This window comes from Flaviaestuariibacter amylovorans (genome assembly GCF_039541815.1).
In the GTDB taxonomy this organism is placed as follows: Bacteria; Bacteroidota; Bacteroidia; order Chitinophagales; family Chitinophagaceae; genus Flavisolibacter; species Flavisolibacter amylovorans.
Genome location: NZ_BAABGY010000005.1, coordinates 1 through 56,887, shown reverse-complemented (window position 1 = coordinate 56,887; position 56,887 = coordinate 1). Strand labels below are relative to the sequence as shown.

General features: G+C 60.6%; 52 protein-coding genes (1 of these 52 cut by a window edge). 28 read left to right on the top strand and 24 right to left on the bottom strand.

Annotation, left to right across the window (positions count from 1 at the left end):
- The 3 genes from ABD937_RS05555 to ABD937_RS05545 form a co-directional block, all read right to left on the bottom strand.
- Positions 1-4 carry the beginning of a hypothetical protein gene (locus tag ABD937_RS05555; RefSeq protein WP_345254055.1) on the bottom strand. The gene continues 173 nt to the left of window position 1, outside the view, so 4 of the gene's 177 nt are visible here — the first part of the coding sequence; it begins with the start codon at positions 2-4; the stop codon falls past the left edge of the window.
- A gap of 62 nt (positions 5-66) precedes the next feature.
- Positions 67-279 (bottom strand): hypothetical protein, encoded by a 213-nt coding sequence (locus ABD937_RS05550; protein WP_345254053.1) that lies wholly within the window; start codon positions 277-279, stop codon positions 67-69.
- Positions 280-293: 14 nt separating this feature from the next.
- Entirely contained in the window at positions 294-575 is a 282-nt protein-coding gene (locus ABD937_RS05545; protein ID WP_345254052.1) for a hypothetical protein, read from the bottom strand.
- Between the two features lie 271 nt (positions 576-846).
- On the opposite strand from ABD937_RS05545, the gene ABD937_RS05540 reads away from it, so the two are divergent.
- Together ABD937_RS05540 and ABD937_RS05535 are read left to right on the top strand one after the other, a co-directional pair.
- Positions 847-1,368: a DUF1905 domain-containing protein gene (locus tag ABD937_RS05540; RefSeq protein ID WP_345254051.1), complete on the top strand. Its 522-nt coding sequence runs from the start codon at positions 847-849 to the stop codon at positions 1,366-1,368.
- A gap of 1 nt (position 1,369) precedes the next feature.
- On the top strand, positions 1,370-1,648 hold the full coding sequence (locus ABD937_RS05535) for an acylphosphatase (RefSeq protein WP_345254050.1): 279 nt from the start codon (positions 1,370-1,372) through the stop codon (positions 1,646-1,648).
- Positions 1,649-1,863: 215 nt separating this feature from the next.
- Here ABD937_RS05535 and ABD937_RS05530 read toward each other — a convergent pair whose 3' ends face one another.
- Positions 1,864-2,043: a hypothetical protein gene (locus ABD937_RS05530; protein ID WP_345254048.1), complete on the bottom strand. Its 180-nt coding sequence runs from the start codon at positions 2,041-2,043 to the stop codon at positions 1,864-1,866.
- Between the two features lie 8 nt (positions 2,044-2,051).
- Positions 2,052-2,330, bottom strand: coding sequence for a hypothetical protein (locus ABD937_RS05525; protein ID WP_345254047.1), 279 nt, complete (start codon positions 2,328-2,330; stop codon positions 2,052-2,054).
- A gap of 265 nt (positions 2,331-2,595) precedes the next feature.
- Here ABD937_RS05525 and ABD937_RS05520 point away from each other — a divergent pair, with 265 nt between their 5' ends.
- The gene (locus ABD937_RS05520) at positions 2,596-3,834 is read left to right on the top strand and encodes a TCR/Tet family MFS transporter (protein WP_345254045.1); all 1,239 of its coding nucleotides are present in this window, start codon (positions 2,596-2,598) and stop codon (positions 3,832-3,834) included.
- A gap of 137 nt (positions 3,835-3,971) precedes the next feature.
- Here the strand turns inward: ABD937_RS05520 and ABD937_RS05515 are convergent, their stop codons facing one another.
- Positions 3,972-4,217, bottom strand: coding sequence for a hypothetical protein (locus tag ABD937_RS05515; protein WP_345254044.1), 246 nt, complete (start codon positions 4,215-4,217; stop codon positions 3,972-3,974).
- Positions 4,218-4,303: 86 nt separating this feature from the next.
- Here ABD937_RS05515 and ABD937_RS05510 point away from each other — a divergent pair, with 86 nt between their 5' ends.
- The 4 genes from ABD937_RS05510 (at position 4,304) to ABD937_RS05495 (ending at position 7,928) form a co-directional block, all read left to right on the top strand.
- Entirely contained in the window at positions 4,304-4,894 is a 591-nt protein-coding gene (locus ABD937_RS05510) for a hypothetical protein (RefSeq protein WP_345254043.1), read from the top strand.
- 259 nt (positions 4,895-5,153) lie between these two features.
- Positions 5,154-5,570 carry an Hsp20/alpha crystallin family protein gene (locus ABD937_RS05505; protein WP_345254041.1) on the top strand — a complete coding sequence of 139 codons (417 nt, stop codon included), beginning with the start codon at positions 5,154-5,156 and terminating at the stop codon, positions 5,568-5,570.
- Between the two features lie 249 nt (positions 5,571-5,819).
- A complete protein-coding gene (locus tag ABD937_RS05500) occupies positions 5,820-6,737 on the top strand; it encodes a lytic transglycosylase domain-containing protein (RefSeq protein WP_345254040.1) in 918 nt (305 codons plus the stop codon).
- 411 nt (positions 6,738-7,148) lie between these two features.
- The gene (locus ABD937_RS05495) at positions 7,149-7,928 is read left to right on the top strand and encodes a sterol desaturase family protein (RefSeq protein WP_345254039.1); all 780 of its coding nucleotides are present in this window, start codon (positions 7,149-7,151) and stop codon (positions 7,926-7,928) included.
- Positions 7,929-8,079: 151 nt separating this feature from the next.
- On the opposite strand, the gene ABD937_RS05490 is transcribed toward ABD937_RS05495, so the two are convergent.
- The gene (locus ABD937_RS05490) at positions 8,080-8,538 is read right to left on the bottom strand and encodes a type I restriction enzyme HsdR N-terminal domain-containing protein (RefSeq protein ID WP_345254038.1); all 459 of its coding nucleotides are present in this window, start codon (positions 8,536-8,538) and stop codon (positions 8,080-8,082) included.
- A gap of 29 nt (positions 8,539-8,567) precedes the next feature.
- On the opposite strand from ABD937_RS05490, the gene ABD937_RS05485 reads away from it, so the two are divergent.
- The 5 genes from ABD937_RS05485 (at position 8,568) to queA (ending at position 13,846) form a co-directional block, all read left to right on the top strand.
- The gene (locus tag ABD937_RS05485) at positions 8,568-9,338 is read left to right on the top strand and encodes an AMP nucleosidase (protein ID WP_345254037.1); all 771 of its coding nucleotides are present in this window, start codon (positions 8,568-8,570) and stop codon (positions 9,336-9,338) included.
- 47 nt (positions 9,339-9,385) lie between these two features.
- Positions 9,386-9,775, top strand: coding sequence for a hypothetical protein (locus ABD937_RS05480; protein WP_345254035.1), 390 nt, complete (start codon positions 9,386-9,388; stop codon positions 9,773-9,775).
- Positions 9,772-11,466 carry an ABC transporter ATP-binding protein gene (locus ABD937_RS05475; protein ID WP_345254034.1) on the top strand — a complete coding sequence of 565 codons (1,695 nt, stop codon included), beginning with the start codon at positions 9,772-9,774 and terminating at the stop codon, positions 11,464-11,466. Before ABD937_RS05480 ends, ABD937_RS05475 begins: the two co-directional genes overlap by 4 nt.
- Positions 11,467-11,634: 168 nt before the next feature.
- Positions 11,635-12,582 carry a phosphatase PAP2 family protein gene (locus ABD937_RS05470; protein WP_345254033.1) on the top strand — a complete coding sequence of 316 codons (948 nt, stop codon included), beginning with the start codon at positions 11,635-11,637 and terminating at the stop codon, positions 12,580-12,582.
- A 214-nt stretch (positions 12,583-12,796) separates the two neighbouring features.
- A complete protein-coding gene (queA, locus tag ABD937_RS05465) occupies positions 12,797-13,846 on the top strand; it encodes a tRNA preQ1(34) S-adenosylmethionine ribosyltransferase-isomerase QueA (protein ID WP_345254032.1) in 1,050 nt (349 codons plus the stop codon).
- A gap of 180 nt (positions 13,847-14,026) precedes the next feature.
- Here queA and ABD937_RS05460 read toward each other — a convergent pair whose 3' ends face one another.
- The 6 genes from ABD937_RS05460 to ABD937_RS05435 all read right to left on the bottom strand — a co-directional run bounded on the left by ABD937_RS05460 (position 14,027) and on the right by ABD937_RS05435 (position 20,469).
- On the bottom strand, positions 14,027-15,346 hold the full coding sequence (locus ABD937_RS05460) for an aspartate kinase (protein WP_345254031.1): 1,320 nt from the start codon (positions 15,344-15,346) through the stop codon (positions 14,027-14,029).
- A 49-nt stretch (positions 15,347-15,395) separates the two neighbouring features.
- The gene (locus ABD937_RS05455; protein ID WP_345254030.1) at positions 15,396-16,499 is read right to left on the bottom strand and encodes an Ldh family oxidoreductase; all 1,104 of its coding nucleotides are present in this window, start codon (positions 16,497-16,499) and stop codon (positions 15,396-15,398) included.
- Positions 16,500-16,870: 371 nt separating this feature from the next.
- Positions 16,871-17,317: a single-stranded DNA-binding protein gene (locus ABD937_RS05450; RefSeq protein ID WP_345254029.1), complete on the bottom strand. Its 447-nt coding sequence runs from the start codon at positions 17,315-17,317 to the stop codon at positions 16,871-16,873.
- A gap of 139 nt (positions 17,318-17,456) precedes the next feature.
- Positions 17,457-18,191, bottom strand: a complete 735-nt coding sequence (locus ABD937_RS05445; protein ID WP_345254028.1) for a glycosyltransferase family 2 protein — start codon at positions 18,189-18,191, stop codon at positions 17,457-17,459.
- On the bottom strand, positions 18,191-19,933 hold the full coding sequence (locus ABD937_RS05440) for a hypothetical protein (protein ID WP_345254027.1): 1,743 nt from the start codon (positions 19,931-19,933) through the stop codon (positions 18,191-18,193). The genes ABD937_RS05445 and ABD937_RS05440 overlap by 1 nt, the downstream gene beginning before the upstream one ends.
- Before the next feature lie 272 nt (positions 19,934-20,205).
- A complete protein-coding gene (locus ABD937_RS05435; protein WP_345254026.1) occupies positions 20,206-20,469 on the bottom strand; it encodes a hypothetical protein in 264 nt (87 codons plus the stop codon).
- A 475-nt stretch (positions 20,470-20,944) separates the two neighbouring features.
- Here ABD937_RS05435 and ABD937_RS05430 point away from each other — a divergent pair, with 475 nt between their 5' ends.
- The 7 genes from ABD937_RS05430 to ABD937_RS05400 all read left to right on the top strand — a co-directional run bounded on the left by ABD937_RS05430 (position 20,945) and on the right by ABD937_RS05400 (position 25,390).
- Positions 20,945-21,994 (top strand): PhoH family protein, encoded by a 1,050-nt coding sequence (locus tag ABD937_RS05430; RefSeq protein ID WP_345254025.1) that lies wholly within the window; start codon positions 20,945-20,947, stop codon positions 21,992-21,994.
- Between the two features lie 306 nt (positions 21,995-22,300).
- Positions 22,301-22,720 carry a nuclear transport factor 2 family protein gene (locus ABD937_RS05425; protein ID WP_345254024.1) on the top strand — a complete coding sequence of 140 codons (420 nt, stop codon included), beginning with the start codon at positions 22,301-22,303 and terminating at the stop codon, positions 22,718-22,720.
- The gene (locus ABD937_RS05420; RefSeq protein WP_345254022.1) at positions 22,717-23,073 is read left to right on the top strand and encodes a fluoride efflux transporter FluC; all 357 of its coding nucleotides are present in this window, start codon (positions 22,717-22,719) and stop codon (positions 23,071-23,073) included. The genes ABD937_RS05425 and ABD937_RS05420 overlap by 4 nt, the downstream gene beginning before the upstream one ends.
- Positions 23,070-23,639, top strand: a complete 570-nt coding sequence (locus tag ABD937_RS05415; protein WP_345254020.1) for an inorganic diphosphatase — start codon at positions 23,070-23,072, stop codon at positions 23,637-23,639. The genes ABD937_RS05420 and ABD937_RS05415 overlap by 4 nt, the downstream gene beginning before the upstream one ends.
- A 16-nt stretch (positions 23,640-23,655) precedes the next feature.
- The gene (locus ABD937_RS05410) at positions 23,656-24,087 is read left to right on the top strand and encodes a sulfite exporter TauE/SafE family protein (protein ID WP_345254018.1); all 432 of its coding nucleotides are present in this window, start codon (positions 23,656-23,658) and stop codon (positions 24,085-24,087) included.
- Between the two features lie 95 nt (positions 24,088-24,182).
- Positions 24,183-24,773, top strand: coding sequence for a hypothetical protein (locus ABD937_RS05405; RefSeq protein ID WP_345254017.1), 591 nt, complete (start codon positions 24,183-24,185; stop codon positions 24,771-24,773).
- Between the two features lie 35 nt (positions 24,774-24,808).
- Positions 24,809-25,390, top strand: coding sequence for a hypothetical protein (locus ABD937_RS05400; RefSeq protein WP_345254015.1), 582 nt, complete (start codon positions 24,809-24,811; stop codon positions 25,388-25,390).
- A gap of 58 nt (positions 25,391-25,448) precedes the next feature.
- On the opposite strand, the gene ABD937_RS05395 is transcribed toward ABD937_RS05400, so the two are convergent.
- Positions 25,449-26,216 carry a C40 family peptidase gene (locus tag ABD937_RS05395; protein ID WP_345254013.1) on the bottom strand — a complete coding sequence of 256 codons (768 nt, stop codon included), beginning with the start codon at positions 26,214-26,216 and terminating at the stop codon, positions 25,449-25,451.
- Between the two features lie 68 nt (positions 26,217-26,284).
- Between ABD937_RS05395 and ABD937_RS05390 the strand changes: the two genes are divergently transcribed.
- Positions 26,285-26,857, top strand: coding sequence for an RNA polymerase sigma factor (locus tag ABD937_RS05390; RefSeq protein ID WP_345254011.1), 573 nt, complete (start codon positions 26,285-26,287; stop codon positions 26,855-26,857).
- A complete protein-coding gene (locus tag ABD937_RS05385) occupies positions 26,854-27,213 on the top strand; it encodes a hypothetical protein (RefSeq protein ID WP_345254009.1) in 360 nt (119 codons plus the stop codon). The genes ABD937_RS05390 and ABD937_RS05385 overlap by 4 nt, the downstream gene beginning before the upstream one ends.
- Before the next feature lie 426 nt (positions 27,214-27,639).
- Here the strand turns inward: ABD937_RS05385 and ABD937_RS05380 are convergent, their stop codons facing one another.
- Positions 27,640-28,692: a hypothetical protein gene (locus ABD937_RS05380; RefSeq protein ID WP_345254008.1), complete on the bottom strand. Its 1,053-nt coding sequence runs from the start codon at positions 28,690-28,692 to the stop codon at positions 27,640-27,642.
- Positions 28,693-28,820: 128 nt separating this feature from the next.
- Between ABD937_RS05380 and ABD937_RS05375 the strand changes: the two genes are divergently transcribed.
- Entirely contained in the window at positions 28,821-29,216 is a 396-nt protein-coding gene (locus ABD937_RS05375) for a DUF5684 domain-containing protein (protein WP_345254006.1), read from the top strand.
- Between the two features lie 112 nt (positions 29,217-29,328).
- On the opposite strand, the gene ABD937_RS05370 is transcribed toward ABD937_RS05375, so the two are convergent.
- Positions 29,329-32,007 (bottom strand): PKD domain-containing protein, encoded by a 2,679-nt coding sequence (locus ABD937_RS05370; RefSeq protein ID WP_345254004.1) that lies wholly within the window; start codon positions 32,005-32,007, stop codon positions 29,329-29,331.
- Positions 32,008-32,516: 509 nt separating this feature from the next.
- Between ABD937_RS05370 and mnmA the strand changes: the two genes are divergently transcribed.
- From mnmA to ABD937_RS05355, 3 genes are all read left to right on the top strand, one after another.
- Positions 32,517-33,611, top strand: a complete 1,095-nt coding sequence (gene mnmA, locus ABD937_RS05365) for a tRNA 2-thiouridine(34) synthase MnmA (protein WP_345254002.1) — start codon at positions 32,517-32,519, stop codon at positions 33,609-33,611.
- Between the two features lie 434 nt (positions 33,612-34,045).
- A complete protein-coding gene (locus ABD937_RS05360) occupies positions 34,046-34,804 on the top strand; it encodes a hypothetical protein (protein ID WP_345254001.1) in 759 nt (252 codons plus the stop codon).
- Between the two features lie 8 nt (positions 34,805-34,812).
- On the top strand, positions 34,813-36,822 hold the full coding sequence (locus ABD937_RS05355; protein ID WP_345254000.1) for a S8 family peptidase: 2,010 nt from the start codon (positions 34,813-34,815) through the stop codon (positions 36,820-36,822).
- Between the two features lie 160 nt (positions 36,823-36,982).
- On the opposite strand, the gene ABD937_RS05350 is transcribed toward ABD937_RS05355, so the two are convergent.
- From ABD937_RS05350 to ABD937_RS05335, 4 genes are all read right to left on the bottom strand, one after another.
- Entirely contained in the window at positions 36,983-38,146 is a 1,164-nt protein-coding gene (locus ABD937_RS05350; RefSeq protein ID WP_345253998.1) for an RsmB/NOP family class I SAM-dependent RNA methyltransferase, read from the bottom strand.
- Positions 38,147-38,184: 38 nt separating this feature from the next.
- The gene (locus ABD937_RS05345) at positions 38,185-38,667 is read right to left on the bottom strand and encodes an XAC2610-related protein (RefSeq protein WP_345253996.1); all 483 of its coding nucleotides are present in this window, start codon (positions 38,665-38,667) and stop codon (positions 38,185-38,187) included.
- 550 nt (positions 38,668-39,217) lie between these two features.
- Positions 39,218-40,462 carry a 2-oxoglutarate dehydrogenase complex dihydrolipoyllysine-residue succinyltransferase gene (gene odhB / locus ABD937_RS05340; protein ID WP_345253995.1) on the bottom strand — a complete coding sequence of 415 codons (1,245 nt, stop codon included), beginning with the start codon at positions 40,460-40,462 and terminating at the stop codon, positions 39,218-39,220.
- 50 nt (positions 40,463-40,512) lie between these two features.
- Positions 40,513-43,275, bottom strand: a complete 2,763-nt coding sequence (locus ABD937_RS05335; protein ID WP_345253993.1) for a 2-oxoglutarate dehydrogenase E1 component — start codon at positions 43,273-43,275, stop codon at positions 40,513-40,515.
- Between the two features lie 203 nt (positions 43,276-43,478).
- On the opposite strand from ABD937_RS05335, the gene rpsT reads away from it, so the two are divergent.
- The gene (rpsT, locus tag ABD937_RS05330) at positions 43,479-43,733 is read left to right on the top strand and encodes a 30S ribosomal protein S20 (protein ID WP_345253992.1); all 255 of its coding nucleotides are present in this window, start codon (positions 43,479-43,481) and stop codon (positions 43,731-43,733) included.
- 114 nt (positions 43,734-43,847) lie between these two features.
- The gene (locus tag ABD937_RS05325) at positions 43,848-45,638 is read left to right on the top strand and encodes a M14 family metallopeptidase (protein ID WP_345253990.1); all 1,791 of its coding nucleotides are present in this window, start codon (positions 43,848-43,850) and stop codon (positions 45,636-45,638) included.
- Between the two features lie 3 nt (positions 45,639-45,641).
- On the opposite strand, the gene ABD937_RS05320 is transcribed toward ABD937_RS05325, so the two are convergent.
- The 4 genes from ABD937_RS05320 to ABD937_RS05305 all read right to left on the bottom strand — a co-directional run bounded on the left by ABD937_RS05320 (position 45,642) and on the right by ABD937_RS05305 (position 56,678).
- Entirely contained in the window at positions 45,642-47,786 is a 2,145-nt protein-coding gene (locus ABD937_RS05320; RefSeq protein ID WP_345253989.1) for a fibronectin type III domain-containing protein, read from the bottom strand.
- Between the two features lie 9 nt (positions 47,787-47,795).
- Positions 47,796-53,834: a hypothetical protein gene (locus tag ABD937_RS05315; RefSeq protein WP_345253987.1), complete on the bottom strand. Its 6,039-nt coding sequence runs from the start codon at positions 53,832-53,834 to the stop codon at positions 47,796-47,798.
- 11 nt (positions 53,835-53,845) lie between these two features.
- Entirely contained in the window at positions 53,846-55,537 is a 1,692-nt protein-coding gene (locus ABD937_RS05310) for a hypothetical protein (RefSeq protein ID WP_345253985.1), read from the bottom strand.
- Positions 55,538-55,724: 187 nt separating this feature from the next.
- Entirely contained in the window at positions 55,725-56,678 is a 954-nt protein-coding gene (locus ABD937_RS05305) for a purple acid phosphatase family protein (RefSeq protein WP_345253984.1), read from the bottom strand.
- On the opposite strand from ABD937_RS05305, the gene ABD937_RS05300 reads away from it, so the two are divergent.
- Positions 56,677-56,887 (top strand): hypothetical protein (locus ABD937_RS05300; protein ID WP_345253982.1); only part of this gene is annotated, 211 nt, incomplete at its 3' end. The two genes, ABD937_RS05305 and ABD937_RS05300, sit on opposite strands and share 2 nt — an antisense overlap.

The window sequence follows — 56,887 nt, the reverse complement described above, 5'->3', positions numbered from 1 at the left end:
TCATAAAAAGGTTTTATTGGGTCCGTCGTAGCAGTGGCGTCGCCTCCGCTACAAGCTTCAAATTCTTTATACATCCTGCTGGTCGATCGCGCGGTCCTGCTCGCGGTCGGGGTCGGCATCTACCTGCTGCTTGCCCTTCTGCGTTTCGGCCACGAAGTTTACATTGTCCTGCGACGGCTCCTCGCCCGGAGCTTTGTCGATGCCCTGTGGGCCGTGGTTGGGGCTGGGGATCGCGTTGGGTTCCTCGCGGCGGCCGTCCCGTTGCTGTTGCTCATTCATCGTTGTTGTTGTTTTTAAACTTGATCGGAATCGTTTCCATCCACATCCCAGCCGGTCATACGGCCGAGACGCACCTCGTGCAGGTCGTCGTTACCGATGTCCGTGCGGTTGTCGTCGCGCGGATCGATGGCAGAGTCGCGGGCATGCTCGTCGGGCGACTGCAGCGTGCTGTTGCCCGTAAGGTAGATCGGCGTCTCTTCACTGCCCGTCCCCTGTTGTGCGTCGCGGCCCGTTTGCCCTTGCTCTTCCGGCGCATCCTGCCTGGCAGGGCGCCCGTTCTTATTGTCCCGATTCATACGTTTGCGTTTGCGGGTATCGTCGCCAATCCTATGCCATAACGCTACAAGGCGTCTCTGAACCGAACTGTCCTACAGACATCGTGAGGCGTCAGGCGTGAGAAGGAGCATACCGCCAACGGTAGGTTTCATCTGACGCTTCACAGCCTGCCCTGCTTCGGTGGGGCCTCACGCCTGACGCTTTTCAAGAGTACCCTTGAATCAGAGCCGGCTTCCCATGTTTTTTGTTCCCCGCCGGAAGGCAGTAAATTGGTGCGCAAAGCTGCCGCTCATGATCACGTATGATACGGAACTGAAACGATTCGACAGCCAGGGCGAAAAGACCGGCTGGACCTATATCGAAGTGCCCACGGAGCTCGCTGCCCAGCTGAAGCCGGGGGTGCGCACCTCGTACCGCGTCAAGGGAAAGCTCGACGCGCACCCCATCGCCGGCGTCGCCCTCATCCCGATGGGCGAAGGCAGCTTTATCCTGGCCGTAAATGCCGCCATGCGCAAGGCCATCCGTAAAGTGCAGGGAGCTACCGTGCGGGTGCGGCTCGCGGTGGATACAGAGGAGACGGCCCTCCCTCCTGCCTTCGAGGAGTGCCTGCGCGACGAGCCGGCGGCGCACGACTATTTCTATAGCCTGACACCCGGCCACCAGCGCTACTTCGGCCGCTGGATCGGGGAGGCGAAAACGGAAGCGACCCTGAGCAAGCGGATCGCGATGGCCGTGGATGCGCTGGCACGCGGTTGGGGCTATCCCGAGATGATCCGCGCCGCCAAAGCAAAAAAAGAAAAGGAGGGACTGTAGGATGCGTACCGTACATATACAGGTAACCGGCACCGTGCAGGGTGTGTTCTACCGCGCCACTGCCCATGAGGTAGCAGAGCAGCTCGGACTCGCCGGCTGGGTGCGCAACCGTGCCGACGGCTCCGTGGAAGCACTCGCCCAGGGAACCGACGAACAGGTAGAAGCCTTTATTACCTGGTGCCACCAGGGCCCGCGCCGTGCGGTAGTAACCGGGGTACAGGTGGAAGAGGTTCCTGCGAAGGAAGCGATGAGGGGTTTTGAGGTAAAAAAGGGTTCTTAAGGTTCTTAGGGTTCCTGAGGTCCTTAAGGTTCTTAAGGTTTATTAGGTACAGGATGGATTGGTCGCACGTGCACGCCCCTCACCGGGTTCCCTGTTCCTTGTTCCTTGTTCCCTGTTCTTTGTTCTCCTGCTCCTCCCCCAAAACAAAAAAGACCCCGCTATTTAAGGGTCCTTACTTCTTCATTCGTTATGCAACATTCGTTATTCGCTATTCCCTAGCTTGCTGCGCCGTCGGTGATCTCCGACCCGTTCATGTCGCCGCTTCCCTCGTCGCCACCGGCGGGGATGTTCTCATTCGCTTTCGGGTTGGCGTTCTTTTGCTCCTCGAAATCCGACAGCTTCGGCTGATCAACAGGCGGCAGGGGCTCCGGGGCTCCGGTAGTACGTTCGGTCATGGAAAAGCTTATTTGTAGTCGCCGTTGCTGAGGGCAAGGTTGCCGAGCAGCGCGGAAATATCGATGGTCTTCAGGTAAGGGCTGAGTAACTGTGTGTCCTCGAAGGCGCGGTACCAAAGGGCTTCCTTGCCGAAGCGCAGGAACCAGATCTCTACGTAAAAACCATCTACCTGGTAGAGCATCTTACGGAACAGGCCTGCATTTTTTTCGCAGAGAAAAGAGCCGGTACGGAGAATGGCGATCTTTTTTTGACGGTTCGGCAGTGTTTTGAAGTACGGGACGGTCATAAGAGGAGCGGCTTTAGACTCTAATGGTCGCAAATAGGGTGCCGCCTGTTGCGGGGCCGGGCGAATTCAGCACCGGCGGTACAAACTCAGCGGCAAAAGGCAGCAAAACCGGAACATCCTGCCGGAAAACGTTCCGCGAACGAACACCTGCCCGGTCCGGCCGGATCGGAATGTGTTGCAAAAAGACCCCACATCCCGCCGCTATCCGGGTGCATGGGCTTTTACACCGCCTGTTTTTCGCACCTTTGCGGCAACCGATCGCACTATGCCCGAACCCCGCAAGGCTGCCCTCTCCTTCATCTTCCTCACCCTGCTGATCGACGTCACGGGCCTCGGCCTCATCATCCCGGTGATGCCGCGGCTCATCGAGTCGCTTACCGGTGGCAATGTGAGCGCTGCCGCGCAGTGGGGCGGACTCCTCTCCTTTGCGTATGCCGTCATGCAGTTCCTCTGCGCGCCCATCGTCGGCAACCTGAGCGACCGCTACGGACGCCGGCCCGTGCTCCTGACCTCGCTCGTCGGCTTCGGGATCGACTACCTCTTCCTGTCCATAGCGCCGAACATCGGCTGGCTCTTCGTAGGGCGTCTGATCTCCGGCATTACCGGTGCTTCATTTACCGCTGCGTCGGCCTATATCGCCGACGTCAGTTCGGAGGCCGACCGCGCCAAGAACTTCGGGCTCATCGGTGCCGCTTTCGGGCTGGGCTTTATCATCGGGCCCTTCCTCGGCGGGCTGCTCGGCGATTTCGGACCGCGGGTGCCGTTCCTGGTATCGGCCGCGCTCTGCTTCGCCAATGCCGCCTATGGTTATTTCGTGCTGCCCGAGTCGCTGCCGCGGGAGCAGCGTCGACCCTTCGACTGGCGCCGCGCCAACCCGGTGGGCCCGGTACTCCTTCTCCGCCGCTTTCCGGCGATCGCCGGGCTCATCGGCGCCCTTACGCTCGTGTACGTAGCCGCGCACGCCATCCAAAGCAACTGGACCTTTTTCAGCATCGAGCGCTTCGGGTGGGACTCCAGGATGATCGGCTATTCGCTGGCGATGTTTGGATTGCTTATCGCGCTCACCCAAGGCGTACTCACCCGCTATATCATCCCGCACTTCGGCAACGAGAAGAGCGTGTATGTGGGGCTGGGGCTGTATGCCACGGGCATGCTGCTCTTCGCGTTTGCCACGCAGGACTGGATGCTGTTCGCGATCATGGTGCCCTATTGCCTGGGCGGCATTGCAGGCCCGGCGTTGCAGGCCATCATCACCGGGCATGTGCCGGCCAACCAGCAGGGCGAGCTGCAGGGCTCGCTCACGAGCATCATGAGCCTCACCTCCATCGTCGGGCCGCTGCTGATGACGAACCTCTTCGCCTGGTGCACGGCCCCGAAGGCGCCCTTGTATTTCCCCGGAGCGCCCTTCCTGCTCGGCGCCGCGCTGCTCCTCACGAGCTGCGTGCTCACATACCGGATACTGACAAAGGAGAAGAGCCCGGCGGCGGAGATCTCAGATGTGTGATCTAAGATTTCAGATCCCTGGCCAACCGAACTTCCCCCTGTACCCGGATCTGTTCGTTAATGTAAACGGATGTCAAGCGTTGCCCGCACAATATCGTGCGTAAGCGAGATCTCAGATCCGCGATCCGACATCTGAGATCACTTCCCGTCCGCCCCGCCACCGGGGTCATCGAAGGTCTTGTCGGCCTTATCGCCGAAGGGGGTCTTGAATCCGTCGCCGCCGCTTTTGGTGGTGCGCTGGTTCTCCTCGTCGTAAACGCTGCTGCTGAGTGTATTGACACCGGGCTGGGGAGCCGTCTCGTCGCGGATGTTGGGGTCGTTGCGCCGTCCTTCGTCCGTGGGCCGGGCCCGCTGGTTCTCGTCTTCGTTGTGCTTCGTACTCATGATCGTCTTTTCAGAGTCTACGTACACTTTTATGCCAGTTCCGACGCCCGGCACAGATTTTTCTCCGCACAGGAAAAGACGAGACCATGCGTAACGACAGTGCCAACCCCTACGATGAGCAGAACCGCAGCCGCGACAGCCGTCCCGCCACCGACGATAAGCGCGTCCACTCCGACATACAGGACTCCGAGCAGGACCGCGAGAAGCTGAAGCCCGAAGAGACCATCATCGAGCTGCCTGATGTGAAGGACATCCCCGGCCAGGAGTTCATCAACCCCGCGCCGCTGGGCATGCTCGCCGATACCACGATCTCGTCTGCCGACGAGGAGGGCGAAGGCCTCTTCGACGACGACGAGGAAGACGAGACCGATCTGGTGATGGGCACCGAGGCCGATGTGAGCGCGGAGGAGCGCCGCCTGCTCGAGCGCAGCGAGACCTACCTGCCCACCCGCGACGAGGACCGCCTGCAGCAGGCCGCCATGGACAATACGGACTTCGACGGCGAGGCGCTTAACGAAGCCTCCTTCGGCGAGGAGCAGACCGGCGCCGACCTCGACGTACCGGGCGCCGCCGACGCCACCCGCACCGACGCCATGGGCCAGGGCGACGAGGAGAACCAGCACTACAGCCTCGGCAGCGGCGAGAACGACCTCAACGAGCAGCGCCCGCAACCCTAGAGAACCGCAGAACAAGGAACAAGGAATATTGAATATTGAATCGGTTCGGACGCATCACGATGCGTCCTTTTTATTAGGCACCCTCATTCCAAAGCATCCTTTCTGAAAAATTTACAGTCTGCTTGCCACGGCGACAGAAATTCCGAAAAAATTGCAGCCTGTTCCGCACCGGCATTTTGCTTGTGGGCGTACCGGGATAACCAATTCTCTAACCGTTAAAAAGGAGGTGCTTATGTCGATCACCAAAAGGAATCCCCTGATGGCATCCCCCTTCTTCGACGATGGGTGGACGCGCGACCTGCTCCAATGGAGCCTCGGCAATTCTTCGAACAGCAACACGACGGTGCCGGCGGTGAACATCCGCGAAACCGACGACCACTTCGAGGTGGAGGTGGCGGCGCCGGGCATGCGCAAGGAAGACTTCCAGGTAGAGCTGGAAGACAACCGGCTTACGATCCGCAGCGAGCGGAAGCAGGAGGCTGAGCATACGGATGAGCCCCGGTACAGCCGACGCGAGTTCAGCTATGCGTCGTTCCAGCGCACGCTCCAGCTGCCGAAAGAAGTGGTGGACGTGGACCGCATCGAGGCCCGCTACGAAAACGGCCTCCTGCACCTGCTGGTACCAAAGCGCGAGGAAGTAAAAAAGCGTCCGCCGCGCCGCATCGAGATCATGTAACGACCAAAGCGGGCCCTGCCCGCTTTTCTATTTTGCTTCTCTTCAAAAAACAAAAACAGGATGCACCGAAACAGGTGTGCACGAAAATGCGGGCAAAGCCTGTTAAAATTTGCGCGACCTGACGGCCTTCAAACAACGTGAAAACTGCTACCGTAAAGCATCTACGACCTAAGTTCCCCCTTTGGGGGACAGGGGGCTGGCACCCTATTTGAGCCGGCTCCGGTATTCCTCACCGGAAAAATGCTAACCATGAAACCCATTCTACGTAACACGCTCAACGTGGCGGCGGGCCTCCTGCTGGGCATCGGCGTCATCGGCCAGCTTGCCTTCAACGGACGCCCCTCCGAGCGTACGCCTACGGGCAACGTCATCACGGCGCCGGTGCTGCCGAAGCAGCTTTCCTTTGCCGGTGAAGCCGTTCCGCTCGACCGTTGGGATGTGCGCGAGCGCCTCGACCGTGAGGTCATGATCAACTATTACAACCACGGCAACATCCTCTTCCTGATCAAGTCGGCCAACAAATACTTTCCCGTCATCACCGAGCGCCTCAGGGCCAACGGGGTACCGGAAGATTTCAAGTACCTCTGCATCGCGGAAAGCAACCTCCTTCCCGGGGCCATCTCCTCGGTTGGTGCGGCTTCGTTCTGGCAATTTATGAGCGGCACGGCCCCGGGCTACGGACTCGAGGTGAACAAGGAAGTGGACCATCGCTACGACCTCATCCGCGCTACCGATGCGGCGTCGGCTTACCTGAAGAGCGCCTACCAGAAATTCGGCTCCTGGACGGCCGCCGCGGCCTCGTACAACTGCGGACAGGGTGGCTACAACGGGCAGGCCACCTACCAGGGCACGAAACAGTATTACGACCTGTTGCTGCCCGAGGAAACGAACCGCTACATCTTCCGGATCCTGGCCTTCAAGCACCTGCTCGAGAACAGCGAGGCGCTCGGCTTCAAGGTGGAAGACGAGGAGAAATACACGATGCCGGCCACCCGTACTATTACGGTAACGAGCTCCATACCGAACCTCGCGGCCTTTGCGCAGGCCAACGGCACCACCTATAAGATGTTGCGCCAGCTCAATCCCTGGCTCCGCGGCCGCTCGCTCCCGGTTAGCGCCGGAAAAAGCTACGTAATTCAATTGCCGGAGGAAGAGAAAGGGTTTTAATACGGGGTTTTGGAGGGTTGCGTTCACGGAAAAGGCGGCTTCTGCTCATCGCAGTAATCAAACTTCCCAAAACCTTAAGAGCCTGTTTGAGTAAACGAGCCTCCGAAAAAGGGAAATGGATGGCCGCAGTCGGCCCCGATGCACAACGCCCCCCGACGCTTCGGGAGGCACGACGGCACGGCGTAAGAAAACAATCTGTTTTATCCGTTTTTCGTCGTGCCTTTGTGCCGTCGTGTCGTCGTGCCAAGGGGCGCCAGCCCCGCTTTCCATCAGCCGAAGCCCTTGCAAAGCCTGAAACCCTGCTTGCACGGTCACATGTGCCATGATCGAATAACCCAAAAAGCTCCTAAGAACCCTGTCAAAACATTCCAAAACCATTTCCCTCCCTCCGTTGTTATCTTTACCGAACCCATGACCCTACCCGATTTCAGCCAGCCGCTCTACTTCCTCCTTGCCACCTTGGTGATCTTCGCCGTCGTGATCGGGCGCTACTTCCTGATTGCCGGGCTCTTCTTCGGCATCTTCTACCGCTGGAAGCCCCAGCGCTACGCCGCACGCAAGATCAACGAGCGTGCGCACAAGCCGGGGCAGTTCCGCCGTGAGGTGTACTGGAGCACCATCACCGCCGGGCTCTTTGCCGTGGCGGGCGCAGCCCTGCTGGTGCTGTGGCAGCAAGGTCGTACCCGGGTTTACCTCGACGTGAACGAGTACCCGCTCTGGTGGCTGCCGCTGAGTCTCGTCATCGCCATGCTCGCCCACGAAACGTATTACTACTGGCTCCACCGCTGGATGCATCATCCCCGCGTATTCCGGATCGTGCACAAGGTGCACCATGATTCCAACATCACCTCGCCCTGGACGGCCTTCTCCTTTCACCCGCTCGAAGGAGTACTACAGGCCCTCTTCCTGCCGGCGCTCCTGCTGGTGCTGCCGATGCACCTCTACGTGGTGCTCACGCAGCTCACCATCATGACCTTCTCCTCCGTCATCAACCACCTCGACATCGAGGTATACCCGAAAGGCTTTGCCCGCCACCCGCTCGGCCGCTGGCTCATCGGCGCCACGCACCACTCGCTGCACCACAAGCAGTTCAAGTATAACTACGGTCTGTACTTTACTTTCTGGGATAAATGGAAAGGAACCGAATCCCCGCTGTACGAAGGACTCTTCGATGAGAAAACCGGGAAATAATGTGCTAATGGGATAATGCCAAAATAAAGTGGGGTAATTCTCTCTTCCGTGTTCCCTGTTCCTTGTTCCCTGTTCCTTATTCCTAACCGATCGCCCAATTGCCGGACCTGTGTGCCGGAAGCGCATTTCGATATTCGTTATTCGATGTTCGCTATTCGATATTTCCTTGTCCTCCCGCCCATTTCGGCAGCTCCTTCAACTCTATCAACGACGCGCCTTCCTTCTTCCACGCCATCGTGCCGCTTCCGTTCGTGATCACAATATAATCCACAGGCACGGAGAGATTATAGCGCAGCGCCTGCTCCAGCACGTGCGCGGCCAGCGGCACCTCGGGCGCCTTGCACTCCACCAGCATCCAGGGCTGATGGTTCGGGTCGTACACCAGCACGTCGAAGCGCTTCCGGAGCTCACCGACGCGGATCTCCTTTTCGAGGGCGATCAGGGAAGCAGGATAGTGAAGACACGAAACGAGGTAGCTGACGAAATTCTGGCGCACCCATTCCTCGGGCGTCAGCGCCACCCAGCAGCGGCGCCACGCATCGAACACCTGCCGCTTCCCGCCCGCCTCGCGGTACCGGAATCGCGGCTCCGGGAAAGGCACATCGATCATGCTTCAAACCTAATGATTTATATTTGTGCATGAAGACAAAAGAAGAGATCGTCAAGAACTGGCTGGTACGCTACACCGGCCAGCCCCTCGACCGGTTCGGCAAATACATCCTGCTGACCAATTTCAGCAACTATGTACGCCTCTTTGCCGAATGGCATAACGTTCCCATTGTAGGCACCGACAAGCCGATGCAATGCGCCACGGCCGACAATATCTCCATCATCAACTTCGGTATGGGCTCTCCTACGGCGGCCACCGTCATGGACCTGCTCACGGCCATCGAGCCGGAAGCCGTGCTCTTCCTCGGTAAGTGCGGCGGCCTCAAGAAACGCAATAAGCTCGGCGACCTCATCCTCCCCATCGCGGCCATCCGCGGCGAGGGTACGTCCAACGACTACTTCCCACCCGAAGTGCCTGCCCTGCCTGCCTTCGCCCTCCAGAAAGCCATCTCCACCACCATCCGCGAAAAGGAGATCGACTACTGGACCGGCACGGTGTATACCACCAACCGCCGCGTATGGGAGCACGACGAAGTGTTCAAGGAATACCTGCAGAAAGTGCGCGCCTACGCCATCGACATGGAAACGGCCACCATCTTCTCGGTGGGCTTCTACAACAAGATCCCGACCGGCGCGCTGCTGCTCGTGAGCGACTCCCCGATGACACCCGACGGCGTCAAGACCGAGGAAAGCGACCGCAAGGTGACCGAGCAGTACGTGGAGCGCCACATCCGCATCGGCATCGACTCGCTGAAGCAGCTCGCCAACAACGGCCTCACGGTAAGGCACCTGCGCTTCTGATCCATGCAAACGCCGGTAGCAGCTATACTCACCCGAAACACCCGAACATGAAACTACAGACCATCACGCTGGTGCTCCTGGCTGTTTTGTCGGTACAGGCAAGCTGCCGGCAAAACCAGAAAAGCGTTCCCGGCTGCTACAAGGGCCGCCTCGAAGTAAAGGGCCTCTGCCAGAACTATACCATCAAGGTGGTTTCCGGCACCATCGACCCGGCACTCGTGCAGGCCAAATGGACCGACGAGACCACCGGGAAAGAATACGAGAACGTGTTCGCGCTCGGCAACCCCTGTGTCTTTCCGGAGCGCCTCAACGCCGGCGACGAGTTCTGGTTCCTGATCGACAATAGCGGCAAACAGGACTGCATCCGCTGCATGGCCTTTTACCCGACGCCGGAAAAGAAATTGAACATCCGCATCCAGTCGGAACCCTGCCAATGACCCCGCCGCTGCTGCATATCCAGGACCTGAGCGTGCGGCTGGGCACCGGCCCGGAGGCCGCCACCGTGGTCCGCAACATGGACCTCCAGATCCGCCCGGGCGAGCTGCTGGCACTGGTGGGCGAATCGGGGTCCGGCAAATCGGTGTCGGTGCTCTCGATCCTCCGGCTGATGCCTGAAGCCATTACCCGCTACACCGGGCGCATCCTGTTCCGGGACGGCGAAAAAGAGGTCGACCTCCTGCAGCTACCCGTGCGCGACCTGCAGGCCCTCCGCGGCAACCGGATCGCGATGATCTTCCAGGAGCCGATGACCGCCCTCAACCCCGTGCTCAACTGCGGTCGTCAGGTAGCCGAGGTGCTGCAGCAACACCGCGGGCTGAGCCGGAAGGCAGCACTGGCGGAGGCCACCGAATGGTTCCGCAAAGTGCGGCTACCCCACCCCGAAAGCATCGGCCGCCGTTACCCGCACCAGCTCTCCGGCGGGCAGAAGCAGCGCGTCATGATCGCCATGGCCCTGTGCTGCCGGCCCGCCCTCCTGCTCTGCGACGAGCCCACCACCGCCCTTGACGTGACCGTGCAAAAGACGATCCTCGAGCTGATCAAAGAACTGCAGCAGGAACTCGGCATGGCGGTGCTCTTCATCACCCACGACCTCGGCGTGGTGGCCGATATCGCCGACCGCATCGCCATCCTCTACCGCGGCGACCTGCTCGAAGTGGCCGACAAACACACGCTGCTGCAACGACCGCAGCATCCTTATACGAGGGCCCTGCTGGCCTGCCGCCCGGCGCTGCACCCGAAAGGCGCGCCCCTGCCGCTCGTGGCCGACTTCCTCGAAGGAAAGGAACGCCCCACCGAACAGCCCGCCGCGAAGGCCCCGGCCGCATCCGAAGTGCTGCTCCGCGCCCGCGGCCTGACCGTACAGTTTCCCACCCGCACCAATCTCTGGGGCCGCACCCTCGAGTCCTTTACCGCGGTGGATCAGGTGGACCTCGACCTGTATCGGGGCGAAACACTGGGTCTTGTGGGCGAGTCGGGGTGCGGCAAAACGACGCTGGGCCGGACGCTCCTGCGCCTCGTGGAGCCAACGTCCGGAACGATCGCCCTCGCCGGCCAGGACCTCCTGAAGCTCGACCGCAAGCAACTCCGCTCCTTCCGCAGGAACGTGCAGCTGGTGTTCCAGGATCCCTTTTCCTCCCTCAACCCGCGCCTCACCATTGCCGATGCGCTCGAGGAGCCGCTGCAGGTGCAGCAGGGACTCCCCGGCCGCGAGCGGCGTCAGCGCGTGCGCCAGCTGCTCGACCAGGTAGGCCTTCCCGAAGACGCCGGCGGGCGCTATCCCCATGCCTTCTCGGGCGGGCAGCGGCAGCGCATCGTCATCGCCCGTGCCCTGGCGCTCAACCCGTCGCTGCTCGTGTGCGACGAGTCGGTGTCGGCGCTCGACGTGAGCGTGCAGGCACAGGTGCTCAACCTGCTCAACGACCTGCGCCGCGAGCTCGGCCTCACGCTCCTGTTCATTTCCCACGACCTTTCGGTAGTGCGCTATATGAGCGACCGCATCGCCGTGATGCAGGCCGGCCGGATCGTAGAGCTCGGCGATGCCGAAGCCGTATACCACAACCCCGCTCATCCATACACACAAACCCTCCTCGAAGCCCTTCCGGGACGCAGCGCGTTCCCGGGTGTGTGACAAAAGACCAGGCTTGATCCCTTTTACTTGAACGGATGCCACGAAGCGCTCCCTCCGCGCGGGCAGGAATTCCGGTGGCATCATTTTTTATCGGGTGGGGGCATGCTTGAGCAAATTCTAAGGAAAGGCAGGATATATGGCCGGCGTTATGGAGTAGCCGGCCTCCTGATGGTCCTCTGCGCCGCACCGGCAGGGGCCCAGGAGAAAAAAGTGGATACGGTGGTGTCGATGACGGCAGAGGGGGCCGCCAAAGCCCCAGGCGATCGTGAGCTGAAGCAGATCGTTTATAAGGTGAACCCCTGGGGCACCCTGGGCTCCAGCGTGGCCATGACCCTCGGCAACATGTACGCGATCAAGAACATCCTGCATGCCAAGGAGCCGATCAGCCCCGCCGAGATCGCGGCCCTGCGGCCCGAGCTGTTCAACGGTATCGACCGCTGGGCCCTGCGCCAGAACCCGGCCCAGCGCGACCAATGGTTCAAGATCTCCGATCTCGGCCTCCAGGGCTCGCTCCTCGCCTCCTTCTCGGTGCTCCTCGACAAGAACGTACGGAAGGACTGGACCAAGATCCTCATGATGTTCTACCAGACCCAGGCGGTGACCTTTACGACCTATAACTTCAGCCCGCTCGGGCCTTCGTTCCAGTCGCGCTTCCGCCCGATCGTCTACTACGAGGGCTTCAACGACGGCCTCCGCCTCCGCGGCGGCAACCGCAACTCGCTCTTCAGCGGCCACGTAGCCAATGCCGCGGCGGCCACCTTCTTTGCCGCCAAGGTGTACACCGACTACCACCCGGAGATCGGGAAGAAGCGCTTCCTGCTTTATGGCCTGGCGGCGGTACCGCCCCTTTTCGTAGGCTATGCGCGGATCAAGGCGCTCGCCCACTACCCTTCGGACGTCATCATCGGCTTCCTCGTAGGCTCGGTGGCGGGCATCGGCATTCCCGCGCTGCATAAGATCCGGCCCAAGACCGTACAGTTCGGTATCACCTCCACTGAGTTCGGCACCGGCCCCAGCATCACCTGGAAACCGAAGAAGAAGTCTTTTAAAAAGCTGAACACTTTCAACGCGGTAGCCGTCCATAGCCCCCACAGCGAGGTGCCCGCTTTGAAGTAAAGCCCGCCCGTACACCAGATCTCAGATCCCAGATCCCAAATCTGACATCTTTTCCCTTACCTTTGCGCCCTGAAAAAGCGTATCCAGGCCCGGTGCCGTAAGACCGGGGACTGGGAGGACCTTCTACCCCATCGCATGCCGCAACGGCGGCTGCGCCTCCTTGCCCCCCAATTCGGCGCCGAGCCCGGCAGCCCAAAAAAACAGAAGTTCCTCCATGAAGCTCTCCCAATTCAAGTTCGACCTGCCCCTGAACCTCATCGCGCAGAACCCCTCTAAAAAACGTGAAGACTCCCGGATGATGGTGATCCACCGCAAGACCGGCGAGATCGAGAACAAAAACTTCCGCGACATCCTCGACTACTTCGACGACAAGGACGCCTTCGTAGTAAACAACACCAAGGTATTTCCCGCAAGAATGTATGGCCGCAAGGAAAAGACGGGCGCCAAGATCGAGGTCTTCCTGCTGCGCGAGCTGAACAAAGAGCACCGTCTTTGGGACGTGATCGTGGATCCCGCCCGTAAGATCCGCGTGGGCAACAAGCTCTATTTCGGGGACGACGAGGACCTGGTAGCCGAGGTGATCGACAATACGACCTCGCGCGGCCGCACCATCAAGTTCCTCTTCGAGGGCGACGACAACGCGTTCCGCCTCATCCTCGAGAAGCATGGCGAGACCCCGCTTCCCAAATACATCAAGCGCAAGCCCGATGATGAGGACCGCGAGCGCTACCAGACCGTGTACGCCAAGTACGAAGGCGCCGTAGCCGCACCCACCGCCGGCCTGCACTTCAGCCGCGAGCTCATCAAACGCTGCGAGATCAAGGGTATCCGCTTCTCAGAAGTAACGCTGCACACCGGCCTCGGTACCTTCCGCCCCATCGAGGTGGAAGACCTCAGCAAGCACAAGATGGACGCCGAATACTACCGCATCGAGGAAACCGCCTGCAAGATCGTGAACAAGGCCAAGGAAACAAACCACCGTGTGTGCTCGATCGGCACCACCACGATGCGCGCCCTCGAGTCGAGCTTCACCGCACAGCGCCTGCTGAAGCCCTCCGAAGGCTGGACGAACACCTTCATCCACCCGCCCTACGAGTTCAACATCGCCGACGCGCTGGTGACCAACTTCCACCTGCCCAAGACGAGCCTGCTCATCATGGCCTGCGCCTTCGCCGGCTACGACCTCATGATGGAAGCGTATAAGAAGGCGATCAAGGACAAGTACCGCTTCTTCTCGTATGGAGACGCCATGCTCATTATTTAAGAAGTATTAGGTTAGCGTAGTTGAGGGAATTACTTGACTACTTGAGTACATGAATAATCGATTCACGAGGGAGTGAAAAAGCAAAAGGGTGAAGGAAACTTCACCCTTTTCTCATTCGATCCTCCCCTCACGTAATCAAGTATTCATGTACTCAGTTAATCAAGTATTACCCTCCTCAATCTATAAATCAAACACTCCTTTATTCAGCCGTTGGAGCACTTCCTTCTTCTTATCGGCCGCCACCAGCAGCGAAATGTTGTGCAGCGAGCCGCCGTAGGACACCATCCGTATTTCTACGCCCTCGAGGCACTGGAAGATGCGGTGTAGCAGCGAGGCGTCGGAGGCGATCTCGTGGCCCACGATGGAGATGATGGTTTGCCCGCCGTCGACGCTCACGGTGCCGAGTGCGGCGAGCTCGTCCTGGATCTGTGCAAGCGCGGACGCATTGTCGATCGTAACGGAGACGGCTACCTCGGAGGTCGTAATCATGTCGATGGACGTGCGGTGCTTTTCAAACACTTCAAACACGCGGCGGAGGAAGCCGTAGGCCAGCAGCATCCGCGAGCTCTTGATATTTACTGCCGTGATGCCGTCCTTGGCGGCGATGGCCTTGGCGCCGGGGGCGGCCGCCTCCTGCGCGATCAGCGTTCCGGCAGCGGCGGGCTCCATGGTGTTGAGCAGGCGCACGGGAATATTGTATTGTTGTGCGGGCCAGATGGAAGCCGGGTGCAGGATCTTGGCCCCGAAGTAAGCGAGCTCGGCCGCCTCGTCGAAGCTCAGTTGCTCGATGGGCACCGTGCGGTCCACCACGCGCGGGTCGTTGTTGTGCATCCCGGAGATGTCGGTCCAGATCTCGCAGACGTCGGCGCGGATGGCGGCGGCAATGAGCGAGGCGCTGTAGTCGGAGCCGCCGCGTTTCAGGTTGTCGACTTCGCCGCGGGCATTGCGGCAGATAAACCCTTGCGTGACGAAAAGCGGAGTGCCTTCGTGCGCCCGGAGCTGTGCGGAGAGCAGCTCGCGGATGACGTCCACCTGCGGCTCCTCGTGCGCGTCGATGCGCATGAAGTCGAGCGCGGGCAGCAGCGCGTGGCGGATCCCCTGCTCGTCGAGGCAGGTGGAGAACAGCTTCGTGGAAAGCAGTTCGCCCTGGGCGAGGATGTCTTTATTGAGCGCCTCGCTCCAGGAGATGCGCAGGATGATCTGCAGGAAGTCGAAATGCTCGTCGAGGATGGCCCCTGCCTTAGCGCGGGCGGCATCCGTTTGAACGAGCTCGGGTACGAAGGCGCGGTACTGCTCCTCGAGGGCGTCGATGAGGCGGCGGGCCTCCGCGCGGTCGCCGGTGGCGAGCTGCTGCGAGATGGCAACGAGGGCATTGGTGGTGCCGCTCACGGCGCTGAGCACCACGATCTTTTCTTCACGGTCGGTAGTGATGAGCCGGGCTACTTCGTGCATGCGCTGCGGCTTACCTACCGAGGTGCCGCCGAATTTCATGATCTTCATAAGGCCCGCAAAGGTAGGAGGAGGATCTTTTGATCTCAGATCTGAGATCTTAGATCTGCGATCGATCAGCGGCTGGCGGCATCGGGATACTGAATTTCTCGGAAAGGAAGCGAAGATCATCGACCACGGGACCGAGCAGCGGGATACCGTCTGCACGACGTACCGCTTCCATCTCGCGCTCCGGGTCGCCGGGGATCAGCACCTTATCGTAGCCCTCGGCCGTCTTTGCCGAGCGGAAGCGCCGGATCCACTGGTCCATGTGCTGCTTGAACTCATCGGCGGGCCGGAACGCATCCACGCGCATCGCGCCAAAGAAATGACCGATGCCTTTGCCGGGCATGCCCGTAGGCATGGGCACATAGGCCGGGAAGGGCGGCACCCAGGGACCGTAGTTGGCGCCGCTCAATACCGCAGAAAGAATATCCACCACGGCCCCGAGCGCATAGCCTTTGTGCGAGCCGTGCTCGCGGTCGCCGCCGAGCGGCAGGAGGGCGCCACCGGCCTTGAGGCTGTGCGGGTCGGTGACGGGGCGTCCCTCCTTATCCTGGATCCACCCGAGCGGGGCCACGCCGTTCTTGCGCTGCAGGATCTCGAGCTTGCCGTTGGCGGCGGTGGTGGTGGCGAGGTCGGCCACAAAGGGCGGCTCGGCTCCTGCCGGTACGGCCACCGCGATGGGGTTGGTGCCGAGCAGGCGCTCGATCGAAAAAGTAGGCGCCACCAACGGGCTGGCGTTGGTCATGGCGATGCCGATCATGTCGTGCTCCAGCGCCATGAGGGCATGGTAGCCCGCAATGCCGAAGTGATTGGAATGCTGCACGCTCACCCACCCGGAGCCGCATTGCTTTGCCTTGTCGATCGCGATCTGCATGGCCTTTGGCGCCACCACGAGTCCGAGCCCGCTGTCGCCGTCGACGGTGGCTGTGGAGGGCGTTTCGTGGAGAATGCGAACATCGGGCGCCGCCTTCACGCGCTGCGCGTCCCAGAGGCGCACGTAGCCGCTGAGGCGCGCGATGCCGTGCGAGTCGATGCCGCGCAGGTCGGCCGAAAGGAGCACTTCGGTAGCCAGCACCGCATCTTCTTCGGGGCAGCCGATGGCGGTGAACACGGAACGGGAGAAGGCAACGAGCGCGTCGTAAGAGAAGGTGGCAGACATGGCGCGAAAGTAATGTGCTAATGGGGTAATGTGCTAATGTACTAATAGGGGAATGGGGTAATGGGATAATGATGGAAAAGAACCGAGGGATATTAGAGCGCCGTGTGTAATGTTGAGCAGCGGCGAAGTGGTTGGCTCATTGGAGAAAAAGAACGCAGATTCTTATGATCGATACGATAAGCGCAGATATCGGGAACGGTTGCTTGACTTCTTGCTCCTGCCCGATCATTCCTTATGATTTCCAGGTAGGATACTGATACGATACCTGACACGATCCTGCACGCTTAGCGGACCTTGTCACCCTGAGCCTGTCGAAGGGTAAAAAAAAGCCCCGACGTTTTGGTCGGGGCTTTCGGGGATTCAGAGGTTGTTTAGAACGGCAGGTCGTCCGCCATGTCGTCGGCTGCTGCCGGTGCACCCTGGCGCTGGGGAGCGGCCTGGGGCTGACCATAAGACTGCTGCTGGCCGCCACCATTGTAGCCACCGCCGCCACCTTCCTCGCGGGCACCACCAATGAGCTGGAGCTCACGCACGCGCATCGAAAGCGAGGCGCCGGCGGTTCCGTCGTTACGCGTGAAGCTGCGGACTTCAGGCTGGCCTTCCACGAAGACCTGCTTGCCCTTGGTGAGGTAGGGAGCCACCGCGGTGCGGTCGGTCCAGTAAGCGCAATCCACCCAGGTGGTCTTTTCCTGCTGGTTGCCCTGGCTGTCCTTGTACTTCTCGGTGTGGGCCACCGTAAAGTTGATCACGTTCTTACCGTTCACTGTGTTTACTGTGCAATCCTTACCCAGATTGCCGATTACTTGCATTTTAATCATAGTGCTCAAATTAGGTCCACAAGATACGAATTCCGGGGCGGACGGAGGCTGTAGGATTTCCCAAAATCCGCTGATTTTTTCCACAGGGAACGGTGTGATTGTTCACCGGGACACCCGGTGTTTTTCCGGGTCGCCGGCCCTAGCCGCGGCGCGCCCAGGAGTTGTATTTGATGATGTAGTAGATCGCCTTTACCCCGTCCTTCCAGTTGATCTTTTTTCCCTCCTCGTAGGTACGCCCGTAGTAGCTGATGCCGACCTCGTAGATACGCACCTTGGGCACGCGCGACACCTTGGCCGTGATCTCCGGCTCAAAGCCAAAGCGCTGCTCGTAGAGGCGGATGGGGCGCACGATCTCGGTCCGGAACGCCTTGTAGCCGGTCTCCATATCGGTGAGGTTCAGGTTGGTGAACCAGTTCGAGAGCACCGTCAGCATGCGGTTGGCCATGTAGTGGTAGAAAAACAGCACGCGGTGCGGCTTGCTGCCGATAAAGCGCGAGCCATACACTACGTCGGCCACGCCGCGCACCAGCGGACGCAGCAGGTCGGGATAATCGTGGGGATCGTACTCGAAGTCAGCGTCCTGGATCAGCACGAACTCGCCTGCCGCCTGTTGCAAGCCGGTTTGCACCGCGCCCCCTTTGCCCCGGTTCACCGGGTGCTCCAGCAGGGTCACGGCCAGCCCCGGGTGGTCGGCCTGGAAACGCCGCACCTCGTTGCTCGTACCATCGGTGCTGCAGTCGTTCACCACCACGAGCTCGCGGCGCAGGCCGGGCAGGCTGGCCCCGGCCACGTGTTGTAACACCTGGTAGATAAAGCGCTCTTCGTTGAATACGGGGATCAGGATCGTGAGCAGGGGCAGTTGTTCGGGTTGCATCAAAAACGATAGACTTTCAGGCCTGTAATATTAAGTTGTTTTGCGCTGCCGGTGTTGTAAAAGAAAACTTCGGCGCTGTCGCGCGGGTCGCGCAGCTCGAGGTCGAGCCAGACCTTTTTCGGACCGAACCCGTATTCCAGGAGCCGCTCCGCCCGCAGCTGGTTCTGCTTGATCACCTGGCCGCCCTTCCACTCGCGCACCACCAGCTGGCTCATGGTCCAGAGGTAGCGCTCCGGGTCGGCGCTCCACACCACCGCCTCGGCCCGCACCCAGCGCTTCGGCTCCAGCGGCGCCACCCGCACCGCCGGCGTGTATGGCACCTGCGCGGTCAGCAGCATCGTATCGGCCGATTGAAACACGAGCTCCGGGCAGGCCGGCACGCCGGCATATTCCTCGTCGGCGTCGAGCAGCTTGCGGGCATCGGGAGCTACCTCGTAGCGCAGGAAGATCTTCTTCCAATAGGCATAGGTCATGAACTCGGGCTCGAGCAGCCCGCCCCGGTGCGCCTGGTGGTGCAGCCAGAGATTGTAATAGGTGCAAAAGAGCACGACGGGCAGCAGGAGCCAGCGCACACGGCGCCGGTACACGGTCTCGATAAGGGCGGCGAGCGGGAAGGCCAGCACCGGGTAGACCTGTATGAGCGCCCGTTGCCCGAGGCCCCCACCGTACCACCAGTTGCTCCAGCTGAAGGTGACGTAGAAGAACGGGAGCACGAACAGCAGCACCGGCCAGAACAGCGCCGGCCGCCGGTACAGGAATGCGAAGCCGACCACAGAGAGAAACATCAGCGGGGTGTAGATCCACCAGCCTTTGCGGAAGCTCCAGAGCGCGTTGCTGAAGTGGGGCGCCCCGAAGTCGAAGTGGTCGGTGGTATAGCTGAAGACCAACCAACGGCCTGCCACCAGCTTCCAGTAGAGTGGCTGCAATCCGCCCACGAGCACGAGCCCCGCGGCCGCCAGCAGCAGGTGCCCCCGGTGGCGGGCCAGCAGCTGCAGGCGGGCCTTGAGCGCCGCACCGCTGCCGATGCCCCACCCGAGTACCAGCAGCAGCGCGAGGAGCTCCGTGGGCCGGATCAGCGTCATCCAGCCCACCAGCGCGCCGATGCCGGCGGCCCGCCACCGTGAGGGCTCCTCGTAGTAGCGGATCGTCAGCAGCAGCAAGCCGGCATAGCAGGTAAAGAGGTAGCTGTGGCTCATGGCATTGGTAATGGCCGCGTATTCAAGATAGTGGGTCCCGAACACGTACAGGAGCAGCACGATGCCCGTGGCGGTGGACGACACGTACCGATCGAGCAGGCGCCGCAGGAAGTGGAGGCCGAGGAGCGAGACCAGCAGGCTGCCGATGCCGATGGCAGCCTGGTAAGGCGGGGAAAAGCCGTCGGCAGGATGGCCCGACAGGTGGGCCACCACGTGCCCGGCCGCGAAGAACGGCAGGTAGGCCAGCGACATGCCCATCGAATACTTCATGACCATGTTGCCACTGGCGCTGTCGCGGTAGGATTGATAGGCATCGCTTGCCGGCACATAGCGGCGCATGATCGAATCCTTAAAGGCTTGTTGCCTGAAGTCTTTGTAAATGAACGCCGCGGGCAGGTAGAGATAATACCCGGAAACATCCCAGCTGAGGGTGGCCTCGGTCTGCGGTTTCGTCCACTTCGGGTAGTAACAGAAGCCCACGGCCAGCAGCCACAGGGAGGCGATCAGGAAGCAGTTGCGCGAAAAGGTGCGCCCATCGTTTGGCATGGCGTGAAGATACGGACCCGCCCCCCTGTCCCCCGGCCCCCTGTCCCCCGAAGGGGGAACTTAGGTTGGGCCTTCACTATGGTAGCCATCACACCCAAAAGCGGGTAAGTGCCAGTAATCAGAACCGCGCTTACGTGAACATTGAGCGTTGAACTTTTTAAAAAAGCGACCCGGCGGCAGCGCCGGGTCGCTTTTTTAAAAAGTGCTTTGAGAAAAGGTGCCATTCAGTAAAGAATGATCAACCTAAGTTCCCCCTTTTGGGGGACAGGGGGCTAGATGCTGCTGTTGCCGCCACGGACGCCCTCGTCCTCGTTGCGGTTGGCGCGATCGCTTTCGGTTTCGCCGGAGGAGCCGGTCTGCTGGCTGTCGCCGTTTCCCTGGCTGGTGCCCGAGTGGCGCTGCGGCTGCCCCTTCATGATGTCCGACATGCCCTGGCTGTTGTTGGACGAGCCTGCAGGCGTGTTGCGCATTTGTCCTTCCTCGTGCCCGTACGACTGGTTGTTCTGGGTGCTGCCACCCTGGTTGGTATTTGCCATAACTGTTGATTTTTGGGTAGTACCGCAAATAGCGGTCCGCAACGCAGTACCTGAGCCGCTAAAATCCAGAAAACGGGGCCCTTTTTACCCGACAGCAGCGCCTGCGGTCCGTTGCCGGATTGCAGCCCGCAGCCACGCCGGATAGTTCTGCACATCCTTCCGCTTTCGCCCTCCTGCCGGGTGTGTATAACTTGCTGGCCGGAGCAGCCGGTATCCCGTAATGCTACGGATTGGGAAATGCAGTCCCCGCGCGCACGGGAAGGAGATTCGGAACCGCCGGAAAGTGCCTTCAAAAGCGCCCGTGTGCCTGTGAAAAAGTCGTCGCCAGCGCAGCGGTTCCGGCACGGAATTTTAATTAACATTGGCGTATGCAAGCGACTACACTTCCTTAACACAGTGTGTTATAACTTGTAGGCTGGAAAACTTGTGAAGTAAGCCGGCACGCCCGGATCACATGACTTAAACCTTACTTGAATTGAGAGACACAATCATCAACCTGGAAACCGTGAACCCGATCGAATTCTTCGGGGTCAACAACGGTAAGCTGGACATCCTGAAAAAGAAATTCCCCTTGCTCAAGATCCTCTCGCGCGGCACCCAGCTCAAACTGAGTGGCGCTCCCGAGCAGGTAGACGGGGCCAAGGAAAAGATCGAACTCCTTATTCAATACCTTGAACGCAACGGCCACATGAGCGAGAATTATTTCGAGCAGGTCCTCGGCGGCGACGATGCCGAGACGGTCGACAACTTCGTAGAGCGCAACCCCAACGACGTGCTCGTGTTCGGACCCAACGGCAAGACCGTGCGCGCCCGCACCGCCAACCAGAAACGCCTGGTAACGGCCGCGGAAAAGAACGACATCGTGTTTGCCATCGGCCCTGCCGGTACCGGTAAGACCTACACCGCGGTGGCGATGGCCGTGCGCGCCCTCAAGAACAAGGTAGTGAAGAAGATCATCCTCACGCGTCCCGCGGTAGAGGCCGGCGAAAGCCTCGGCTTCCTCCCGGGCGACCTCAAGGAGAAGATCGATCCGTACCTGCGCCCGCTCTATGATGCGCTCGACGACATGATCCCGGCCGACAAGCTCGGATACTATATGTCCACCCGCACCATCGAGATCGCACCCCTCGCCTACATGCGTGGCCGTACGCTCGACAACTGCTTCATCATCCTCGACGAGGCCCAGAACGCCACGGATCTGCAGCTCAAGATGTTCCTCACGCGTATCGGCGGCAACGCCAAGGCCATCATCACCGGTGACCTGACGCAGGTGGACCTTCCGCGCAACCAGCGCTCCGGCCTGGCCAAGGCGAGCAAGATCCTGCGCAACATCGACGGCATCGGCTACATCGAGCTGGACGAGGAAGACGTAGTGCGTCACCGCCTTGTGAAGGCCATCCTGAAAGCGTATGACAAGGAAGGCCAGCGCGAAATGGAGGAAGAAGAGGCCGAGCGCGCCGAGCGCCGGCAGCGCTTCGCCCCGCGCCGATCCGACGAGGGATCGCAAGGACAACAAAGCCAGTAACATCGTACAAGGCCGCGGAATGATCCGCGGCCTTTTTTTGACCCATCCCCAGCCCCTCCCAACGGGAAGGGAGGCCCCCCCGGCCCCTCCCGAAGGGATGGGAGGACCCACCCCCGGCCCCTCCCGAAGGGATGGGAGCAATGCATCCCCGGCCTGTGCTCCGCGCGCAACCTTTGCTTTTTGCTCGGTGTCCAGGGGAAGGGAGCGGCATCCTGCTTCTATCGAACATTGGCCAACCCGCAGGGGTCTCCCTTCCCTTTGGGAAGGGGTCGGGGGGATGGGCCGGGGATGGGTTATCTTTGCCGCATGCGACTATTCCTGATGCCACTGGCACTGTTCCTCCTGGCAGCCTGCGGCGGTAATGACCAGAAAGGGCCCACCGGGTCGGAAAGCGACGTGGACGCCGCCCGCAACTTCATCCGCGCCTCGCTCGACAACAACTACGACGCAGCGCGCTCCTACCTGGTGCCCGACTCCACCAACCTCGAATACCTCGAAACGACGCGCCGCGTGCGCGCCGGGATGGACAAAGCCGAGAACCGCAAATACCACGAGGCCTCCATCCGCATCTTCGACACGAAGCCGCTTAACGACAGCACGTCCATCGTGACCTACGACAACTCCTACAAGCAGCAGCGCAGCGACCTTAAAGTCGTACGCAGCGGCGGGCAGTGGCTCGTGGACCTCAAATATTCGTTCAACGACAGCACCGCGCAGCAGCCATGATCCGCACACTGTTGCTCGTGGGCATCGGCGGCGGCAGCGGCGGCATCCTGCGCTTTCTGATCCAGCGCTGGCTCAACGCGCCGTTCTTTTCCTGGGGCACCCTGCTCGTGAACGGTCTCGGCTGCTTCCTGATCGGCGTGCTTTGGGCACTATCGGACCGCAACCTTTCCAGCGATGGACGGCACCTGTTGATGAGCGGCTTCTGCGGCGGCTTCACCACCCTGTCGGCGTTTACGCTCGAAAGCAACGGCCTCCTGCAGGACGGTCGCGCCGGCACTTTCCTCCTCTATACTTTCGCCACGGTGGCTGGCGGTCTGCTCGCTACCTTTGCCGGGTATAAACTGATGACATGACGATGAAAAAGACCCCGACCATACAAGTACTCCACCCCTGGCACGGCGCCCACTTCGGCACTAAAGCCCCGCAGCGCGTCAACGCGCTGATCGAGATCACGCAGGGCTCGCGCACCAAGTACGAGATCGATAAGGAGACGGGCCTCCTGCGCCTTGACCGCGTGATCTACTCCTCCTTCCACTACCCCGTCAACTACGGCTTTATCCCGCAGACGCTTGGCCTCGACGGCGACCCGCTCGACATCCTGGTGCTCTGCTCGCAGCCCATCCAGACGCTCTGCCTCGTGGACGCCACCATTATCGGCAACATGCAGATGATCGATAACGGCGAGGAAGACGACAAGATCATTGCCATTGCCACCAAGGACCCCTCCGTGAACCACATGCAGGAGATCGACGACCTGCCCCGCCACTTCTTCAACGAGCTGAAGAATTACTTCGAGCAATACAAGGTGCTGGAAAACAAGGAGGTGGTGATCGAGGACTTTCAGCCCCGCGAAGTGGCCTACAAGATCGTGGAAGACGCCATCGCGCTCTACAAGGAAACCTTCACCCATGAGGGCTGATCAAAAAAAACGACCCATGAACTTTGAGATCGTTCTGGCCCTTCTGGCCGTAGGACTCGTGGCCGGCATGCTTGGCGGCCTCGTCGGCATCGGCGGCGGCATCGTGATCGTTCCGGCGCTCGTGTACTTCATGGGCTACTCCCAGAAGATGGCCCAGGGCACCTCGCTCGGCATCCTGCTGCTGCCCGTAGGAATACTGGCCGTATGGCAATACCACAAGGCCGGAGAGCTTAATATGCAGGCCGTGTGGCTCGTGGCCGCGGGCTTCGTGGTCGGCGGCTTTCTCGGGAGCCGCATCGCCCTCAGCCTGCCCCAGGACACCGTCAAGAAGATCTTCGCCGCCGTACTGATCCTGACCGCGTTCAAGATGCTGTTCCTCGACAAGAAGATCAAGGAAACGGCCGCTCGGAATACGGCGCCGGTTGAGGCTATCGAAAAAAAGGTCTGACCCCTTTGCTCCCCCGCTTATCTGTTTGCTCCCGCCCACCGGCGGGAGTTTTTTATTACCTTCCCGCTGCGCACCTCCGCACCAAAACTGACGCCATGAAAAAATTACTGACCGCCTGTATCCTGCTCTGGTCCGGAGTGACCTACGCTCAGCCAAGCCAGCAGCTCGCCAGCGCCGCACTCCGCTACTTCATCGCACTTCCCTACGGTAAGACCACAACGGCCTTCCTGCAGGAGCTTGCCGCCGACACCTCGCTGATCGTGGATCCCAAGGAAAGCGCTGAGCGTTTCCGGGCGCGCTTCCGGTCCAACCGCCTGTTTCCGGAAGCAGATTCGGCGGGTATTCAATATGGCCGCAACGGAACCTATTGGAAGAACCGAAGCACCGGTGCTACCTACCGTGGCACGAGCTACAACTCACTCATTCAGGTCTACCGCGTTCCGAAAGACCGGTTCACCTGGAAGGAATGGAAAGACCGCTGCATGACCATCGTGCGCGACCTGGGGAGCGTTACCAATCGGAAAGACCTGAACCTGATCACCGACCTGAAGGTGCGCGGCTTTACCTTCTCGGACCGTGAGTTTCGCACCAACGACATTAACATCCGTTTTGGAGAGGCCGCGCACAGTGATCACTGGTTCTTCCTGATCGAGCTGATGCACGAGCCGCCGGTACAACAACCTTAAATGAAGATTCACCGTCAATAAAGATCCTGATCCTGATGAAGCCTGTATTATTACTGATCGCGCTTTGCTATTGCACCGCCGGCCATGCGCAGCTGAGCCCCGGGCTAGACGCCGTTGCCCGCCGGTATTTCCACCTGCTGCCGGAGGGAACTGACCCGCAGGAGTGGGTGAAGCAACTCAATGCCGCCCCTGCCGTGGTGCCTTCGCCTGTACCCGCGCCGAACTGGCTGTTCCGCGGACGCTTTCACAATCCACGAATGATCGAAGGTGCAGACACTGCTACCCTGCTTTTTGGCCGGGTGAACACTTACCATAAGAACATAAGTACCGGTGCCACGGTGCTGACAAGCTCCTATTACACCTATATCCAGGAATACAGCGCTCCCGGGAAAGACTTTACCTGGAAACAGTGGAAGCGGTATTGCAAGGAGATCGTTCAGCCGTTTTTAGCCAACAGTATCTGGCGGGAGCAGACTTCCGGCACCGCTGGCCAGGTGCGTGTGTATACCATCAACGACCGGGACCACGCCGATCCGCATCTACGCATCCGGTTCGGGAAGAATCTCCGTGACGATTGGTTCCTGTCGCTCGAATATCAATACAATGCGCTCCCCTGACCCGTTGGCGGACCGGTAAGCCCTTCGCCGGCAATAGGCACGAATACCGAACCATACTTTAGCCCAACACCCGCCGGATGGAATGCAGCGGGTGCGTTTGGACGCCATCCGCGCGGCGCACGATGCCTTCCTGTCGCAACTCGTCGACGCGCACCTTGCCCGCAGCATGGATGATCCCGCCCTCACCCAGCACGATGCCCACATGCGTCACGCGGCCCTTCTCGTTGTGAAAAAAGGCCAGGTCGCCGAAGCGGGCTTCCTCTACGCTTGAAACGGGTTGCCCCTGCTCCGCCTGCTGGTACGCATCACGCAACAGCCCGATGCCGCACAAGCGGAACACAGTCTGCACAAAGCCGCTGCAGTCGACGCCCAGCACCGTCTTGCCGCCCCAGAGATAGGGGGCGTTCCGGAATGCATGCGCCGTGCGCCACAGCAGGTCGGCGTCGAAGGGGTCGCGGCGGTCGCGCAGGAGGCCGTGGTACTTGTGCTCGCCGTCCCAGAGCAGCCGCGTTTCGGGATCGTAGCCGGGCAGGAAGGCGCCCATCGGCAGGTTATAGAGCCCGTCGGGGCCGGTGAGCGGGTTCAGCGGATCGCTGCAGACATACGCCGGCTGCAGGCGTGCCAGGGCCTCGTCGGTCGCCGTCAGCTGCAGCGCCGTGACCCAACCCTCGTAGCCGTCGATCAACCCACGTATGCGCCGCCACTCGGCAGCTTCCTCCAGCACCTGCACGGGCTCGCCGAACAGCAGCTGGCTCACGAGCTCGCCCCGGTGGGCCGCCTCGCCGCGCACCGGGGCTACCGGCACCGCACAAAATGCAAATTCCATGAATGCTTTTTTGTGCAATGTAGCAATCGGTGCATCTTAGCAGCAGCCAAATACTCCCGGAGTACCCTGTGACCCCTGCACGCCTTCACGATATGACCGATGCCGACCTGCTCGCCCGCTACTACGCGACCGGCGACCAGCAATGGCTGGGGCACCTGCTCGAGCGCTATACGCTGCTCCTGCTCGGCGTATGCATGAAATACCTGAAAGACGAGCACGAGGCCCGCGACGCCGTGCAGCAGGTATTCCTCAAGGTACTGACAGAGGCAGGCCGCTTCAAGATAGAATTCTTCAAGTCCTGGCTCTACATGGTGGCCAAGAACCATTGCCTGATGAAGCTCCGGAGTCAGCAGGGCAAGCGGATGCAGGACATCGACAACCATGCCTTTGCCGCACCCGAGGACCGGCGCGAGGAACTGCTTGAGAACGAGCAGACCTACCGCTACCTCGGACAGGCCCTTGCCGAACTGGGGCCGGAGCAGCAACAGTGCGTAACTTTGTTTTACCTGGAAAAGAAAAGCTACCAGCAGGTGAGCGACCTTACGGGTTACTCGCTGATGCAGGTCAAGAGCTATATTCAGAACGGCAAGCGCAACCTCCGCATCCTGCTGGAGCGCAAGCTGAAAGAACACACGAAATGAACGAGCGCCTCAAGGACATATTATCCAACCTGCATTCCGAGGTCGACCAGGAGGAGCTCCTGCGCTACCTTGAGGGGCATCTGGCGCCCGAGCAGCAGCAGGAGCTGGAGGCGCAGCTCCTCGACAACGACTTCGAAGCCGAAGCGCTCGAAGGCCTGCAGGCCCTCCCCGACCAGAAAAAGATCGCGGGCCTCGTGGAAGGCCTCAACCGCGACCTGCGGAAGAAAACCGAAAAGCGGCAGGCTCGCCGCAAGGCACCCCTGCAACTGGAGCCCTGGCTCCTCATCACCATCGCCCTCATCCTCCTGCTTGCCATCATCGGTTTCGTGATCATCAAGATGAAGTCGGGCGAGTAGTTTATTTGTCGATTGGTCGATTGGTAAGGGGTCGTTTCGGTGCAGCATACTTGATCGTACCGGAAGACCATACGCGTGCGCGGTGTACCGATGTGAAGCCCATAGCGCTGTAAGCAACGATCCGCGGTAATCGTATCAAATCCGTATCATCGGCGTTCCTTCTCTCATGTGTGCTTACAATCAGCGCGCTGCCCAAGATAACAGACACAGGATTGCGGGTCGTTATTTCGACACTCGGTATTCCACGGTTGAAACGCTGGGTGGCCAAGGCCAACCGTTCGTTGTTCCCTGTTCCTTATTCCTTGTTCACCTGTTATCCCAGGCAAGCGGGAGCCCTGGCGGTGACGCTGCCCCCGGGAAATCTGAAATCACAAATCACAAATCTGCAATAAAAAGCCCCGGCTTCAACCGGGGCTTTTCAACTTCTTACTGATACTGTATATATACGGGCTTCGGCTTCAGTCCCAGGATCGTCTCGCGACTCATCATCTCCTTCTGGTTCGACTTCTCCGTATCGTTCACGTAGAACAGCTTGAAACCCGTGAACTGCACCGGCTGCTCGTTGATCCAGTAGCGGTAAGTGCCTTTCTTCAGGTCCGGGGGACCCCAGCCGTCCATGTCCATGATGATCTGCACCTCGGGGCGCAGGGTGATGTCCTTATAGTTCTGCACCATGCCTTTGGTAAAGCGGTGCACCATGAACATCTTGGGGGGCAGGTTGTGCTTCTTCACGAGGTCGGCGAGGTACCCCGACACGTAGTTCACCTCGGAAGCGGTCACCGTACCGATCACGGAGCCGGGCTTCTTGCCGCCCTTGCCGTTCATCGCGAACTCAGGGTCGATGCCGAGGTGCACGTTGGGCAGTGACAGGTATTTCTCGAACAGCGGGATCTCTTTCTCGAACGTCGAAAGGCCGATCTGCACGTCGATGAATACGATGGCGTTGATCTCCTTGGCCCAGTTCAGGATGGTGTCGATTTGGTGGTGCGGCATCCGGTAGCGGTACATGCCGTCCTTGCCGGGCGCACCCTGCGCGGTTACAGCGATATAGTGCAGGCAGGGAATCGACTTGATGACCGTATCGGCCTCGTTCCAGAGCCGGGTCTCTTCGAGGAGCTTCGGGATCATCTCCGCTTTCGGCCACTTACCGAGGGCGCCCATCCGGTTGGAATACAGGTTGCCGTAGTAGGCGATGGGGCGGTAGAAGGGCAGGATCGCACCCGGCAGCGGGTAGGGCCCCTTCACCGGCCAACGGCCCGTGGTATCGCCATTGGCCATATACTTCAGGAGGTAGTCGTAACGCGCCGTATCGAGTGTGCCGCCGCTGCCGGCAGGTGCCCCGGGCGTTGCAGCGGCGGTGGCTGCTGCGCCCGTCTTTTTCGTACTGTCGGCCGCAGCCGCATTCCCCTTGTCGCCGTTCGACTGCCCGTTGCACGAAAGCAGCGTCATCATGGCCAGAAATCCGATGAATCCTTTCATGGAGCGAAGATATTGATCCGACATCGAGTACATAGCTCATCCGGAAGATAAATCAATAGGATTTCCGTAGTTCCACATGGGGCAGTCCGGTTCTTTGAAGAAATCAAGGCAACCAAAAACAGAAGCTGATGATCTTCCGCCTGGTTGTTCCTGCTCTCGCCTTTGTGCTGCTCTTCCTGGCCGCCAGGTCGCAGGTGTCCGGGCAAGCCAGGCAACCCGGCTGCCCCCCCATCATCCCGATCGATAAAAATCATCGTGCCGCTCCCGGCCGGCGGCAAGCCCTGGTGCCGGCTCCTGCCGATGATCCTCCGGTCGTCCCGATCGTGGTGATGGTACGGATGTACAACATGACCTCCAAAAGCTTCGGCAAGGAGGAAGGCGTTACGGCAAGTATGATCCTGCCCGGCGGCGTGTTCGGGCCCATCCCCGGCGTTGGCAGCGCCCGCTACATCGGCTCCTGCGGCGACCGCGCCGCTTTCCAGGCCCGCCAGCGCCCCCTCGACTTCGACAAGGCGGCCAGGTAAGCTCGCTGCACCTGCACGAAATACCCGGCGCTTCTGCTCATGAAAATGGGTGCCTTTGAGGCACCCATTTTCAGTGTAAGCCGGCTGTACGGGCCTGTGTGTACTGCGTCCATCATTTTCCCGACAACAGTACCCGGACGGTCTTCCGGTGCGTACCGTCCTCCACCACCAGTTGGTAGGCACCACCGGTCAGGCCATGCACACCGAGGTCCACCGGAAGCAGCGCGGTGCCGGAAGGCAGGGCAGCCCGGCCCGACAGGATCCGGACGCCATTGGCTGTATAGAGTGAATAGGTGACCGTTTCCTTCCACGCACCTGCCATCTGGATCGTTACCCGGCCTGTAGCCGAGGGATTCGGAAACACCTTGAGCCGGAAGTCGTCTGCAGCGCCTGCTGCCGTGCTGCGGCCGGGCCCCTTCCCGCGTTCGGTAACGGCCGTAGCAGCGCCTGCTTGCCGGCCCGTCGACGTTGTGCTGGCCGGCTGGTCCACCACGTTAAAGCTGATGTTCAGGGAAGCACCGGCCGTGCCCGCGCCGCCGGAATTCGTATAGGGCGTTGCAGAAAGGTAGTACGGACCAGTAAGAGGCGTCCACGCGGAATAGTTGCCTCCCGTTTCGGCAAAGAGGGCATACGGGGCTCCGGACTCCGTAACCGTGCGCACCATCCTGCCCGAGAGGCGCAGGATCACACTGCCGACTACCGACGGCGCGGTGTTGGCGCGGATATTCAGGTTGCGCGTGGGCAGGGCTGCCAGGTTCAGCGTGGCGCCGTCGGTCAGTGTCATGATATCCTGGTCGGTGTCGGCATTCACCAGCGTGAAGGAGCTGATCGACTGCGTGGCCGTGGCCGTTCCGCTCAGCGTCACCGTGACCTCGTCGGGTTGGCTCTGCGCACCTTTATCGTCGGTCACCACGAGCGCGAACACATAGGTACCGTTGACCATCCCACTCACCGTGGGCTGTGCCATGCTGCTGTTGAAGGTGGGCGTATTCGGCCCGCTCACCAGCGTCCAGTTGTAGGCAGCTATGGTGCCGTCGGCGTCGGTGCCCCGCCCGGCCAGCGTGGTGGAATTGTTCGGCTGCTGCAGCGACCTGTCGGATCCCGCGTCGGCTACCGGCGCTTGGTTACTGCTTTCATCCACTACGATGAAGTTTACCGTGTACGCGGAGCCTGCCGTACCCGAGCCGCCGGTGCTGCTGTAGGGTGTTGCTTTCAGGTGATAGGGACCCGGCACCGGCGTCCACGCATGGTAGTTGCCCCCGACATCACCGAAGAGCGTGAAGGGAGCCGTCGATTCAGTATAGTACCGGGTCTGTGTACCCAACAGGTTGAAGACTACGCTCCGCACGGCGGCCGATCCGGCGTTGGCACGGATGTTCAGGTTGCGCGTCGGCAACGTAGCGAGGTTCAGCGTATCGCCGGTCTGCAGCGTCCTGATGTCCTGCTCCGTATCTGCATTCACCAGGGTAAAGCTGGTCACGATGTGGGTAGCGCTGCCATCCACGACGTTGAAGTGCACGGTGAGCGCCGTGCCCGCGGTGCCTGCGCCACCCGAGCCAGTGTACGGGGTTGCCTTCAGCTCATAGGCCCCGGTTGCGGGCGTCCAGGCGTTGTAGTTACCCTGCGCATCTCCGAACAAGGTATACGGAGCCCCGGACTCGGTAGGGAAATGCGATTGCGCCCCGCCGAGGACGAACCGGACGCTGCCCACCGTTGCCGGCGCGGTGTTGGCGCGGATGTTCAGGTTCCGGGTCGGCAGGGTAGCCAGGTCAAGGGTCGCACCGTGGCTCAGGGTCATGATGTCCTGCTCCGTGTCGGCATTCACCAGCGTAAAGGTGCTCACGGATGGTGCGGTTGACTGCGCTGCGTAAACGGTTACGTTAACCTCGTCGGGTGTACTCCGAAGGCCGGCGGTATCGGTTACCACCAGCGAGAACACGTAGGTGCCTTGTGCGAGTCCGCTGATGGTCGGAACCGCTACCGTAGTACTACTGAACGTGGCGTTGTTGGGACCACTGACCTGCCGCCATTGCCAGCTTGCAATGGGCCCTTCGGCATCCCTGCCGGATCCGCTCAGCGCGGGCGACTTATCGGTATACGTGGAGAAATCGAGCCCGGCGTTGGCCACAGGCGCCTGGTTGGGACCGCCCTGGTTGATGATCGTAAAGCGTACGGTGAGGGAGCCACCGGCAGTGCCGGAGCTGTGCGCACCGGTGTAGGAGGTTGCCTTCAGCGTGTAGGAGCCGGGGCCGAGCGACCAGGGGTTGTAGTTCCCGCCGGCATCGCCGTAGAGCGCGTAGGGCGCAGTCGATTCGATATAATTTCTCGTCTGGCCCCCCGTCAGGTTAAAGCCCACGCTGCCCACGGGACCCGGCGCTGTGTTGGCCCGGATGTTCAGCCGTTGCGTGGGCAGGGAATAGTAGTTGAGCGTGGCGCCGTCGGTCAGCGTCATGATGTCCTGGTCCGTATCCGCGTTTACGAGGGTGAAGGAGCTCACGTGCTGGTCGGTGGTCGGGGGCGGGTTTACGGTCACGAACACGGCATCCGCCTCGCTCTCGTTGCCTTCGTTATCGGTGACCGTCAGAAAGAAGACGTAATGCCCGGGGATGAGCCCGCTTACGGTGGGGTTGGCAACGGTGTCGCTGCTGAAGGTGGCGCGGTTCGGGTTCTCATAATCGCTCCACCGGTAGCGTACGATGGTGCCGTCAGCATCGGTGCCCGACCCGTCTAGGGTGACTGAGCTGGCGGGCGCGGTGATGGTCTTATCGGGACCTGCGTTTGCCACGGGCATTGCGCTGGTTGCTGTTATGGCGGCCATGGGGCCATGGCTGCCAGGGGAGCTTTGAGCGTACGTAGTCAGGGTAAAAGAGAAGAAGAGACAAAAAAGGAAGAAACGGTGGAGAGGGAAGGTCGGGGTAGAGTTGTGTTGCTCCATGTAGGGTGTGATTAGGTTAGCAAAAAAGATCAGGAACGGCGGAAAAGTAATGGGAGCTTCGGGCATGGGCATGCCGGTGTGGGTAGGGCTTATTCACTCATCGGTCAACATTTTAGGTTAGCAAATCACCGGTGAAGGCGTAGGAACAATCGTGGCTGAGGGTACTGCAAAAAGAATGCAAAAATTTAAAGCCCTTCTTTGGTGGAAGCGTCTGCAGAGGAGCCAGGGATCGGGAATATCGACGAACAACGTAGCCCTTCCAACAATAGCGTTCGCTACAAATTCTTAAAACGCTGCCGGCACCGGAGCGCCGCCGTATCTTTGCCGCCCGGCCGGAGCTTTGAACTCCCGGGCGGACCAAAAACATGAGCAAAAAAGGAAAAGTGCTGGTCGCCATGAGTGGCGGCATCGACAGCACCGTGGCGGCACTCATGCTGCACGAAGAAGGGTACGAGGTCATCGGCATTACGATGAAGACCTGGGATTATACCGCCTCGGGCGGCTCCAGGAAAGAAACCGGCTGCTGCAACGTAGACTCCTTTAACGACGCCCGCATGGCGGCCGTGGAGCACGGATTCCCCCATTACATCCTCGACATCCGCGACGAGTTCGGCTCCTTCGTGGTCGAGAACTTCGTGGATGAGTACCTCGCCGGCCGCACCCCCAACCCCTGCGTGCTCTGCAATACGCACATCAAGTGGCGCGCCCTCCTGAAGCGTGCCGACGCCCTCGGCTGCGACTTCATCGCTACGGGCCACTACGCATCGGTCGGGCAGCATACGAACGGACGCTTCTTTGTATCCAAGGGCATCGACGAAACCAAGGACCAGAGCTACGTGCTGTGGGGCCTGGAGCAGGACCTGCTGCGCCGCACCCTCTTGCCGCTGGGCACCTACCGCAAAACAGCCATCCGCCAGATGGCGCACGACTTCGGCTACCCCGAGCTGGCCAAAAAGGCCGAGAGCTACGAGATCTGCTTTGTGCCCGACAACGACTACCGCGGCTTCCTGAAGCGCAAGGTGGACGGGCTCGAGGAGCGCGTGGCCGGCGGCGCCTTCGTGGACAAAGAAGGCACTATCCTGGGCCGCCACAAGGGCTACCCCTTCTATACCATTGGCCAGCGCAAGGGACTCGACATCGCCCTCGGCAAGCCCGTGTACGTCACCGCCATCGACCCCGACACCAATACCGTGGTGCTCGGCGATGAGGCCGACCTCGACAAGGACGCAATGTTCGTGGGCAAGGTCAACTGGCTCAAGTACGACGGCATTGACGGCGAGCTCGAGGCCCGCACCAAGATCCGCTACAAGGATCCCGGCTCGATGTCGCTGCTGCGCCCAGAGGAAGGCGGCGTGTCGGTACGCTTCTTCGAGCCCGCCAAGGGCATTGCCCCCGGCCAGAGCGCCGTCTTCTACGACGGCAACGACGTCATCGGCGGCGGCATCATCCAACGCTACTAGAACGGCACGGAGAAAACGCAGAAAACGCGGAATACTTACTGGTATTCCGCGTTTTTTCTTGCGCGTTGACCGCTGGCCGCACACGCTACACTGAAGCATACCGGAGATGGCGCTTTCGTCAAAACGCAGAAATGCTTCGTAAACGAAGCCCGTTAAAAGAAGCTTTCACAAAAAGACAAAGCACCGGTGAGCGCGGCTCACTTCCGCGTTTTCTCCTGCAACTCCGCGCCGGATGAGTTAACCGCCTTTAGCGGGATGGGGCACCAGCAACTTTGTTTTAGTCAAACGACCGGTTTCAGGCGAAAGGCACTCCCACATAAATTCTTCCGCGTTTTCCGCGTTTTCTGCGTGTCCCTCCCCCATTCCTGTGCCCGGATTTGCGTAGTTTTAAAGCGCGGAAGCCCATGGCATCCGGATTGAATACCATGAAACTTATGAAAGTAACCCTACCGTCCTGCTGCGGGCTCCTCCTGCTTCTGGGCGCCTGTACCGACAAAAAGGACGAGTTCGTGCCGGAGACGCCTGCCGCCTACGTGCAGCTCGCCCCCGGCAAATACATCACCTACCTGCTCGACTCTACCGTGTTCGTACAATCGGGCCGCGTACAAGAGAATCACCGCTACCAGGAAAAACATACGGTTGACGCACAGGTTACCGATGCCCTCAGCCGCCCCTCCTGGCGCATCTTCCGCTCGCTCCGCGACTCGGCCGGCACCCGTGCCTGGGAGCCCGCCGGCACCTACCTGGTGACCCTCACCAACGGCACGCTCGAGCGCATCGAAGACAATATGCGCACCGTGCGGCTCGCCACTCCGGTAACCGCCGGCACCTCCTGGAAAGGCCACCGCTTCCTCGCTACCGAGCCCTATACCCTGCTCTACAACTTCAGCAACGATGATGCGCCCGGCTTCGGCGACTGGGATTTCACCATCGCCTCGTCGGGCGAGTCGGTAGCCATCCGCGGACAGGTGTACGAAAACGTAGCTACCGTCAACGGGGTCGACGAATCGCTCAACGTACCGATCACCATCCCGACCTCCTTTGGCTACCGCAGTTTCCTCACCGAGCAGTGGGCCCGCGGCGTAGGCATGATCTACCAGAACTACATTCTCTGGGAATACCAGCCCAACCCGAACGGCACCCCCTACCGCATCGGCTTCGGCGTAGAGCGGAGCATCATCGATCACAATTAACCCTGACCATGAAATACAACAAAGCCCTCCTGCTGCTCGCTTGCCTCTTTGCCCTGCTGGGCGCAGAGGCGCAAACGCGCTACCTCGTGAAGTTCCGCAACAAGGGCTTCAACACGCATTCCCTTGCCAACCCCGCAACGTACCTGTCGCAGCGCAGCATCGACCGCCGCACGCGCTACGCCATCGCCTACGACAGCACCGACCTTCCGGTGACGCCCCGCTACCTCGACTCCCTGCGCAGCGTGCCCAACGTTACGATCCTCAATGCTTCGAAATGGCTCAACCAGGTGTCGATCCGCACCACCGATGCGGCAGCGATCGCCCGCATCAATGCCATGCCCTTCGTGCAGTCGGTAGCCGCCGTCTCGGCGCGGCTCGGTGTTGCCACCGGTAGCCCCCTGCGGCGCGATAAGCTGGCGCAGCCCGAAGGCAGCGCCGTTGCCGGCCGCTTCACGGGTACCGAGGCAGAAGTGTATAACTACGGTCAGTCGGCCAACCAGGTGCGTATCCATAACGGGCAGTTCCTGCACAACATCGGGCTGCACGGCGAAGGCTTCGTGATCGGCATGCTCGACGCCGGCTACCAGAACTACCTCTCCGTTCCCTCGCTCGACTCCATCCGGATCAACGGCCAGATCCTCGGCGTCTACGACTTCGTAGCCCTCGACGGCAGCGTGAACGAGGACAACTCCCACGGCATGAACTGCCTCAGCACCATCGCAGCGAATATCCCCGGCACTTTCGTCGGCACCGCGCCCGAGGCGAACTTCTACCTGTACCGCACGGAAGACGCCGGCTCCGAAACGCCCATCGAGATGCACAACTGGGTCTGCGGCGCCGAGCGCGTCGACTCGGTGGGTGGCGACCTCATCTCCTCTTCGCTGGGCTACTATGATTTTGACGCACCGTACGGGTCGTTCAACCATACCTTCTCCGACATGAACGGCAACACCACGATGCCGGCCATCGGCGCCGACCTGGCCGCGAAAAAAGGCATCATGGTGGTGAATGCCGCCGGCAACGAAGGCGGCAACTCCTGGGGCCGCATCATCACCCCGGCCGACGGCGACTCTGTGCTCGCCGTAGGCGCTGTCAATGGGTCGGGAACGCCGGCCTCCTTCACAAGCCGCGGCCCTTCTGCCGATGGCCAGGTAAAGCCCGACCTCGTGTCGGTGGGTGTCGGTACCATCATCCAGTACCCCAGCGGATTTATCGGGGGCGGCAACGGCACCTCCTTCGCCACGCCCAACCTCGCAGGGCTCGTTACCTGCCTCTGGCAGGGCTTTCCCGAGTACAACAATATGAAGATCCTCGAGGCGCTGCGCCGCTCCGGTCACCGCTTCAACACACCCAACGATACGGTGGGCTACGGGATTCCCGACGTGCGCCTGGCGCTGATGAACCTGACGACAGAGTTCTCGAGCGCCACTGCGTTGCTGGGCAATGCCTGTAACACAGCAATTACCTGGACCAGCAAGGACGTGTCGGGCATGCGTTACGAGATCGAGCGGAAGATCCCCGGCCAGTCGGGCTTCAGTACCGTGCTGACGCAACCGGGCAGCGGCTCCGTCTTCGGCGCGGCCCGCAGCTACTCGGTTACCAACCCGGTGCTGGGTGTACCGGCCGGAACCGTTACCTACCGCATCCGCCAGGTGTTTGATACAACGGCGGCCAACCCTGCCTCCGCCATCATCGACGAAATGACCGTCAATGTAGACGCCGCCTGCAGTGCTGCGGGCATCAACGGCCCGGCCCTCGACAACGGCTCCATCGTGCTGGTACCGAACCCGGCGCGGAATGATTTTTCGGTGCGGGTCACAGTACGCTCGTCCTTCCAGGAGGTGCGTTTGCAGGTTACTGACGCGGCTGGAAAACTGGTTACGCAGCGGAAGCTTTCACTCTCCGCGGGCACTACCAACATCCCCGTGTCGGTGTCGCAGTTCGCCGCCGGCAAATATTTCGTGGTGCTGTACGCGAACGGCCAGCTGCTCGGCACGCGCGAGTTGATCAAGCTGTAAGAGCGTGAATCGTCAATCGTGAAGGAGCGGCTCACAGTTCGGAAATCCTTACACAATACATCTTTCAAAGAAAGGCCGCGAAGCAATGCTTCGCGGCCTTTCTCGTTTTTTGACGAAGCCTCTTGAATGCAAGCGAAAGCTATGCGCAACAGCAGCCTATTTAAAATTGACGAACCAGGAGCGCCGCAAACAGTGTGTCGGCCTTCTCATCATAGCCTTTATAGTACTTCATCGAACGCAACGTAAGGCCCCCCTCTTGCTGCAGGTATGCCACCACGGCTTCATTCTCTTCGGTGAATACGGAGCAAGTGCTGTACAGCAGGTAGCCACCCGGCTTGAGAAAGCGCGCTGCATTGGCGGCGATGCGCCGCTGCAGGTCGGTATAATGCGCGATGCGACTTTCGGGGAAAAAGGCGAGCTGCTCCGGCGTGCGGCCCCAGGTGCCCGAGCCCGAGCAGGGCGCATCGCAGAGAACAGCGTCGTAGTAACGACGACTATTGAACCCGGCAGCCGCCACATCGGCCACAAAGCTTTGATAGTTCGAAATGCCCGCGCGTTTGAAGCGCTGCCGCAGGTTGTGGAGGATGGTTTCGCGGATGTCGGATGCGGTGAGCTGTACGTCTGACCAATGGTCCCAGGCCAGGATCGACTTGCCGCCTGAGGCCGCGCAGCAATCCCAAAGCGTAAACTTCTTCCCTACCGGAACGGCCTCCATCAGTTGCTCCGGCACCCGCTGCGAATTGCGGTCCTGCACGATCGCCTCGCGGTCCAGCTCGATCACGGCATCGACCTTACTTCCCTGCGGCACTTCCAGGCAATGATCGTTGATCACCGTTAACGGGATGCCGCCGGCGTCGAGCTTCCGCTTCACGGGCTCCTCCTGCCCCGGGCGCAGCCGCAGAAATACGGATGGCTGCACAAGGTGCGCCGCCGAAAAGGCCTTGCTGTCGATCTCCCGGCTCAGGTGCCGGTGCAGCGGGAAGATGGCCAGCGGGTCGGCATCGGGATCGATCGCTTGCAGCCGTTCCGTAGAATTACGGTCCGGGAGCAGCGCCCACTCCGGCTTCCAGGCCCAGAGCGGCGAAGCCGGGTCCTGCTCCGTCAGCAGCCAGCCGAGCGCGATCCGCTCTTCCGCCGATCGTTCTGAGAATAGTCCGCCGAGCCGCAAGTAGGCATAGCACAATGTGCTCACCATCCGGCGGTCGCGCGAGCCGAACTTTTTCTCCTTGCGGAAATATTCCTTGAGCCAGGATGCGAACGGCACCGCGCCATCGTACTGGCCGAGCAAGGTGGCAGCGGAGCGAACGTAAGCCTCGATTTTCATGCGTACAAAGGTGCTGTAAAATCAGCCGCAACGGCTTGCTATTCTACCGTCGCCGGCTGCACTCCCCAGCCCCGTGCATCGTACAGTTCCAAGACGGAGCTATCACCTGCCTCGATCGGGCGCGCGACCCAATGCTTGCCCTCCAGTACCTTTTCGAAGGTGATGCATTCGCGCGTGCTGTCTGCAGCCCACCGCTGCTCCTTGTAGAAATACCTTACCGGAAGCAGCTGCGTACCGGACCAGCGGCAAAAAGAGGCCGACTCCTCGCAGGCACCAAACCGGTAATAACTACCGAGCTCCCGGCGGATCGGGTCCACCGACAGGCAAGACGCCGCCGACAGGTCTTCGCTGAACTCGTAGCGCCTGCTGGCTGGGTTCCAGAGCCAGCAATCGTACCAGACGTTGATCGCCCCTGAGTTGTTGAAAAGCAGGAGATCATTGTGCCCATCGAAATTCAGGTCAGCGGCCTGTATACAGGGGCGGCGGCGACCTCTATTCCAGCCACCGTAGGATTCACTCATCCGGAGGGTTTCGGTTTTGCCATCGGGGTAGTAAACGGTAAAGGCCATTTGCGCAAACTCCGTCAGGGGTCCAAGCAGTGTAAGCTGCAAGTCTACCGTGATGCTGCCTGTGACCGGGATCTTCAACGTTGTCGTATCACCGGGTGCCTGCAAAAGGCGCCACAGTTCCCCGTTCGAAAATGCCCAGTCCGGAGCGGGCGCTTCCTTGCCTGTTCCCGCCGGTACCGGCTTTGTAGAATCCTCCGCAAAAAAGCATCCTTGCACAAAGCAGGATAACGCGAGGAGGCTCCGAAGAAGTGAACGTGGCTGCATAGTCGCTGGAATTGGGTAATGAAAGTGCAGGCATACGGAGGCGTACACCGTTAGAAACGCGAAACCGGTACGCTTAGTACGCAGCCATCCAGCCATCGGCCCAGTCGGGAAGTGCCGGAACAAAAAAGCCCCGGCGCAAGCGTCGGGGCTTTTTGAGCTAAATACTTTGAGAAATAAGTCTTACAATAGAGTATCTCCAACCTAAGTTCCCCTACCGGGGGACAGGGGGCCGGGCGTCTTAGAGCTCCAGCAGCGCCTTCAGCGGATCCTTGCCGAACAGCAGCAGCTCGGGGTTCTCGAGCAGCTCCTTCACGCGCACAAGGAACGATACCGACTCGCGGCCGTCGATGATGCGGTGGTCGTAGCTGAGGGCGAGGTACATCATCGGGCGGATCACGATCTCTCCGTTTACCACCATTGGGCGCTCCTGGATCTTGTGCATGCCCAGGATGGCCGACTGCGGGATGTTGATGATGGGCGTCGACATGAGCGAGCCGAACACGCCGCCGTTGGTGATGGTGAACGTACCGCCCTGCATCTCTTCCATCGTCAGCTTGCTGTCGCGGGCCTTGCCGGCGAGCTCGATCACTTTCTTTTCGATCTCGGCCATGCTCAGGCTTTCCGCGTTGCGGATCACCGGCACCACGAGGCCCTTGGGCGCAGACACGGCAATAGAGATATCGCAGTATTGGTGGTAGACGATCGAATCGCCGTCGATATAGGCGTTCACCGCGGGCCACTCCTGCAACGCGAAGCAAACGGCCTTGGTGAAGAACGACATGAACCCGAGGTTCACGCCGTGCGACTCCTTGAACTTGTCTTTGTTGGCCGTGCGGATCGCCATGATCTTGCCCATGTCCACCTCGTTGAAGGTGGTGAGCATCGCCGTCGTGTTCTTCGCTTCCACGAGGCGACGGCTGACGGTCTTGCGCAGGTTACTCATCTTCTCGCGCTTCTCCTCGCGGCTGAAGGCGGTGATGCCTGGCTTGCGGCCCGGGTTGGAAAGGGCGTCGAGCACGTCCTCTTTCAGGATCTTGCCGTTGTAGCCACTTGCCTGTATCGACTTCGGATCGACTTTCTTGTCGGCGATGATGGCGGAAGCAACGGGAGTCGCCTTGATATCGTTGGGAACGGACGTAACGGGGGCGGCGGCAGCGGCGGGCTGGGCGGCCGGCTTCGCTTCGGCAGCGGGCGCAGCCTTCGGTGCCTCGGCGGCCGGTGCAGCAGCAGGTGCACCCTCCGGCTTGGCGGCCGTCTCGTCGATCTGCGCGATCACGTCGCCGATGTTGAGGGTATCGCCCTCCTTGCCTACGGTCTTGAGCACGCCGGCCTGCTCGGCATTCACTTCGAAGGTGGCCTTCTCGCTCTCGAGCTCGGCGATCACCTCGTCGCGGTTCACGTAATCGCCGTCCTGCTTCAGCCATTTCACCAGCGTCACTTCATTGATCGACTCGCCGACGGTGGGCACTTTTATTTCAATCATCCGGTTATTGATTTTCGGTGGTTATATCTATCTGTCGTTTCACAATCTCGTTAAATACGGAACGCGGTGTCCACGATCTCGGCCTGCTCCTGCGCGTGGATCTTGCTGTAGCCCGAAGCCGTGGAGGCGCTTGCCTGGCGGCTGATGATGCCGAAGTTGATCCCATGCAGGTTCATCTTCAGGAAGGAGGCGGCGCCCATGTTGAGCGGCTCTTCCTGCACCCAGAACCAGGTGGCGCCGGCATAGCGCGCATAAAGTGCCTGCAGCTGCTGCGCGGGCAGCGGGTAGAGCTGCTCCACGCGCACGATGGCCACGTCGCGGCGCTCCTCTTTCAGCTGGCGCTCGGCGAGGTCGTAGTATACCTTGCCGCTGCAGAACAGGACTTTCTTCACCGCTGCAGGATCGGTAGCGAATCCATCGTCGATCACCTCGCGGAAGCCGCCTTCGGTAAACTGGCCGATGTGCGAGTAGGTGGCCGACAGGCGCAGGTTGGCCTTGGGCGAGAAGTTGATCAGCGGCTTACGGAAGGGCCAGGCCAGCTGGCGGCGCAGCACGTGGAAGAAGTTGGCGGACGTCGTGATGTTGGTCACCACCATGTTGTTTTCGGCACACAGCTGCAGGAAGCGCTCGAGGCGGGCGCTGGAGTGCTCCGGCCCCTGGCCTTCGTAGCCGTGCGGCAGCAGCATCACCACGCCGTTCATCCGCTGCCACTTGGTTTCGGCCGAGGCGATGAACTGGTCGATGATGATCTGGGCGCCGTTGGCGAAGTCGCCGAACTGGGCTTCCCACAGCACCAGCGACTGCGGCGAGGCAAGTGCGTAGCCGTATTCGAAGCCGAGTACGGCGTATTCGGAAAGCAGCGAGTTGTAGATCCGGAACTCGGCGCCGTCGGTGCTCGCCCCGTTGAGGCGGTTATAGGTGGTATTGTTCGTTTCGTCGTAGATCACGGCGTGGCGGTGCGAGAAGGTGCCGCGCTTCACGTCCTGTCCGCTCATGCGCACGTCGTGGCCCTCGGCCAGCAGGCTGGCATAGGCCAGCAGCTCACCGGTAGCCCAGTCGACCTTTTGCTCCGCCTCGAACAGCTTCACCTTGTCTTGCAGGATCTTTTCCACCTTGCGCAGGGGCTTGAAGCCCTCGGGCCATTTCATGAGGCCTTCGAAGAGGCTGCGGAACTGCGTCTCGGTGATCGCGGTTACGGGCGAGGCATCGAAATCGCCGGCAGCGGCCTTGCGCAGGCTTTGCCAGTCGAGCTCGGGCTTCTGGTATTTATACGGGAGGGGGTTCTGCTTTACCTCGTCGAGGCGCTCCTGCAGGTCGCTCCAGAACTTCTGCTCCATTTCCTTTGCCAGCGTCTGCGCGTCGGTGTCGCCGTTCTCGAGCAGGTACTTTACATACTGCTCGCGCGGGTTGGCGTGCTTGTCGATGAGCGAATAAAGCTGCGGCTGCGTGAACTTCGGATCGTCGCCCTCGTTGTGGCCATGCCGGCGGTAGCAAAGCATGTCGATAAAGATGTCGGCGTTGAATTCCTGGCGGTAGCGTGTGGCGATGTCGACGCACTTCACCACAGCCTCGGGGTCGTCGCCGTTGACGTGGAGCACCGGTGCCTGAATGGTCGTTGCGATGGACGTGCTGTAGTCGGAGGTGCGCGCGTCGTCGAAGTCGGTCGTGAAGCCGATCTGGTTGTTGATGACGAAGTGCATGGTGCCGCCGGTGCTGTACCCCTTCAGCTGGCTCATTTGCAGGATCTCGTACACGATGCCCTGGCCGGCCACGGAGGCGTCGCCGTGAATGAGGATCGGCAGGATGGAATCATATTCGGAGCCGTAGAGCACGTCGGCCTTGGCGCGCGCGTAGCCGAGCACCACGGGATCCACCGCTTCGAGGTGCGAGGGGTTGGGGGTCAGCTTCAGGTATATTTCCTTTCCGGAGGGCGTCGTCACCTCGCTGCTGAAGCCGAGGTGGTACTTTACGTCGCCGGACCCCATCGTCTGGTCGGGGATGGCGGTGCCTTCGAATTCAGAGAAGATCGTCTCGTAGGTCTTGCCGAGGATGTTGGCGAGCACGTTGAGGCGGCCCCGGTGGGCCATGCCGATCACCACTTCCTTTACGCCTACTTCGGCGCCGGTGTTGATGATGGCGTCGAGGGCGGCGATGGTGGTTTCCCCGCCTTCGAGCGAGAAACGCTTCTGGCCGATATACTTGGTATGAAGGAATTTCTCGAAGATGACGCCCTGGTTCAGCTTCTCGAGGATGCGGCGGCGGCGCTCGTTCGAAACCGGCTGGTCGAACTGGGACTCCACTTCACGCTGCAGCCACTCGATGCGCTCCTCGGATACGATATACTGGTATTCTACGCCCACGTGGTAGCAATAGATGCGCTGGAGGCGCTCCACGATCTGCTTGAGGGAGGCGTTGGGCAGTCCGATGAAGGACCCGGACGAAAAGGTGCTGTTCAGGTCGGCGTCGGAAAGGCCGAAATGGGGGAGATCCAGGTTGGCGCCACGGTCCTTGCGGGGGCGGATCGGGTTGGTTTTGGCCACCAGGTGGCCTTTTTTACGGTACGCCTGGATGAGGCGGTAGACGGCGAACTCTTTTTGAAGGTTGCCGGCGTCCACTGTGGTGGTGGTGGCGCCACCGGCGCTGGAAGGAGCCGTTGCGGCCGACCCGTTGCGGCCTTCGGTCACGGCAAAGTCGAAGCCTTCGAAGAACTTCCGGTAATCGGGATCGACGCCCTCGGGGTTTTGTAAAAAATCGTTGTAGAGGCTTTCTATATAGGCAGGATGGGAATTCGTGATATACGAGAAATCCTTCATGAAGGGGGATTTTGAATTTTTGGGTAGGCAAATATACCGTTGGAAACCGTACGCGGGCAAATTCTAAAGGGCGCCGGGCGGCAACGATCGCAGCAGGAAAAGCCGGGGACGGCGAAAGAAGCCCGCCTTAACAAAAAATCTGAGATCAGACATCTGACATCTGAGATCTTTTCCCTACCTTTGCCCTCCGAAATTAAAAGAACATGGCTAATCATAAGGCAACAAAGAAAGATGTGCGTCAGTCGACCAAGCGCCGCGAACGCAACCGCTATTACGGTAAAACTACCCGTAATGCCATCCGCGACCTGAAGGCACTCGACCAGAAGACATCTGCTACGGAGCAAATGCCTGAGGTGATCGCAATGATCGACAAGCTCGCCAAGCGTGGTGTGATCCACAAGAACAAGGCAAGCAACCTCAAGAGCAAGCTCTCCCAGCGCATCAACAAACTGGCTTAATTCAGGCCCGCTTCCGATATTTTGAGCGCTCCGCACCCGCGGGGCGCTTTTTTGTGCGTTGTCCGTAGGTTGTCTGAAGTCTGCGACTACGGACCAATACACTAATTTAGCCGCATGCGCCTCCTCCTCTCCCTTTCCTTGGCCCTGCTCACGACCCCGGGCCTTTGCCAAACCAAAAAGTCCGCCCCCAACCTCTTCCCCCTCACCCGCTTCGACACCTCCGAAGGCCGCGAAACGCCCTCCTACGCCGAGGCCATCGACTTCTGGAAACGCCTGGACGCAGCTTCCCCGATGGTGAAAATGCTGGAAATGGGGCCTTCCGACGCCGGCTACCCGCTGCACCTCGTGCTGGTATCAGCCGACGGCGACTTCGACATCGCCTCCCTGAAGCGGAAGAAAAAGAGCATCATCCTGGTCAACAACGGCATTCACCCCGGCGAGCCCGACGGCATCGACGCTTCGATGCAACTGGTACGCGACCGGGTGCCGCCGCACAACCTGGTTCCATTACCGAACGTGAACGGCGCACGCTGGATGCGGCAGGACCTGCCTAAAAACGTAGTGCTGGCCATTATCCCCGTCTACAACATCGGCGGCACCCTCAACCGGAGCCCGTACTACCGCGTCGACCAGGCCGGGCCGCTCGAGAAAGGCTCCCGTGGCTCCGCCCAGAATCTGGACCTCAACCGCGACTTTATCAAGGCCGACTCCAAAGAGGCGCTCTCCTTTGCCCGCATCTTCCGGATGCTGGATCCCGATGTCTTTATCGACAACCACGTCACCAACGGGGCCGATTTCCAGCACGTGATGACCCTGCTTTCGACGCAGCACAACAAGCTGGGCGGGGCCATGGGCGAATACCTCAACACGAAGTTCGAGCCCGCGTTGTTTGCGGCCATGAAGGCAAAAGGCTTCGATATGGTGCCCTACGTGAACCATTGGAGCGACGACCCGCCGGAGAAGGGCTGGCCCCAGTTCATCGACGGTCCGCGCTACTCGAGCGGCTACAGCACCCTCTGGCACTCCTTCGGCTTCGTGCCCGAAACCCACATGCTGAAGCCTTACCCCGACCGCGTGGCGGCCACCAAGGCCCTGATGGAATGCTTTATCGACTATGTAGCGAAAAACGGCCCTGAGCTGCAGGCCCTCCGCGCTGCCGCCCGGAAGCCGAAAGAAAGTTACCCCCTCGCCTGGAAATGGGACCGCAGCAAGTCGACCGGGATCCCGTTCAAGGGCTATACCACCGGCGAGAAACCGAGTGCTATCTCTGGCCAGCCACGCCGCTTTTACGACCGCAGCAAGCCCTACGAGCAAACGATCCCGTTCTACAACACCTACGTCGATACACTACTGGTGACGCGCCCGAAGGCCTACATCATCCCGCAAGGCTGGTGGAAAGTGATCGAGCGCCTGCAGGCCAACGGCATCCGCATGGAGCGGCTTACCCGGGATACCCAGCTGACCGTAGAGGCTTATCGCATCGAAAGCTATGTGAGCGCGCCGCGCCCCTACGAAGGCCATCACCCCAACTCGAAAGTGCAGGTGAGCAAGCGCACGGCGCGGCAGCCGTTCCGTAAAGGCGACTGGATCATCAGCACCGACCAACCCGGCGCGCGCTTCCTGGCAGAAGTGCTGGAGCCGCAGGCCGAGGACTCCTATTTCGCCTGGAACTTCTTCGACCCGATCCTGGGCCAGAAGGAAGGGTTCTCGGATTATGTGTTCGAGGAGACAGCCCTTGCCTGGCTCGAATCGCACCCCGAGCTGAGAAAGGAGCTGGAAGCAAAAAAGGCGGCCGACGCCGCCTTTGCGAAGAACGGGGCCGCACAGCTGGAGTTCATCTACAAGCGTACCCCCTATTACGAGCCAGGGCACCTGCAGTATCCTGTGTACCGGCTGCTGCGCTGATCCCTATTGTCTGATGGATACCGTCACGGGCGGGCTCAGGAGGCTTTCGCCGCGGTCGTCGCGGTACACGACCTGGAGCGCGTAGCGGCAGCTGCTTGCCCTCGAAGGCAAGCTACCATCCGAGAACGATTGCACTTCCTTGTCCAGCGAGCGCAGCCGCTCCAGGGCACCGTTGCCGCCGTCGCGGTACAGCACGTAAAAATAGTCGCCCGCCTCGTTATGCTTCCACGCAAGGGCAACCTGCCCGGATTTCGCATCATAGGCGGCCTCAAGCTTTTCCACCGCTACGCGTGCAGGCGCTGAGAACACGTGCACCGGGATGGCCACCGAGCGCCCCGAGCGGAGGCTGTCCTCATCCACCGCCTCGGCCGCATACTCGTAGCGCACCTTCGGGCGCAGCGTGGAGTCGGTATAGGTGAAGGCCGTCCGGGTCGAATCGTGGGCCATTGCGGCAACGGGCATCCACTCGCCCTTGTCTTCTCGGCGCCACAGCACATAGCCCGTGACATCGTCGCTGCTGCTTTGCACGATGTCGAGCACCGCCTTGCCACCGTCTACCTTCCATCCGCGCAGCACCGGCTTCACCGGAGGCACAATGTCGGGCTTGCGCAGCTTCAGGATCTCCGAGTAGGGCGAATGGTTATTGTTGTAATCCACGGCCACCACGCGGTAGTAAATGTCCTTGCTGAGGGTCTCCAGCGTGATCGAGTCCACGAAGGCAGGATCGGCGAGGTCTTCTACCGTGATCTGCGAGAAGTGGTGCGCCGGGTTGTTCGATACGTACACCTTATAGGTGCGGAGGTCTTCCTCGCTGTTGGGTTTCCACGAAAGCTGCACGATGCCTTCGCGCGTTACGCGGCCTTCGAGGCCGGCGGGTGCGGCCGGAGCGATGCTGTCGGGCAGCACCGCCATCACCGGCAGCGAGGGCGCATAGTTGAAGGCCGTATCAATGGCCACCACGGTATAAAAAGTAGCGCCATGGAGGTAAGCGGCCGTATCCACAAAGCTGGTCGCATCGCGGGGAAGACGGGCAGCACTCACCAGCTCGAAGGGGCCGTTGACGCTGCGGGCCCGGTTGATATAATATCCGGCCAGGTCGGGCTCCACGTCCGTTTTATGCCAGCGCAGGCGAATGCTCCGGCCTCCCAGTAATTCTACGGGGAGCGGGCTGGGCGGCAGCGGGGCCCTCTGGTCGCGACCAGAAACCGTCACCACCTTGCTGAACGGCCCCCGCTCGCCGAAGGCGTTGATGCCCCGGATGCGGTAGTAGTACTCGCGGTAATTGCCGTCGAGCGAATCGAGGAATACGTGTACCTGCTGCATCCGCTCGCGGATGCGGCCCGCGATGCTGTCGACGGTCTTCACCGTATCGGGCACCGAGCTATAAAACGGAACGCTATTCAGCGGCCGGAAGGTTTTGCCGTCGGTACTCTTCTCGATGAAATAGCCGGTGTAGTGATCGTCCTGGTAACGGCTCCACTGCAGCTCGGCGCGGTGGTCGCCTCCGATCGCCACGAACTCGCCGGGAGCCGAAAGCGGCCCGGAAGCGTTGTTGCTGACGGCCACCACGGCGGAGTCGATGGGCTCCCCGGACGTTCGCTGTGCCGGTAATACTTTATACACGTAGGCACTCCCCTTCCGTACGTTACGGTCTACGAAGCGAAGCCCGATGGCCTGGGCGGTCGGCGCATCGTAATCGGCCGCGAGCAGCGCGTAGGCGTAGCGGTTCCGGAACATATCGCCCTGGTCGGCGATCTGCCCCGCGAACCCGGTGCGCCCGCTCGCCTGGAAGGTCTTTCCATACAGCGCCTGCGCCGCCACGGCAGCCATGCGGTTTTCGGGTCCCAGCTTCGCTTTCATCTGCTCAAGCGGAAAGGGCTTCAGCGGCTCCGTGGTCAGGAGCTGCTCGCGCAGCTGCTTGTCGTCGGTCACCTCCACACGTACGAGCCGGTACCCGGTCTTGTTCAGGTAGTCCCAGGCGGCGGCCGTGCTGGGTGCCCAGCGCAGGACCACCGAATCCTCATAGGCGCGGGCGATAACGCGGATGACCGCCGCTTCGCCGGCCGACACCTGGCGGGGCTGTGCGGCTGCGCCCAGGCTGAGGAGGCAGCAGAAATACAGTACGAGTGTGCGGGCAATACAGTTCATGGGAAACGATTAATAAGTAAATGACTTCACAACCTCGGGACCGGAAACACCCGGGCGTACATAGCGGAACACGGCCTGGCGGGAGGTGCCCTGGCGCGGGTACGACTGGAAGGTCATATTATTCAGCTGCTGCAACAGGCCCATCGACGAGGGGTCTTTGGAAATGTTGAAGAGGGCCTCCAGGGTACATTCCACGCTGCCCCCCTGGCTGTTGCCGGCCAGGCGCATCGTGGGGTTGCCGATATAGTAGGGATAGCTTCGCGATGCGTTGAAGAAGTTGCTATAGGACTGGATCAGGTAGAGCGCGGCGCCGGCGCTACGCTTTACCAGCTCGAAGTCCTGCCGCAGGATCGCTTCGCGCTCCCACACGAACCGGGAGGTCATCGGCAGCACCGCGGCGCTCACCGACATATATGCGGCCGGGAATATCGGGTTTGAAGACGCGATCGTCATCACCATCGGCCGGTGGCGCACAGCTGCCTGCGCGGTGGTGGCATAGCGGTACAGGCTCGTGCCGTCGCCCGCCGACGAGAGGCGAAGCGGCCAGGGCAGCTCGCTCTGGGAAAGCGGGCGGTCGTAGTCGGAGCGGTTGTCAAGCGCGAAGAGCGGCGCGGTATTCAGCAGGCGGGCCGAGTTGCTGCCGAAGTCGATCTGGATGCCCAGGCCGCGCAGGCGGTAGTAGTTTGCATAAATGTTCGTCGACGCAAACCGGTCGTTGCCCTTGCTGTCGTCCCACCGCACGAAGCCGAACAGGAGCGGCGCGTACTCCCGGCCCTGGTTGTTCCGGAAGCCCACGAGGTCGAACTGCTCGAACTTCTCCACGCCCATGCGCGTCGACAGTTCCAGTCCGCTCGAAGCCGGGTTCACGAAAAAGGTTCCCTGGGCGGCCAGCTTTTCCTGCAGGCTGTTGTGCGCGCTGGTACCGAAGAACATGGTGAACACGGGCGCCCGCTTCTCGAGCTGCGCGATGCCCGAGGCGGAGCGTACGAGCTTCGTTGCGCCGAACTGCTCGTAGCGCACGAGCCGCGTGCTCACCGTGAGGCGGCTGGCGATCGTGGGCAGGTTGCGCGGGAGGTGCTGCCCGAATCCGCCAGGCTGCTGTTGTTCCGGTGCCTTGTCTTCGGTCCAGAACTCCACGCGGTACACGTCCTTGTTCCGCAACTGCGCCGGGATCGGGAAGTCGAGCCGCTTCATCGCGCCGTTGGCCGTGCAGGTGCTGCGGACGGTGTCGAGGTTGTTGTTAATGAAGTAAACGAATACGTTCTTGTTCTGGAACAGGTAACCAGGCCATTGGTGTAGTTGCACGGTGCCGGTGCCGGCATCGTTCTTCAGCACGTGGCGCTGCCGGTCGATGGGGAAGGTATATTCGACCTGGTCGGCCGGGATGCTGGCGGGCCCCTCGCCGGTGCTGAAGGTGAAGTTCTCCTCCTGCATCATCGGCTTCCTTCTCTTTTCCTTGTCGAAGTACGGGTCTACCCAGTTGGCGCCATCCCACTCCCTGGCCACCGCCACCACGCGGGCGCTGTAGGTGCTGTTCGGATCGAAGGCGTTTGCCTTACGCAATTTCACGTTGGTGCCATCGGGCTCCACCGCGAGGTAGGTGGCATCCACGGGCTGACCCGTGCGCTGGTTCACCACCTGGAAAGAGGTCACCTCGAACTTGTATACACGTGTTTCGCCGTTCGGCTTCGCCTCGGTGGGCGCCACCGGTATCGGGTATGGCTCATTGAGCGACATGTTGGTCACCGCGAACGGGATGTCGTAGATATCGGCCTTTGCATTGCCTGCGCTCGTGGGGCCTACCTGCGCGATGATCTTGAGGTCGCCGAGCGGGTCGGGTGTCGGGTAGCAACGCTCACCGATGCGCATCTCGAAATTGGTGCTGAAGGAAAGCAGTCCGCCCAGCACCTCTCCGCTGATGAATACCGTACCGGTGGCCCAGGTAGGACTCGGGAAGCCCGCCTGCAGTGCCGCCCCTGCCTCGATCTTACAGAGCGAGATGTCGCCCTCGAAGAACCAGACGTCCACATGCACCCCTGCCTCTCCCCGTACATAGGCATATAGTTGTCCCAGGCCATACCAGCCGTTGAGGCCGGCCACGGCACCGTTGCACTCGAAGGGCTGGTTGAATTTCTTCAGCGCCATATCCAGGCCCACGATAAACCGCAGCGAGGCGTAGAAGATCAGGAAGCGCGCTTTAAAATCACCATCCACGCGGGCGCCGAAGCCGAAGCCCGAGCCCGGTGTGCGGTTGAAGGATTCGAGCAGGGAGGCGATGGAGGCGTCGCGTCCGAAGCCGTATTTCTGCACCTCGGGAGGCAGATCGGGCAGGATGAGGTTGAAGGCGGGCGCGGCACCGGCGTTGAAGTAAGCCGTAGCGCCGAGGTAGGCCTTCAGCAGCGAGGTATTGACGTCGATCAGCGTGAGGCTGGCGCGCTCACCCTGGGGGTCGCCAAGCTTGAAGTACCAGCCCTTGCCGGCATATACGTTCAGCGGCACCACCACCTTCGCCGAAGCGAGCTCGGCCTCGAGGCGGCCGGTCAGGTTGAACTCTGAGGTCCTGAAGTTGAAGGTCATATCGATGGTCCCCTTCACCCGCGGCTTCGAGTTTTCGGGATAATTTGTGATGGCAAATGCGTCGCCCCGCAGGTTGAGCTGGTCGATGCCGCCGTTGTGCATCTGCGCAGTGAGCGTGATCCGGGCGTTGAAGGCGTCCGGCCCCGGCGCCATGGAGAACACGAGCGCGGCCCGCATGCCTGACGTCCCTTGCGACGGTACGAAGCGGATGCCCGACACCGTTTCGCCGGGCGTTTTCCCATCGAGCTTCGCGGCATTGGCCGCACCGAGCGCGGAAATGCTTCCGGGACTCGGCAGGCTCGACTGCTCGAAACTCATATTGTGGTAGGCGCCACCGCCGAAGCCGGCGATCTGGAAGGCGCCGCCAAGGGGCACCGGCGGGTTGATGGCGCCGCAGGCATCCACGAACCAGTAGTTATAGTTGTTTACCGATCCGAACTGCGCCGTGGCCTCGAGCTTCGCCATCGGGAACACCGCGCTCACGCGTCCCTTCATACCATCGCCGTAGGTCGCATGGTTGTCGTAGAAGTCGAGTGCGCCTTCCACCTTCACCGGGCCCACATCGCCCTTGATCACCACGCGCTCCACGGCAAACCGGTCGAAACCGAACTCGGGTGCCTTATCGGTAAAGACGCCGATCCTACCCGTGACCCTAAGGGCCGTGGTGGCGCTCACCACCGAGCTCTCGCCGAAGCCGACGTTCAGGTTCACGTTGAACTTAAGGCCTACGTTGGCCTGCACGCTGCTCGTGGTAGCGCCCGTAAGCTGGTATACCGGCTCGATGCCGTTGATCGTTACCGGGAAGCCGGCGACGCTCTTCGGCGGGCTCGAGAATTTCCAGGTACCGTGCCTGAAGTAAAATTGATTCTTCACCTCGGTGCCACCGCCGGCCGCGGCTACCGTTTCGCGGTTGCCGAGCCCGAGCTTTTCAAACTTGAGGCCGGGCAGCAGGGCCGCCACTCCACCCGATTGCCGCTGGATGTCGAGGGTGATCACCCCGTTGAGTTCGGCCTTGATCCCGGCGCCGAAGGCATCGCGCGCCACGCTGATGACGGAGCTGTGGTCGATCCTCATCTCGGCCTTCCAGAGATCCACTTTATAGCCGGCCGTAGGCGGCTTCACCGTGAACTGGTAGAACATGCCCTTGTCGGGCGTTTCGGGCCGGTTCTGGTTGATCAGCACGCCGGTATAGGAAAGCGGATCGTTGCTCACCGGCAGGCGGAAGTCGCCTTCCATCGCGCCCTGGCTGAAAGTGTTGTGCACGATCAGCACGTTGATCTTGCGCAGCGAGTACGACCAGCCACCGAGGCTGCCTGTACTGAGGTCGATTACGTTGTCGGCCCTGAGCGCAGCCGACAGTCCGCTGCGGTCGATGATGAGGTGCCTGGCCTCGAACTCGGTGCGGTTGGCGCCGGAGTTGAAGGTCTTGAAGTCGGCGGGAAGCAGTACCTGCAGCTTGTCGATCCAGAGCCCTTCGAAGTTCGCATCCCGGAAACCGCCATAGCCCTCGGGGTACGACATATTGGGCGCGTTGCGCACCGTGGAATGGTCGAAGTAAATGGTGCTGGCACGGATACTGAAATCGGGCACCTCGGTGAGCTGGAAATTGGGCACCACGGCGCTGGCCACCCAGTCGCTCCACTTCAGGAAGTTGAATTTGAGCTTCACCGTAAGGGGGCCGTCGGCAGGCTTCCCGAGCGAATTTTCCGGAACCACCGCGGTGCGCGGAAGGGCCATCTCCGCATTGGCCAGCACGAACTCGATCCCGTTCTTGCCCCAGTTCAGGTAGGTACCAGTGGTCGAATCGGCCGGGCCGTTCTTCGCTGCCTTGAAGGTCATCTGGAAACGCTTGTCGCCGCTGCCGATATTGATCACCTTGTCTTCGGGCAGATAGAGGCTCCCCTTCTCGAAATTGAAGCCGTCGGGCTTGATGCAGAAGTTGGTACCGGCGAGCGAGAGCCATCCGTTGTCTTCGGGGATGTTCATGTTGAACAGCACCGTCATATTGCTGCCCTTCGGCGAGAACGTAATGCCCATGATCGCGAGGGTGACCTGGGTGCCGTCCACCTCCCGGTCGAGGCCGATGGGAAAGTCTACCACCCGGTCGCCGGTCATCTTGGTGATCAGCTTGGAAACCGCGTTGTTGTTGAGGAAATCGTTGATGTCCGCTGCCGTTGATTTACTGACGACGCCCACCATGCCGGTAGTTGTATTCACCACCGAAAGGCTTTGCCAATCGGGCTTCAGCGGCGTGGTTTGCGTTTGCACGAAGCCCTCGTATACTTCCTTGGCGGTATTCACCTTCAGCCCGGTAAATTTTACCGACAGGCGCAGCGTCGTAATAAGAGGTCTCCAGAAAATCTCACCCTGCCCCGAATAGGAGCTTCCGTTCTGCGCGATCGACGTGATCTTCATTTTAAACCCGCCGATCGTCACCTCCTGGTCCTTGAGCGTTGTGCCGTTGGCGATCGGCGTCGTATTCGTAGGCGCGATGACCCCGTTGCAGGCGTTTACCGGGAGGGCGGTGATCGGCACGTCCAGGACGGGCGTCGACGGAGCATCATACAGGAAGGCCACGGGCTGGCTGTAGCCGTTGTTGTCGATCTCGAGGCCGGCGGCGCGGTTGCTGTTCTGCGCCCGCACGCGCGCCACGTATTTCTTCCCTTTTTGCAGCACCCCGGGGTTGATGGTCTCCTGGAACGGGAAGGTCGGCGCCGTCAGGTTCATCTTCTGCAGTACGGGAGGGTTGCGTACGGCGTCGGCCGGAATCTGGCCGTCGTTCAGCAGGAAGATGTCGAGGTCGTACGTCAGCCCGGTGAGCGCCACGCCGCAGGTGGAGGTCGGGGGCGTCCAGCTGAAAGCTACCAAAGGTGCCGGCGCAACGGTCTTGACTTCGTTCGGCCCTGTCAGCGAAAGTACGTTCACCGGGGTGAGCAGCTGCGGGGCTTTTGCCTGGTAGCATTGGTTCATGAACCCGCAGCCAGCCTCCGGAATGGAAAGGGGGTTGGCATAGGCAGCATCGTCGAAGCGGTAAGCGGTGAAGCAGACCCGGTACTGGCCCTCCGGTAGCTTGTAGTTGCCGTTCACCTGTAGCTCGCTGAGGCTGATATTGCTCAGCGCCAGGTTGCCGTCGCGGAAGTTGCCGAAGATGCGCTGGAGGGAGCTGCGGTCGAGTATCAGTGTTTGGCCCGGCCCCAGCGGGATCGGCTGCGCCGGCTGGTAGGCCGGGTTCAGGGCAATGCTGAATTGCCGCGGGCTCACCATTTCGATACGGGGCGATAGCTTCAGGTCCAGTGGTACCTGCGTGCGGTTGATCAGCGTAATGTTTAGCTGCCCGCCGTCGGCCAGCTGCGCCAGGAAAGGCGATGCAGGCTGGATGACGTTGGTGGATACCGTCACGGAAGGCATTTGTGCGCCGATCAGGAGCGGGCACAGCAACAGGGTGAGTAAGAGAACACGAATGGAATTCATAGTCCGGTAACTTAAAAAGTGTAGGAATAGGATAGTCCGCCGTAGAAGGTATCGGAGGCAACGAGGTAGGGTACCTGCGTGGTCACGAGTACCGGCGGGGTGCGCACATAGTTGGCAAATCCGCTCAGCACGTGCTTTTTAAGGCGCCAGTTGATATTGCCGTTGTAGATGATATTGCTGCTGCCGTTGCCTTTGCCGGCATCGTTGTGCTGGTAGCCCACGCTGGCCTGCAGCCCCAGGTTACGCTCTTTGAGCAGTTGCGCCGATGCGCCCACCGTGCCGCCGTAAGCCGAATAACGGTTCGCCGGTTGCGCGAAGCTGTTGTACAGCACGTTCACGAGGAGCCCGATGCCGGAGCGTACGTTCTGCCGGTTGTACCCCGCATTGAGCGACCAGGCATCGAGCGCGCTGTACTGCGCCGTTACCGGGTTATGATCCTGGAGCCGGTTGTTATTGATGTTGAGGGTGATGCTGTGGGCGTGCTTGCCGCGGGAAAAGGAGTATGTGGGATAGAAGGAGATATTAAAGATATCCTGCCGCAGGCGCACACTGTCCTTGATGCGTAGGATACCATCCTTTTGCCTCAGGAACACGCCCGTGGCATTGAAGCCCAGGTTCAGTTTCTGCCCGATCATCGCGTTAAAGGCCAGGTTGCCGGTCTGGTGCCGCAGCTCGCTGACTGCGCGGCCGTCGAGGTTGTTGCGTTGGTCCACCGCGTTGAGGTTGAGGTTGACCCGGCCCTTCGCAAGGGTCAGGTTCGTGTTGGCGGTAATGGCGCGGATGTCGTTGAGCATATAGGGCGTGCCCAGCGTCTTGAAGTCGGGCGCCACATGCCGGTAGCCGATGCGGGTGGTGATGAAGCGGGTGGCGAGCTGCAGGTGGGCCTGGCCAGCATAGCTCAGTACGCTGCTGTAGCGCAGCGGCAGGTACCTGGCTGCCGTCGAAATCGTGTTGTTGCTGAATGAGTCGGGGTGGATCTTGCGCGCGGCTTCGTCCTGGTTGTGCAGGCTGCCCGCCAGGTCGGCCGAGAGCGAGAGGCGCTTGAAAAAGGTGAACTTGAAGGAGATACCGCCCACGAGGTTCTCCTGCGGCCGCAGCTGGTTCGACTTCGTCAGTACCCTTGCGGAAGCGCTGTCGTCTTTGGCGTAGAACCCGATGATATCGAAATAATTGCGCTCGCTACCGAAGCCGATCTTGCCGCCCATGGCCTTGCGGGTGAATTGCGGCACACGGTACCGGCCACTGGTCGTATCCTCGTTTACCGCTTTGTTCAGGTTACCATAGAATGCAGCGAAGCGCAGCTTGCCCGGGTTGAGTTCGATGCCGGCGCCCCTGAAGCTTTGTCCTTCGAACACGAGCGGCGACAGGCTCATATTGCGGTAGCCGAGATGCACCTTCAGCCATTTGTAGGTGGGGCTGATACCGAACTGCGTAAAGGGCTGCGCGTAGCTGCCGCCGTATTGGTTGACGGTAAACGAGAGGGGCAGGCTGATACCGTATAAGGTCGGGGTCAGGCTGCCATGAACGTTCCAGAAATGGGGTGGACGCGATGCGTCCGAGCCACCGGAGCTGAAAAAATGGGAGGACGCGCCGATGCTGCCCGACAGGGTCAGCGGCTTTTGCTTGCTTATAGTACGAATGTCCTGGGCCGAAACTTTACCCAGGAAGGCCGAAAAAAGGAGCATGAATACGCACCGCTTCATAGCTGCAGTTGTTTGGTGAAGGGATTGGTGCGTTCCAGTTAGCGGGTTCCCGCCCAAAGGCAGTCTGGTGGTGTGTTTCAGGGGCCGGCAGAAGGCGTTCTGGAGCAATTCAGCGCGCCGCTCTACCGCATAGGAAAGGTAGCCCGTTGCATAAAAAACGGGAAGCCGGAGCCATGGTACTTTAGTTCTATCTGCGGAAGTCGTTGCGGTACAACAGGCGACCGTTCTTGTTGTAGAAATAGGCGGTTGCACGGTCGCGGTAAAGCGTCATGATGAGAAAGCCTGTGGAGGAGCGGGTAAAGCGCGCATGCGGGTGCCGATGGATCCGGGTAGCCTCTGACCCGCCGCCGGATACGAGGTAGTGAACGGGATCACCATCGCGATGCAGGTGCTGCAGGCTGTGATCGTGTCCGGCAAGGTAAAAATCGGTGCGCGTTTGCAGGAAGATCGGCTCGAATCGCCCGATAAGCTCCCGGGTGTCGCGGTGCGGGCCCGCCGAGTATACCGGGTGGTGGCCGATCACAATTTTCCAGGTATCCTTACTGTCGGAGAGCGCGTCGGCGAGCCAGCGGCGCTGGGCGGCCGTGTCTTGCTGATCGAGGTCGCCCATCCGGTTGCCATGGTTGGCATTCACCAGAGGGCTTGTGTCGGTAAATAAGAACAAAGCGCTGTAGCCGTCACCCATCCTTTGTTTCAGGGAATGGTAGCGTGCGGGCATGCGCCAGCGTTCGCTGAGGGCCGAATATTCGATTTGCGCCTGCGGGTTGGTACCGTAGTCATGGTTACCGAGCACAGGATACCAGGGTACCTGGTGTCCGGACCGGTTATAGACTTCTTCAAAGGAAGCCTGCCAGTGGCGGTCGGAGGTATTGCGCACTCCGGCGTAATAGAAGTTATCGCCCGTGGAGATGATAAAACGGATGCCATGGTGCCGGCCGACGATGTCCATCCGGTCGGCGACGGCCTGTTGTTGTTGTCCGCCGTATTTTCCCCAGTCGCCAAAGACCAGGAAGGTCAGGGAATCACCGCGGGCGGCGCGCTCCGTTTCGGAGGGGGCGCTGTTACGTGCGGAGCGGTGGCAGGCGCCGAGTGTAAGGAGGAGCGAGAGGCAGAGTACCGAGGTGAAGAAACGGGCGTTCATGCCGATGGAGGAACAAAGAGCAGACCAGAGAGAGGGAAAAGGTTTTTGGCTTCTGGTGGTTCTCTGGTTCTTCCTATCCTCTCGTGCTTCGGTATCGTACCGTTTGTGTGTGTCTGTAATGCAAAAAGCCTTGGGTCTCTTTCGAGCCAAGGCTTTTTGTTTTAATAAATATGGCAGCTACCTACTCTCCCGCATTGTGGTGCAGTACC

Coding starts and splice junctions, on each gene's coding strand:
- ABD937_RS05550 (WP_345254053.1), bottom strand. CDS start 279: ATGAATGAGCAACAGCAACGGGACGGCCGCCGCGAGGAACCCAACGCG.
- ABD937_RS05545 (WP_345254052.1), bottom strand. CDS start 575: ATGAATCGGGACAATAAGAACGGGCGCCCTGCCAGGCAGGATGCGCCG.
- ABD937_RS05540 (WP_345254051.1), top strand. CDS start 847: ATGATCACGTATGATACGGAACTGAAACGATTCGACAGCCAGGGCGAA.
- ABD937_RS05535 (WP_345254050.1), top strand. CDS start 1,370: ATGCGTACCGTACATATACAGGTAACCGGCACCGTGCAGGGTGTGTTC.
- ABD937_RS05530 (WP_345254048.1), bottom strand. CDS start 2,043: ATGACCGAACGTACTACCGGAGCCCCGGAGCCCCTGCCGCCTGTTGAT.
- ABD937_RS05525 (WP_345254047.1), bottom strand. CDS start 2,330: ATGACCGTCCCGTACTTCAAAACACTGCCGAACCGTCAAAAAAAGATC.
- ABD937_RS05520 (WP_345254045.1), top strand. CDS start 2,596: ATGCCCGAACCCCGCAAGGCTGCCCTCTCCTTCATCTTCCTCACCCTG.
- ABD937_RS05515 (WP_345254044.1), bottom strand. CDS start 4,217: ATGAGTACGAAGCACAACGAAGACGAGAACCAGCGGGCCCGGCCCACG.
- ABD937_RS05510 (WP_345254043.1), top strand. CDS start 4,304: ATGCGTAACGACAGTGCCAACCCCTACGATGAGCAGAACCGCAGCCGC.
- ABD937_RS05505 (WP_345254041.1), top strand. CDS start 5,154: ATGGCATCCCCCTTCTTCGACGATGGGTGGACGCGCGACCTGCTCCAA.
- ABD937_RS05500 (WP_345254040.1), top strand. CDS start 5,820: ATGAAACCCATTCTACGTAACACGCTCAACGTGGCGGCGGGCCTCCTG.
- ABD937_RS05495 (WP_345254039.1), top strand. CDS start 7,149: ATGACCCTACCCGATTTCAGCCAGCCGCTCTACTTCCTCCTTGCCACC.
- ABD937_RS05490 (WP_345254038.1), bottom strand. CDS start 8,538: ATGATCGATGTGCCTTTCCCGGAGCCGCGATTCCGGTACCGCGAGGCG.
- ABD937_RS05485 (WP_345254037.1), top strand. CDS start 8,568: ATGAAGACAAAAGAAGAGATCGTCAAGAACTGGCTGGTACGCTACACC.
- ABD937_RS05480 (WP_345254035.1), top strand. CDS start 9,386: ATGAAACTACAGACCATCACGCTGGTGCTCCTGGCTGTTTTGTCGGTA.
- ABD937_RS05475 (WP_345254034.1), top strand. CDS start 9,772: ATGACCCCGCCGCTGCTGCATATCCAGGACCTGAGCGTGCGGCTGGGC.
- ABD937_RS05470 (WP_345254033.1), top strand. CDS start 11,635: ATGGTCCTCTGCGCCGCACCGGCAGGGGCCCAGGAGAAAAAAGTGGAT.
- queA (WP_345254032.1), top strand. CDS start 12,797: ATGAAGCTCTCCCAATTCAAGTTCGACCTGCCCCTGAACCTCATCGCG.
- ABD937_RS05460 (WP_345254031.1), bottom strand. CDS start 15,346: ATGAAGATCATGAAATTCGGCGGCACCTCGGTAGGTAAGCCGCAGCGC.
- ABD937_RS05455 (WP_345254030.1), bottom strand. CDS start 16,499: ATGTCTGCCACCTTCTCTTACGACGCGCTCGTTGCCTTCTCCCGTTCC.
- ABD937_RS05450 (WP_345254029.1), bottom strand. CDS start 17,317: ATGATTAAAATGCAAGTAATCGGCAATCTGGGTAAGGATTGCACAGTA.
- ABD937_RS05445 (WP_345254028.1), bottom strand. CDS start 18,191: ATGCAACCCGAACAACTGCCCCTGCTCACGATCCTGATCCCCGTATTC.
- ABD937_RS05440 (WP_345254027.1), bottom strand. CDS start 19,933: ATGCCAAACGATGGGCGCACCTTTTCGCGCAACTGCTTCCTGATCGCC.
- ABD937_RS05435 (WP_345254026.1), bottom strand. CDS start 20,469: ATGGCAAATACCAACCAGGGTGGCAGCACCCAGAACAACCAGTCGTAC.
- ABD937_RS05425 (WP_345254024.1), top strand. CDS start 22,301: ATGCGACTATTCCTGATGCCACTGGCACTGTTCCTCCTGGCAGCCTGC.
- ABD937_RS05420 (WP_345254022.1), top strand. CDS start 22,717: ATGATCCGCACACTGTTGCTCGTGGGCATCGGCGGCGGCAGCGGCGGC.
- ABD937_RS05415 (WP_345254020.1), top strand. CDS start 23,070: ATGACGATGAAAAAGACCCCGACCATACAAGTACTCCACCCCTGGCAC.
- ABD937_RS05410 (WP_345254018.1), top strand. CDS start 23,656: ATGAACTTTGAGATCGTTCTGGCCCTTCTGGCCGTAGGACTCGTGGCC.
- ABD937_RS05405 (WP_345254017.1), top strand. CDS start 24,183: ATGAAAAAATTACTGACCGCCTGTATCCTGCTCTGGTCCGGAGTGACC.
- ABD937_RS05400 (WP_345254015.1), top strand. CDS start 24,809: ATGAAGCCTGTATTATTACTGATCGCGCTTTGCTATTGCACCGCCGGC.
- ABD937_RS05395 (WP_345254013.1), bottom strand. CDS start 26,216: ATGGAATTTGCATTTTGTGCGGTGCCGGTAGCCCCGGTGCGCGGCGAG.
- ABD937_RS05385 (WP_345254009.1), top strand. CDS start 26,854: ATGAACGAGCGCCTCAAGGACATATTATCCAACCTGCATTCCGAGGTC.
- ABD937_RS05380 (WP_345254008.1), bottom strand. CDS start 28,692: ATGAAAGGATTCATCGGATTTCTGGCCATGATGACGCTGCTTTCGTGC.
- ABD937_RS05375 (WP_345254006.1), top strand. CDS start 28,821: ATGATCTTCCGCCTGGTTGTTCCTGCTCTCGCCTTTGTGCTGCTCTTC.
- ABD937_RS05370 (WP_345254004.1), bottom strand. CDS start 32,007: ATGCCCGTGGCAAACGCAGGTCCCGATAAGACCATCACCGCGCCCGCC.
- mnmA (WP_345254002.1), top strand. CDS start 32,517: ATGAGCAAAAAAGGAAAAGTGCTGGTCGCCATGAGTGGCGGCATCGAC.
- ABD937_RS05360 (WP_345254001.1), top strand. CDS start 34,046: ATGAAAGTAACCCTACCGTCCTGCTGCGGGCTCCTCCTGCTTCTGGGC.
- ABD937_RS05355 (WP_345254000.1), top strand. CDS start 34,813: ATGAAATACAACAAAGCCCTCCTGCTGCTCGCTTGCCTCTTTGCCCTG.
- ABD937_RS05350 (WP_345253998.1), bottom strand. CDS start 38,146: ATGAAAATCGAGGCTTACGTTCGCTCCGCTGCCACCTTGCTCGGCCAG.
- ABD937_RS05345 (WP_345253996.1), bottom strand. CDS start 38,667: ATGAGTGAATCCTACGGTGGCTGGAATAGAGGTCGCCGCCGCCCCTGT.
- odhB (WP_345253995.1), bottom strand. CDS start 40,462: ATGATTGAAATAAAAGTGCCCACCGTCGGCGAGTCGATCAATGAAGTG.
- ABD937_RS05335 (WP_345253993.1), bottom strand. CDS start 43,275: ATGAAGGATTTCTCGTATATCACGAATTCCCATCCTGCCTATATAGAA.
- rpsT (WP_345253992.1), top strand. CDS start 43,479: ATGGCTAATCATAAGGCAACAAAGAAAGATGTGCGTCAGTCGACCAAG.
- ABD937_RS05325 (WP_345253990.1), top strand. CDS start 43,848: ATGCGCCTCCTCCTCTCCCTTTCCTTGGCCCTGCTCACGACCCCGGGC.
- ABD937_RS05320 (WP_345253989.1), bottom strand. CDS start 47,786: ATGAACTGTATTGCCCGCACACTCGTACTGTATTTCTGCTGCCTCCTC.
- ABD937_RS05315 (WP_345253987.1), bottom strand. CDS start 53,834: ATGAATTCCATTCGTGTTCTCTTACTCACCCTGTTGCTGTGCCCGCTC.
- ABD937_RS05310 (WP_345253985.1), bottom strand. CDS start 55,537: ATGAAGCGGTGCGTATTCATGCTCCTTTTTTCGGCCTTCCTGGGTAAA.
- ABD937_RS05305 (WP_345253984.1), bottom strand. CDS start 56,678: ATGAACGCCCGTTTCTTCACCTCGGTACTCTGCCTCTCGCTCCTCCTT.